This window comes from Stenotrophomonas terrae (genome assembly GCF_039674165.1).
GTDB lineage: Bacteria > Pseudomonadota > Gammaproteobacteria > Xanthomonadales > Xanthomonadaceae > Stenotrophomonas > Stenotrophomonas terrae_A.
Genome location: NZ_JBDJMY010000005.1, coordinates 57,672 through 115,342, shown reverse-complemented (window position 1 = coordinate 115,342; position 57,671 = coordinate 57,672). Strand labels below are relative to the sequence as shown.

43 protein-coding genes (2 of these 43 cut by a window edge) are annotated in these 57,671 nt (G+C 63.7%); 17 read left to right on the top strand and 26 right to left on the bottom strand.

Annotated features, from left to right (window positions below; translation table 11 throughout):
• Both ABE493_RS03820 and ABE493_RS03815 read right to left on the bottom strand, forming a co-directional pair.
• On the bottom strand, positions 1 to 792 hold the 5' portion of the coding sequence (locus ABE493_RS03820; RefSeq protein WP_346497442.1) for a TRAP transporter substrate-binding protein. The gene continues 213 nt to the left of window position 1, outside the view; only the first 792 of its 1,005 coding nucleotides appear in the window; its start codon is at positions 790 to 792; the stop codon falls past the left edge of the window.
• A 37-nt stretch (positions 793 to 829) separates the two neighbouring features.
• Positions 830 to 1,657, bottom strand: a complete 828-nt coding sequence (locus tag ABE493_RS03815) for a 2-keto-4-pentenoate hydratase (RefSeq protein WP_346497440.1) — start codon at positions 1,655 to 1,657, stop codon at positions 830 to 832.
• Between the two features lie 140 nt (positions 1,658 to 1,797).
• Here ABE493_RS03815 and ABE493_RS03810 point away from each other — a divergent pair, with 140 nt between their 5' ends.
• From ABE493_RS03810 to ABE493_RS03800, 3 genes are all read left to right on the top strand, one after another.
• Complete coding sequence (locus ABE493_RS03810; protein WP_430980707.1) at positions 1,798 to 2,796, top strand: alpha/beta hydrolase; 999 nt, start codon at positions 1,798 to 1,800, stop codon at positions 2,794 to 2,796.
• A gap of 74 nt (positions 2,797 to 2,870) precedes the next feature.
• Positions 2,871 to 4,475 carry a carboxylesterase/lipase family protein gene (locus tag ABE493_RS03805; protein ID WP_346497436.1) on the top strand — a complete coding sequence of 535 codons (1,605 nt, stop codon included), beginning with the start codon at positions 2,871 to 2,873 and terminating at the stop codon, positions 4,473 to 4,475.
• A 56-nt stretch (positions 4,476 to 4,531) separates the two neighbouring features.
• Positions 4,532 to 5,122, top strand: coding sequence for a cysteine dioxygenase family protein (locus tag ABE493_RS03800; protein ID WP_346497434.1), 591 nt, complete (start codon positions 4,532 to 4,534; stop codon positions 5,120 to 5,122).
• Between the two features lie 166 nt (positions 5,123 to 5,288).
• Here ABE493_RS03800 and ABE493_RS03795 read toward each other — a convergent pair whose 3' ends face one another.
• From ABE493_RS03795 to ABE493_RS03780, 4 genes are all read right to left on the bottom strand, one after another.
• Positions 5,289 to 9,062, bottom strand: coding sequence for a LamG-like jellyroll fold domain-containing protein (locus ABE493_RS03795; protein WP_346497494.1), 3,774 nt, complete (start codon positions 9,060 to 9,062; stop codon positions 5,289 to 5,291).
• A gap of 184 nt (positions 9,063 to 9,246) precedes the next feature.
• Positions 9,247 to 10,308 carry a pectate lyase gene (pelA, locus tag ABE493_RS03790; protein WP_346497432.1) on the bottom strand — a complete coding sequence of 354 codons (1,062 nt, stop codon included), beginning with the start codon at positions 10,306 to 10,308 and terminating at the stop codon, positions 9,247 to 9,249.
• Positions 10,309 to 10,386: 78 nt separating this feature from the next.
• On the bottom strand, positions 10,387 to 13,557 hold the full coding sequence (locus ABE493_RS03785) for a TonB-dependent receptor (RefSeq protein ID WP_346497430.1): 3,171 nt from the start codon (positions 13,555 to 13,557) through the stop codon (positions 10,387 to 10,389).
• 207 nt (positions 13,558 to 13,764) lie between these two features.
• A complete protein-coding gene (locus tag ABE493_RS03780) occupies positions 13,765 to 16,533 on the bottom strand; it encodes a TonB-dependent receptor (protein WP_346497428.1) in 2,769 nt (922 codons plus the stop codon).
• 273 nt (positions 16,534 to 16,806) lie between these two features.
• Here ABE493_RS03780 and ABE493_RS03775 point away from each other — a divergent pair, with 273 nt between their 5' ends.
• Together ABE493_RS03775 and eda are read left to right on the top strand one after the other, a co-directional pair.
• Positions 16,807 to 17,829, top strand: coding sequence for a sugar kinase (locus tag ABE493_RS03775; protein WP_346497426.1), 1,023 nt, complete (start codon positions 16,807 to 16,809; stop codon positions 17,827 to 17,829).
• Positions 17,816 to 18,454, top strand: coding sequence for a bifunctional 4-hydroxy-2-oxoglutarate aldolase/2-dehydro-3-deoxy-phosphogluconate aldolase (eda, locus tag ABE493_RS03770; RefSeq protein WP_346497424.1), 639 nt, complete (start codon positions 17,816 to 17,818; stop codon positions 18,452 to 18,454). The genes ABE493_RS03775 and eda overlap by 14 nt, the downstream gene beginning before the upstream one ends.
• 261 nt (positions 18,455 to 18,715) lie before the next feature.
• Here eda and ABE493_RS03765 read toward each other — a convergent pair whose 3' ends face one another.
• Positions 18,716 to 20,575: a sigma-54-dependent Fis family transcriptional regulator gene (locus tag ABE493_RS03765; protein ID WP_346497422.1), complete on the bottom strand. Its 1,860-nt coding sequence runs from the start codon at positions 20,573 to 20,575 to the stop codon at positions 18,716 to 18,718.
• Positions 20,576 to 20,817: 242 nt separating this feature from the next.
• Here ABE493_RS03765 and adh point away from each other — a divergent pair, with 242 nt between their 5' ends.
• Entirely contained in the window at positions 20,818 to 22,347 is a 1,530-nt protein-coding gene (adh, locus tag ABE493_RS03760) for an aldehyde dehydrogenase (RefSeq protein WP_346497420.1), read from the top strand.
• Between the two features lie 109 nt (positions 22,348 to 22,456).
• Positions 22,457 to 23,485 carry an alcohol dehydrogenase AdhP gene (gene adhP, locus ABE493_RS03755; RefSeq protein ID WP_346497418.1) on the top strand — a complete coding sequence of 343 codons (1,029 nt, stop codon included), beginning with the start codon at positions 22,457 to 22,459 and terminating at the stop codon, positions 23,483 to 23,485.
• A 400-nt stretch (positions 23,486 to 23,885) separates the two neighbouring features.
• Here adhP and ABE493_RS03750 read toward each other — a convergent pair whose 3' ends face one another.
• Together ABE493_RS03750 and ABE493_RS03745 are read right to left on the bottom strand one after the other, a co-directional pair.
• Positions 23,886 to 24,209 carry a hypothetical protein gene (locus ABE493_RS03750; protein ID WP_346497492.1) on the bottom strand — a complete coding sequence of 108 codons (324 nt, stop codon included), beginning with the start codon at positions 24,207 to 24,209 and terminating at the stop codon, positions 23,886 to 23,888.
• Between the two features lie 277 nt (positions 24,210 to 24,486).
• Positions 24,487 to 26,568: a TonB-dependent receptor family protein gene (locus tag ABE493_RS03745; protein ID WP_346497490.1), complete on the bottom strand. Its 2,082-nt coding sequence runs from the start codon at positions 26,566 to 26,568 to the stop codon at positions 24,487 to 24,489.
• A 215-nt stretch (positions 26,569 to 26,783) separates the two neighbouring features.
• Here ABE493_RS03745 and ABE493_RS03740 point away from each other — a divergent pair, with 215 nt between their 5' ends.
• Positions 26,784 to 27,986, top strand: coding sequence for an amino acid aminotransferase (locus ABE493_RS03740; protein WP_346497416.1), 1,203 nt, complete (start codon positions 26,784 to 26,786; stop codon positions 27,984 to 27,986).
• 329 nt (positions 27,987 to 28,315) lie between these two features.
• On the opposite strand, the gene ABE493_RS03735 is transcribed toward ABE493_RS03740, so the two are convergent.
• A complete protein-coding gene (locus ABE493_RS03735) occupies positions 28,316 to 29,551 on the bottom strand; it encodes an MgtC/SapB family protein (protein ID WP_346497414.1) in 1,236 nt (411 codons plus the stop codon).
• A 287-nt stretch (positions 29,552 to 29,838) separates the two neighbouring features.
• Here ABE493_RS03735 and ABE493_RS03730 point away from each other — a divergent pair, with 287 nt between their 5' ends.
• From ABE493_RS03730 to ABE493_RS03720, 3 genes are all read left to right on the top strand, one after another.
• Positions 29,839 to 30,846 (top strand): class 1 fructose-bisphosphatase, encoded by a 1,008-nt coding sequence (locus ABE493_RS03730; RefSeq protein WP_346497412.1) that lies wholly within the window; start codon positions 29,839 to 29,841, stop codon positions 30,844 to 30,846.
• 209 nt (positions 30,847 to 31,055) lie between these two features.
• Positions 31,056 to 31,487, top strand: coding sequence for a nuclear transport factor 2 family protein (locus ABE493_RS03725; RefSeq protein ID WP_346497410.1), 432 nt, complete (start codon positions 31,056 to 31,058; stop codon positions 31,485 to 31,487).
• A complete protein-coding gene (locus tag ABE493_RS03720; protein ID WP_346497408.1) occupies positions 31,484 to 32,188 on the top strand; it encodes a 2OG-Fe(II) oxygenase in 705 nt (234 codons plus the stop codon). The genes ABE493_RS03725 and ABE493_RS03720 overlap by 4 nt, the downstream gene beginning before the upstream one ends.
• 226 nt (positions 32,189 to 32,414) lie before the next feature.
• On the opposite strand, the gene ABE493_RS03715 is transcribed toward ABE493_RS03720, so the two are convergent.
• The 5 genes from ABE493_RS03715 to ABE493_RS03695 all read right to left on the bottom strand — a co-directional run bounded on the left by ABE493_RS03715 (position 32,415) and on the right by ABE493_RS03695 (position 37,474).
• Positions 32,415 to 33,506, bottom strand: a complete 1,092-nt coding sequence (locus ABE493_RS03715; RefSeq protein ID WP_346497406.1) for a PA0069 family radical SAM protein — start codon at positions 33,504 to 33,506, stop codon at positions 32,415 to 32,417.
• A 64-nt stretch (positions 33,507 to 33,570) separates the two neighbouring features.
• Entirely contained in the window at positions 33,571 to 34,569 is a 999-nt protein-coding gene (locus ABE493_RS03710) for an HlyD family secretion protein (protein WP_346497404.1), read from the bottom strand.
• A gap of 10 nt (positions 34,570 to 34,579) precedes the next feature.
• Positions 34,580 to 34,792: a DUF1656 domain-containing protein gene (locus ABE493_RS03705; RefSeq protein ID WP_346497402.1), complete on the bottom strand. Its 213-nt coding sequence runs from the start codon at positions 34,790 to 34,792 to the stop codon at positions 34,580 to 34,582.
• On the bottom strand, positions 34,782 to 36,962 hold the full coding sequence (locus tag ABE493_RS03700; protein ID WP_346497400.1) for an FUSC family protein: 2,181 nt from the start codon (positions 36,960 to 36,962) through the stop codon (positions 34,782 to 34,784). The genes ABE493_RS03705 and ABE493_RS03700 overlap by 11 nt, the downstream gene beginning before the upstream one ends.
• Positions 36,959 to 37,474 (bottom strand): MarR family winged helix-turn-helix transcriptional regulator, encoded by a 516-nt coding sequence (locus tag ABE493_RS03695; protein ID WP_346497398.1) that lies wholly within the window; start codon positions 37,472 to 37,474, stop codon positions 36,959 to 36,961. Before ABE493_RS03695 ends, ABE493_RS03700 begins: the two co-directional genes overlap by 4 nt.
• A 587-nt stretch (positions 37,475 to 38,061) precedes the next feature.
• Between ABE493_RS03695 and cls the strand changes: the two genes are divergently transcribed.
• The 3 genes from cls (at position 38,062) to ABE493_RS03680 (ending at position 40,772) form a co-directional block, all read left to right on the top strand.
• Positions 38,062 to 39,522: a cardiolipin synthase gene (gene cls, locus ABE493_RS03690; protein WP_346497396.1), complete on the top strand. Its 1,461-nt coding sequence runs from the start codon at positions 38,062 to 38,064 to the stop codon at positions 39,520 to 39,522.
• 177 nt (positions 39,523 to 39,699) lie between these two features.
• A complete protein-coding gene (locus tag ABE493_RS03685; RefSeq protein ID WP_346497394.1) occupies positions 39,700 to 40,008 on the top strand; it encodes a hypothetical protein in 309 nt (102 codons plus the stop codon).
• Positions 40,005 to 40,772: a pyridoxine 5'-phosphate synthase gene (locus ABE493_RS03680; protein WP_346497392.1), complete on the top strand. Its 768-nt coding sequence runs from the start codon at positions 40,005 to 40,007 to the stop codon at positions 40,770 to 40,772. Before ABE493_RS03685 ends, ABE493_RS03680 begins: the two co-directional genes overlap by 4 nt.
• Before the next feature lie 1,303 nt (positions 40,773 to 42,075).
• Here the strand turns inward: ABE493_RS03680 and ABE493_RS03675 are convergent.
• From ABE493_RS03675 to dnaA, 11 genes are all read right to left on the bottom strand, one after another.
• Positions 42,076 to 42,486 carry an ExbD/TolR family protein gene (locus tag ABE493_RS03675; RefSeq protein WP_346497390.1) on the bottom strand — a complete coding sequence of 137 codons (411 nt, stop codon included), beginning with the start codon at positions 42,484 to 42,486 and terminating at the stop codon, positions 42,076 to 42,078.
• 3 nt (positions 42,487 to 42,489) lie between these two features.
• Positions 42,490 to 42,918, bottom strand: a complete 429-nt coding sequence (locus ABE493_RS03670) for an ExbD/TolR family protein (protein WP_346497388.1) — start codon at positions 42,916 to 42,918, stop codon at positions 42,490 to 42,492.
• 47 nt (positions 42,919 to 42,965) lie between these two features.
• Complete coding sequence (gene exbB / locus ABE493_RS03665; RefSeq protein WP_057629874.1) at positions 42,966 to 43,709, bottom strand: TonB-system energizer ExbB; 744 nt, start codon at positions 43,707 to 43,709, stop codon at positions 42,966 to 42,968.
• 86 nt (positions 43,710 to 43,795) lie between these two features.
• The gene (locus ABE493_RS03660) at positions 43,796 to 44,467 is read right to left on the bottom strand and encodes an energy transducer TonB (protein WP_430980706.1); all 672 of its coding nucleotides are present in this window, start codon (positions 44,465 to 44,467) and stop codon (positions 43,796 to 43,798) included.
• Between the two features lie 146 nt (positions 44,468 to 44,613).
• Positions 44,614 to 45,798 (bottom strand): tetratricopeptide repeat protein, encoded by a 1,185-nt coding sequence (locus tag ABE493_RS03655; protein ID WP_346497386.1) that lies wholly within the window; start codon positions 45,796 to 45,798, stop codon positions 44,614 to 44,616.
• A gap of 131 nt (positions 45,799 to 45,929) precedes the next feature.
• Complete coding sequence (locus tag ABE493_RS03650; RefSeq protein ID WP_346497384.1) at positions 45,930 to 46,736, bottom strand: M48 family metallopeptidase; 807 nt, start codon at positions 46,734 to 46,736, stop codon at positions 45,930 to 45,932.
• A gap of 70 nt (positions 46,737 to 46,806) precedes the next feature.
• Entirely contained in the window at positions 46,807 to 47,640 is an 834-nt protein-coding gene (locus tag ABE493_RS03645) for a CPBP family intramembrane glutamic endopeptidase (RefSeq protein ID WP_346497382.1), read from the bottom strand.
• Between the two features lie 71 nt (positions 47,641 to 47,711).
• Complete coding sequence (gene gyrB, locus ABE493_RS03640; protein ID WP_346497380.1) at positions 47,712 to 50,171, bottom strand: DNA topoisomerase (ATP-hydrolyzing) subunit B; 2,460 nt, start codon at positions 50,169 to 50,171, stop codon at positions 47,712 to 47,714.
• Positions 50,172 to 50,281: 110 nt separating this feature from the next.
• Complete coding sequence (gene recF, locus ABE493_RS03635) at positions 50,282 to 51,382, bottom strand: DNA replication/repair protein RecF (protein ID WP_346497378.1); 1,101 nt, start codon at positions 51,380 to 51,382, stop codon at positions 50,282 to 50,284.
• Between the two features lie 1,200 nt (positions 51,383 to 52,582).
• Positions 52,583 to 53,683 (bottom strand): DNA polymerase III subunit beta, encoded by a 1,101-nt coding sequence (gene dnaN, locus ABE493_RS03630; protein ID WP_057629944.1) that lies wholly within the window; start codon positions 53,681 to 53,683, stop codon positions 52,583 to 52,585.
• Between the two features lie 368 nt (positions 53,684 to 54,051).
• The gene (dnaA, locus tag ABE493_RS03625) at positions 54,052 to 55,380 is read right to left on the bottom strand and encodes a chromosomal replication initiator protein DnaA (protein WP_346497375.1); all 1,329 of its coding nucleotides are present in this window, start codon (positions 55,378 to 55,380) and stop codon (positions 54,052 to 54,054) included.
• A gap of 252 nt (positions 55,381 to 55,632) precedes the next feature.
• On the opposite strand from dnaA, the gene rpmH reads away from it, so the two are divergent.
• The 3 genes in view from rpmH to yidC are tightly spaced (at most 5 nt apart) and all read left to right on the top strand, a layout consistent with a single transcriptional unit that may run on beyond the window.
• Complete coding sequence (gene rpmH / locus ABE493_RS03620; RefSeq protein WP_006404565.1) at positions 55,633 to 55,773, top strand: 50S ribosomal protein L34; 141 nt, start codon at positions 55,633 to 55,635, stop codon at positions 55,771 to 55,773.
• Positions 55,774 to 55,778: 5 nt separating this feature from the next.
• The gene (gene rnpA, locus ABE493_RS03615) at positions 55,779 to 56,273 is read left to right on the top strand and encodes a ribonuclease P protein component (protein ID WP_430980710.1); all 495 of its coding nucleotides are present in this window, start codon (positions 55,779 to 55,781) and stop codon (positions 56,271 to 56,273) included.
• Positions 56,273 to 57,671: the 5' portion of a membrane protein insertase YidC gene (yidC, locus tag ABE493_RS03610; protein WP_346497373.1), read on the top strand. It continues 311 nt past the right edge of the window; only the first 1,399 of its 1,710 coding nucleotides appear in the window; it begins with the start codon at positions 56,273 to 56,275; its stop codon lies off the right edge, out of view. Before rnpA ends, yidC begins: the two co-directional genes overlap by 1 nt.

Below are 57,671 nucleotides of genomic sequence, written 5' to 3'. Positions count from 1 at the left end.
CAGGCGGCGATCGGACGGGGACAATGCGTCCAGGCTGCGGCGGGACATCAGCAGGATGTCCGGCGCATACGAATGCTGGCTTTCGGACCAGTAATGCGCGGCCTCGAAATGACGGCTGGAGTGGAAGCTGCGCATATTGTTTTCGGCGCCGTCGATCATGTGCGTCTCCATGCCGGAGAACGTGTCGCCCAGCGACATCGGCGTGGGGTTGGCACCGAACAGACGCATCAGCTGCAGGAAGATGTCCGAGCTGGCCACGCGCAGCTTCAAGCCGTGCAGGTCCTTGGGCTCCACAATCGGATGCTTGGTGTTGTAGAAGCTGCGCGCGCCGGAGTCATAGACGGCCAGGCCGACCAGTTCGCGGCTTTCAAAGCCCTGCAGAACCGCATCGGCGATGCCACCATCCAGCGCGCGGCGCATATGCGCCACCGAGTCGAACACATACGGCAGGCACAGCGCGCGGGTCAGCGGGAATGCGTTGTTGAGTGCGCCGGAATAGACGCGGGTGATGTCGATGGCGCCGAAGCGGGCCATGTCGATCGCCTCGGACTCGCGGCCGAGCTGGCCGGAGTGGAACTGGTTCAAGCCCAAGCGGCCACCGGTTTCGCGGCGCAGCTGTTCACCGATCCACTTCACCGCGGTGACGGTCGGGTAGTCGGCCACGTGTACATCGGTGGCGGTCAGCAGCTGGCTGCCGCCAGCTGCACCCTTGTTGCCTGCAGAACAGGCGGCAAGTGCCGGTGCGGCCAATGCCCCCATGCCGGTTTTGAGAAAGCCTCTTCGAGTGACCATAGCGCCCTCCAACGCGTTGCTACCGTGGCTGCCGGGATTACCCGGCCGGCACAGCCTTGCAGGAAATGTCGCCGTAACCGGCGAAGCGAATCAATGCCTGTTGGCCCACGCTGATGTCGTGGATGCCGGTGGCATTGCCGGTAGCGATCAGCTCGCCCTTCTTCAGCGGCCGGCCGCGCTTGGCCGAACGCGACAGCGCGAAGGCATAGGCCGCGCGCAGGCCGCCGGGCAGGGTGGTAGCGCCACCGGTGCCGACCACCACGCCGTCGATCTCGGTCTGCGCACGCAGTTCCGGCTCATCGCAGCGGGTCCAGTTCGGCACTTCGCCGCCCAGTACCAAGCCGTTGTTGTTGCCGAAATCGGACACCACCACGCGCGGGCCCAGCACGTTGATGGTCTTGAGCGGGCTGCTGGCCACTTCCACACCGATGAACAGGCGCGCCGGCAGCGCTTCGGCTTCTTCCGGGGTCCAGTCCAGCTTGTCGGCCGGTGCATCGGCCAGCAGTTCCAGCACGTATTCGGCCTCTACCGCAGCAAAGCCACCGGCGGCCGCAAATACCGGGATCTCCACGATGCTACCGGTAGCATTCCAGAGATTACGTTTGAAAATCGGCCCCAGAAGACGATCGTCGCCGGAGTTGTCGCGGCGTTCGGCGGCGATATAGCCCACTTTCCAACCAACCACGCTGTCGTCCCAGCGACCAATCGCCAGATCCTGCACCTGATAGGCGGTGACCAGGTCCTCCGGGATTGCACCCGGGAAATCCGGAAGCGAACGGCCGTCGCGGCGTGCTTCCACAAAAGTGCGGGCAATCTCGTCCAGCGCGGCGCTTGCCTGCTGCTGGCTGCCTTGGTCGTTGCTCAAGTGCGTCTCCTGGTGACTTTGCTGCACTGCCCATCGACAGTGCCGTGACTGGCTGTATAAGGTAAACCGGTGTCATCTGACAATGTGCAGTGCACCAGAAGCTGTACCCCGCCATCGCCACCTGTCCTGTTCCGGCCCTTATGATTCGACTGAAACCTCTGCGCCAGCTGGCTTTCGCCGCCCTCATCGCATTTCTTCCGACGGCCGCGATGGCCGCTACCGGGAGTGAACCCGCGGAGGGTTCCGCCGAACGCATCGCGCTGTGGCCGCAAGGTATGGCACCGGGGGACAAAGCACTGCCGCAGGCGCAGCGCATCGTCGAGCGCAGCGGTGACCCAGCATTGCCGGACCGCTATATCGAGCATGTCAGCGCGCCTTACCTGGTCGCGTACCGCCCGGCCAAGCCCAATGGCAGCGCGCTGCTGGTGATCCCCGGCGGCGGCTATCAACGGGTGGTGCTGGACAAGGAAGGCACGGCATTGGTGCCTGCCTTGGTGGAGCAGGGGGGAGTGACCCTGTTCGTATTGCGCTACCGGCTACCCGGCGAAGGCCGCGCCAATCGCGAAGCGGCGCTGGCCGATGCGCAGCGTGCACTGCGGCTTATCCGCCACCGCGCCACGGAATGGGGCCTGGACCCGCAGCGTGTCGGCACGATGGGTTTCTCGGCCGGCGGACATCTCGCCGCGCGTCTGGGCAATGGCTTTGACCGCAATGTTTACCCGCACAGCGACGTGATCGATGACCAAAGCGCGCGCCCGGATTTCCAGCTGCTGATGTACCCGGTCATCACCATGCGCGGCAACGACGTGCATGCAGGCTCGCGGCAACGACTGCTGGGCAGCACGCCCAGCGACGCACTGCTGCAGCAGTACTCGATGCAGCTGCACGTCCGCGCCGATACACCGCCAACCTTCCTGCTGCATGCCGCCGATGACGAGGTGGTGCCGGTAGGCAACAGCCTGCAGTTCTACGACAGCCTGCGCAGTGCCGGCATCAGCAGTGAAATGCACCTGTTTCCACACGGCGGCCACGGCTTCGGCACACGCGGCACAGTGGGCCTCACAACAGCGGCATGGCCACAACTGGCGCTGAGCTGGATGGCATCGCAACCGCCAACCCAACCGAAGCCCAGCCTTTAAAGCCCCTCTCCCATCGGGAGAGGGGTTGGGGAGAGGGCGAAGCGCGCCCAATCCCGCCATCCCAGGACACAACCATGCCCCAACACCCAAACAACCCGGCCCGCCGCAGCTTCCTCCAGCAAACCACTCTGCTGGCCGCAGCAACCGGCTTGAGCACCCTCGGCAACAACAGCTGGGCCAGCACCGGCACGAGCCCGATCGCCCGCGTCCGCAGCGGCCGCCTCGCCGGGCAGACCGAAAGCGGCGTGCACGTCTTCCGTGGAATCCCCTACGGCGCCGACACCGCCCCACGCCGCTTCCAGTCAGCACTTCCGGAACAGCCCTGGCGCGGCGTACGTGATGTCCTCGACTACGCCGCAGCCGCGCCGCAGACCGGCAGCGAAGGCCCGGGCAGCGAAGACTGCCTCTACCTCAACGTGTGGACACCGGCACTGCGCGACGGCGGCAAGCGGCCGATCCTGTTCTATATCCACGGCGGTGCCTACAACAACGGCTCCGGCAGCGACCCGCTGTATGACGGCGGCAACCTGTGCCGACGCGGCGACGTGGTGGTGGTGACGGTCAATCACCGGCTCAACCTGTTCGGCTATCTCTACCTGGCCCAGCTCGGCGACGACCGCTTTGCCGACTCCGGCAATGTCGGCCAGCTTGATCTGGTCCAGGCGCTGCAGTGGCTGCGCCAGCATGCAGCCGAGTTGGGCGGCGATGCCGACAATGTCACCGTATTCGGCCAATCCGGCGGCGGTGCCAAGATCGCCACGCTGATGGCGATGCCGGCGGCAAAAGGCCTTTTCCATCGCGCCTGGACGATGAGCGGCCAGCAGGCCACCGCCGCTGGCCCACGCGCGGCCACCCAGCGCGCGCAGCTGGTGCTGGAGCACTTCAAGACCGATGCCGATGCATTGCGGCGCATGCCGATGCAGCAATTGCTGGAAGCGGTGAAGGTGCGCGATCCCTCGCGCGTGGAGAACAGCAGCCTGTATGTCGGCCCGGTGCTGGACGCGCGCAACCTGCCGGTGCATCCGTTCTGGCCGCAGGCAGCGCAGCAATCGGCGGCGATCCCGATGGTGATCGGCAATACCCATGACGAAACCCGCGCCTTCCTCGGCAACGATCCGAAGAATTTCGAACTGAGCTGGGAGGAATTGCCGGCCAAGCTAGAGGCGCAGCAATACGTGGATCTGTTGCCGTCGGTGGTGATCGCTGAATACCGCCGGCTATACCCGCGATATTCGCCGTCGGAGGTGTTCTTCGCCGCCACCACCGCAGGTCGCTCCTGGCGCGGCGCAGTGGAAGAACTGGAAGCACGCGCGCGACAGGGCGCACCGACCTGGGCCTTTCAGCTGGACGGTTATGACCGTGATGGCGATGCCGCCAAGCTGCGCGCCTTCCATACCCTGGATATCCCGCTGGTGTTCCACAACAACGCCCAGCCCGGTTCACGCACCGGCAGCGGTGCGGCGATGCAGCAGCTGTCAGACACGATGAGCGATGCACTGCTGGCCTTCGCCCGCCACGGCGACCCCAACCATGCCGGGCTGCCGCACTGGCAGCAGTACGGGCTGGAGCGCCGGCAGACAATGCTGTTCGATACCCCGAGCCGACAGATGGATGATCCGCGTGGTGGCGAGCGCCGGCTCTATCAGCAGGCGCCCTTCATCCAACGCGGCACGTTCTGAACAGGCGCGCAGATAGTTTCAACGGAATCTTTACCTGCCTTGCCTAGACTGCGGCAATGACATTGCATTCGCCGCATCCCGAGTTTGCCGGACGCCAGCGCTTGTTGGATGGCATTGATGCCGCCCTGCAGGCGAGCGACACCCAAGGCGCCGTTGCCCGGATCCAACACGTACTGGAGCAGGCCATCAACGATCCGCAGATCGTGCTGCCAGCCTGTGTACACGCACCGCTGCACGGCCACTACGCGCGCCGCGAGATCTACCGCAGCCCGCAGCATGGCTACAGCATCATCGCCATGACCTGGGGGCCGGGGCAGGGCACGCCGCTGCATGACCACGACGGCCTGTGGTGCGTGGAAGGCGTATGGCAGGGCACGCTGGAGATCACCCCCTACCGGATGCTGGAACGTGATGGCGAGCGCTACCGGTTCGCCCCGCGTGACTGCCTGCAGGGCTGTAAGGGCAGTGCGGGCAATCTGATTCCGCCCGATGAGTTTCATACACTGCGCAACAGCGATGCCGAGCGGATAGCGATATCCGTGCACGTTTATCAGCGGGTGATGGAGCGCAGCCACGTATTCCAGCCGATTGACGATGGCCCGCGCTGGTATGCGCGTGAGTGCAGGGAATTGGGGTTGGATGCGTAATCGGCGCGCTGGGTTTTGTGGGAGCGGCGTGAGCCGACAAAGCAACCAACGCCTGTAGTGCCGAGCCATGCTCGGCAGAGGCTTTCCCGGTAACGCCACCTGCCGAGCATGGCTCGGCACTACCGCAAGCAAAGCCCCTCTCCCGAGGGGAGAGGCGCTCGAGCAATCACCGCAAGGGCAGCCGGTTGTTGAGCTTCGTAACCTCAGCCCCGTCCCCGTCCAAGCCAACCCGCACGCTCGCCCCCTCACGCTTGAACCCAGCCGGCAACACCAACTCCACCGTCGCCGTGCGCGGCACAAGATCCAACGGTGCCTCCAAGGCAGGCACCGCAACCCGCGCAACCTCACGGCCACGGGCATCCTCCAGCACCGCATAACCGGCGCCGGTTCCCACATGCCCCAGGCTGTGCACGGTCAGCAGCACACGCTCACCGTCGATCTTCAGGTCACCGCGACCAATGCCCAGGTCGGCGCGCGTCTCCACTGGCGTACCCGCTGTCACCAGCTCGAACTCGAATACCTGGTTCTGCTTCGGCGCAAAGCGCAGCTGCGTACTGGCGCTCTTCTCAAGCAGCACCTCGCGCACCTCCGCCTTGCCGTCGATCACATCATCACCATCGCGATCCACACCGCTACGCACACGCCAGGTACCGGCGGCGATGTTCCAGCCGGTCATGGTCGCATCCAGCGGCGTGTCGCTCAGGTTGTAGGCAATCACCTTGAAGTACTCACGTGACGGCGCATGCACCAGCAAGGCCACCTGCTCAGCGCCATCAGGCTGGGCAAACTGCCAGCTGACGGTATGACCCGGCCAGCTCTGGTTGCGCTTCAGGCCGATGCCGCCCAGACGCAGGCGCTGCAGGAACTCACTCGGAGCCTCGACGCGGTCACTCCACCAATGGCCTTCGGTGTTCATGTACTCGCGCTGCGCCTTGGCCTGGATGCCGTCGGCATGCAGTGCTTCCAGATACTTCTTGTCGCCGGTCTGCTGCCAGGCGCTGATCGCGGCGAAACCGCTGCCGCCTTTGTCTGCATCAGCAACCAACTGTTTGCCCCAGTCCTGCTGCCTGCCCAGTACATCGACGTAGTTCTCGCCAAGATTGGACAGCACGCCCGGCCCGCCACGCACCACGCGATAGTCCAGCGCCTGCAGGTACTTCGCATCGCCACTCCAACGCCACGCGGCCCAGAACGTATGCATCACATCGCCGCTACCCGACCCCTGGTTCAACTCGCCACCACGGGTCTTGCCGGTGGCCCAGTTGATTTCGTTGGGCAGGGTGAAGCGGCCCTTGTCGTCTTTGTACGCGTGGGCCAGATAGCCGTCAGCCAAGCCTGTAACCAACTTGCGGCCGGTGGGATCGGCGTTGTATTCGCCGATCAGGAAGGCCGGGTGCAGCGCCGGGAACGAGTATGGCTTTTGCCACTGCCAGTTCGGCTCGCGGTAAACCTTGTTGCCGCCAAACCAGTTGCTGGAGAACAGCAGGTTGCCTTGCGGGTTACGCAGGATGATGCGCTCGTCGAAAGCCTTCACCGTTTCCATCAGGCGCTCGACGGTGAGCGGATCGCCCCAGTTGAGGTAGAGCATCGCGCTGTTGGCGTTGATGCCTTCCTCGTAAGCGTGCAGCTCGTCGGTCTCGATGGTGCTCAGGCCGTTGGAGAACATGCCGTTCTTGTAAACAGCGTCCGACAGCGCGGTCAGCGAGGTGTTCAGCCGCTCCGGCTCAACCCCCATCAATGCCAGCCCTGGCCACTGCTGGACCAGATCCGAGTCATCGGAAATGCCGCCGCCGAAATCGCCGTAAGGCACCTGGCGATTTTCTATCCACCAGTCAACGAAGCGACGCACGTACTTCAGGTCTTCCACCTGGCGGAATGCCCACAGCGTTACGCCCTTGGGCGGCTGCGGCTGCGCGAACGGCGGCTTGCCCTGGCTGTTGTAGCTGATGTAGTTCCAGTAAAGACGGCCAAGTTCATGGTCGGGATCAACCCGCAGCAGATCACTCAAGTCGGCATAGACGCGCGCGTACAGACGCTGGCGCTTGGAAGTGGTGTGTTCCTCGACCAGGAAGCCCCAATTGTCACGCACCTGGTTGAAGCGATCGGCGACGTGCTGCTTGACTGCCTCCTGGCGGTCCTTGAATACCAGCCGCACTTCGCCACCGTCCAGCGATGCGGCGTTGAAGCCCGGTGCCGCCGAGGCCACCGAGATCCACAGACTGTCGGCGGTGAGGATGCGGTCGCGCAGATCCAGCCACAGCGTGCGCGCCTGGCCCGGCTTCACCGACACCGAGACGTCGATCATGTCGCGCGCCGGCCAGATCGGATCCTTGATGCGAATGTTCAGCGGAATCACGCCGTCGTGCGTGGCGGGCAGATCCAGGGCCGGGATATCAATGGCCACACCATCCAGGCCGTCATGCATGTTCTCCCAGCTGTGCGCCCAACTGCGGATCAGTGGCTGCGCGGCCGGTGCATCACCCACGCCGGACGGAACCAGCACATGCACGATCGGCATCGGCTTGGCCGGCAGGCTGTCGGCGCCGCGCTTGCGCGAACCCGCGCCCTTGGGCAAGGCCATCACCGTGCTGCGCTCGTCCGGCGCGAAGCGACCGTCGATGTAGTCACGCAGGCTTGCGATGTTGATGTAGTCCGGCAGCACGCTGCTGTCGATCTGGTAGCGCTGCTTTACCGTGCCTTCCGGCTCGGCGGCTTCGCTGACCTGATAGCCCCAGATCTCCTGGATCGGCGTTTCCTGCGCGGTGTTGTGGAAGTGCAGCGTGCCGCCAACCTGATCGGCGAAGCTGTCGACACTGCGCACCACGCCCTGCGGCCGGTTGAACAAGCTGCCCGCCGTACCTTTCAGCTCACCATAGGCGGCGCCGCGGATCTCGATGCGGTTGATGGTTTCGCCTGCCGGAACCGTCAGATCTAGTTGCTGGCCACCTTCAACATAGGTGTTCCAATCCGGCAGCTGCATGTAGTCATTGCGGCCGGGCAGGCGCGAGCGGTTGTAGACGCCCGGCCAGGTGGTTTCGGCGATGCCGTCGGTGCCTTTCCACATCCACTGCAGCTTGTCTTTTACATCGGCGAACTCGACCTTGCGGATCGATGTCGTCGCCGCGCTCAATGCCGGTGGTGGCGTGCCTTCCCAGCCATAACGGTGCCACCAGGCGCGCTGTGAAGCGGTTGCGGTTTCGGCACTGCGTGGCTCGGCATTGCGTGCAAGTGCGGCAACACCGGCGCCATCAAGCATGCGGTCGTAGACACGGATCTCGTCGAAGTCGCTGCCGCGCAGGAAGTTGTAGCGGCTCTGCACCTGGTACGGCGCCATCACCCGGCCGGCGAGGCCGAGCTGGTCCAGGGCGGCATCGTAATCGCCGGTGGCCACCGCCTGCGCAACCTCGCGGCCATCGACGAACAGCTTGACGCCCTTGTCCTCGTCCCAGGCGAATGCGATGTGCTGCCATTGCTCCGGGCTTGGGTTCTTGTCGAGCTTGAACGAGACGCGGGTGCGGGCCAGATTGGCATCGGTGACGAAGGCATCGAAGCCATGACCGTTCCAGTCGATGCGCAGCCAGGCCATGTCCCAGCTGCTGTGGTCGGCATAACCGACGCGGAAGATCACAAACGGGGTTTCGCCCACCGCGTAACGCGAGCGCCAGAAAAAGGACAGCGTGCCGCGTTCGGCCTGGATATTGCCCGGCGCGTTCCACGACAGCACGCCATCGTCCTGCCACTGGATGGCGCGGCCATGCGCGCCGTCCTCGACAAGGCTGACCTTGTCCTGGAAGTTGGGGGTGGCATCGCCTTGCGCGCTGTCGGCAATGAAGCCCTTGTCCGCCGATACGCGGAACAGCAGCTCGGGGGATTGCGCTGCAACGCTCAACGGTGCCAACAGCAGGCCCAGCACGCAGGCGAGGTGGGTGGGGCGCAACATGGTTTTCTGGTTCATCGTCTAGCTCATTCCAAATCGGTTGACTGCTTTGCTTTAGCCCCTCTCCCTTCGGGAGAGGGGTTGGGGAGAGGGTTGGCCACATCCGCAATGCAGGATTGCATGGGCTTCGCCCCTACCCTCATCCGGCCCTTCGGGCCACCTTCTCCCGGAGGGAGAAGGGTGACTTTCATGTGCGTTCCGGCATCTTCCGCCCATACCGCTGCGCCCACTTCGGCCACTCCCGCACCAGCAACTGCTCCGGCCATACGCCGTACCAGGCATAACCTACCCGGCGTTCGTTCGGAATATCCGCGAACCGCGCCACACGCTCGCCTTCGCGGTTGACGAACATCGGCCGGCCCTGTTGCAGATCGTAGAAGCGTGCCCACAGGCGTGCGCCTGCCAAAGGTTCTATAAGCACGTCCTTGCCGCTGGGCTGGTCGGCGGCCTCGACCTTGCGCATCGCCAGGTCCGGCAGCGCATTTGCCTGCAGCCACTGCAGGCCGGCTTCAATGGCCTCCACCGTCTGCGGGCTCGGCTCGGGTTGACGCATCAGCAGCCGCAGCACGCCTACCGACTCGGACACCGCCAGCGCAGGCAGCTCGTAGGAGCGCGCCTTGGCCGGCTGCAGGCTGACCTCGTCGTACTGCGCCGCCCAGATGCTCAGGCGGCCGTCCATGCGCACCTGCGTGGCCAGCACATTGCCCAACCCACGTTGCAAGGCGGCGTTGGCCTTGCCCCGGTAGTCCGCAGGCAGACCAGCAACGGCGGGTGCGCCTTCTGCGATGTCCTGCAACAGGTCGAGCACGCGGGTCATCGCGTCATCGTTGAAGGTGATCTGATGGCGGTACAGCGAGCGCTCGGGGTAATACTGCGGCCAGCCGCCGTTGGCGTATTGCGCAGCCAGCAGATAGTCCACGCCGCGCTGCGCGGCGCCCAGATACGCCGCGTTGCCGGTGTCCTGCCAAGCCTGCAACAGATGACGGATCTCGCGCGTGGTGGACTTGTTGTCGATGTTGGCATCGTCCACCCGGTCCGGTGCCTGCAGCGCTGCACGCTCGCCAGCACTGAACACATGCTGGTAGTCCACCGCCTTGCCCTGGTATTGCTTGGACCAGCCGCCGGAGGCGGTCTGCAGCAACAACATGTTTTCCGCTTCCGCCTCGGTACGCGGCGCAGCCGCGTGCGCCGGCGGGCATAGCCAGCCCGCACCCAGCAGCAACACGGTCGGTAACCACAAGCACTTCATCGCTTCCTCCTGCATGCAGCGGGATGCCAGCGTGCTGGCATCCCGGTTTTACTGCATTGGCCGTGCAGCTGCCTCATCTCAGAACTTGTAGCGTGCGCCGAGGTAGTACTGGCGGCCGGTGACGGTGTAGCGGTCAGCCATCTGCAAGGCCGAATCCACGTAACGTTGATCCGGCGTGTCCAGCAGGTTGATCGCCTCGAAGGTCAGCGACAGCTTCTTGCTGAGCTTGTACGACATGTTGAAATCCACATTGCGCACGCTGTCCTTGCCGGTTACATCGGGCGTGGCCAGTTGCTTGCCGTCCAGGTCCCAGACGCTCTCCTGGCTCAGGATTTCGCCGATGTAGCCGTCTCGGTAACTGGTGGAAACACGGGCGCTGAACTTGCCATCGTCGTAGTAGAGCGTGGCGTTGTACGAGTTCGGCGACAGGTTGACCAGGTCGTTGTCGGTGAAGGTGGTGGTAATGCTGGTATTGCTGTTGCCGGCCGAGCTGAACATGTACTTGATGCTGGACTCGACATGCGTGTAGTTCAGCTGGATGCCGAACTTGCTCCAGATCCCCGGCAGGAAGGTAAACGGCTGCTGGTAGCTCAGCTCGTAGCCCTTCAGCGGGCCACCCGGGGTGTTGTAGTAGCTCTGCACATTGAACAAGGTGTCGGCGTTGAAGCCCGCTGGCAGCAGATCCAACGAGTAGCCCATGTCGCCCCAGGTCGTCAGCAGGCGGGTGCGCTGCACATAGCTGTCGATGTCCTTGTAGAACAACGCCGCCGACAGCAGCCCGCCATCACCGAAGTACCACTCCGCGCTCAGGTCGTAGTTGGTGGAGCGGAACGGGTCGAGCTTGGGGTTGCCAAGGTTGATCGCGAACACGCGACCATCGTCGAAGTAACCGGTGGGGCCACCGCTGACACTGGGCGAAAGGTAGGCCAGGGTTGGGCGGGCCATTGTCTTGGCCGCGCCAAAGCGCAGCACCACGTTCTCGGCCACGTCCCAGGCCAGGTTCAACGAAGGCAGCACGTCCTGGTAGCTGTGGTTGACCACCGAGCGCACCAGCGAGCGTTCGCCGGCGGCAGCGGTGGCACTGGCGACACCGAAGAACGATTCACAGTTGGCCGAATTGTTGCCCGAGGTGGCCGCGTTGCACGGCGCCCAGCCCGACGCGTTGATCTGGGTATTGACCACACGCACGCCAAGGTTGCCGCGGAAGGCGCGGTCCCATAGCTCGGTGTTGAAATCCAGCTGCAGATAGCCACCCAGGCTGCGCTCGTTGACCTCGAAGTTGTTGTTGGAGGCACCAAAGTGGCCGACGCCGGCCAGGCGGTAGTCACCGCCCTGCACACCGGTATCGCAGTTGCAGTTGATGTTGAGCAGCTCGGCGATCTTGCCGAAGTCCGGGATCAGCCACCCATTCGGCACATTGCCGGACAGGTTCTTGCCGAAGCCGGTCAGGTTGGTGCTCATATCGCCCACGGTCACCCCGGCCGGCAAGGCCTGGGCCAGGCGTCCGTAGCTGATGTGGCGGTACTCCTCCGACTCCATGTCGTAGTCCTTGTAGGCAAGGCCGGTACGCAGGGTGAAGGTCGGATTGATGTTGAACTGCAGATCGATCTTGGCGGTATCGAAGGCGTTGTTGACGTAGCTGGGGTTCAAGCGCACTTCACTGATGTTGCTGCCGCGTGCGGTGCCATTGCTGTTCACCGGCACCGCGCCATAACCCAGCCACGACCATGCCGCCGGGTCGTTCAAGGCAAACGGCAAGGTCATGTTCGGCATGTCACCGCCGTTGCGCATGTCCATCACGAAGCCGTCGACATTGCTGTTGTCGAAGCTCACCAGCGAGAACACCGGGCGCTCATAGTCGGAGCTGGAGTGGCCGAGCACCGCCTCCATCTTCACTGCATCGTTGAAGTGGTGCTCCAGATTCAGGCTGTACTGCTGGAAGGTCGTCGATTCCTCGATCAGGCTCGATTCGGTGCGGAAATCGACGTTGTCGAATACGCCGTAGATCAACCGGTTCTGCGCATCCACCTCGGCCTCGCGCACCACGATCTGGGTCTTGCCGCCGAGGTTGGCCGCGCGGTGCAGGTTGGCACCGATGGAATCTTCGCGCTGCTCCTTGTCCAGCTTGGAGTACATCGCATCGAAGCTGAGCAGGGTGTCATCGGACACCTTGAACTGGAACGCGCCGGTTACGCCCAACCGCTCGATTTCGTGCGCGGTGCGGATGTAACGCGGATAGCGCGGAATCCAGGCATTGGTCGCGGTCTCGTAGGCGGCGATGTTCTCCGGCGTATTGGCCGGGCGAGGCAGGCCGTTACCGCAATGGGTCCTGCTGATGCCGTAGCTGCCCCAGCCGTTGTTGCGGTCCTGGTTGGCCTGGCTGCCGCTGCCGGCGGCGGTTTCATTGGAAGCTGGATTGCGCGGCGTCTGCGGGTTGTAGCCTACCGGCGAGCAGAAACCATAGGTGCCGTTGTTGGCAGCAGTGGCCTGGTTCGAATTGCGGTGGTTGCCGTGTTCCCAACGCACCGGGTTGTAGCCTTCCTCGTAGACGTTGCGCTTGCTGTACGAGCCGGACAGCAGTGCACCGAAACGGCCATCGGCCCAGGTGTTGCTGATCAGGCCAGAAAAGCGCGGATCAAATTTCTCCGACAACTCGCCATAACCGGCCTGCGCCGAGGCCGAGGCCTGGAAGCCGGCGAAATCGAACGGCCGCGAGCCGCGCAGGTCCACGGTTGAGCCCAGCGAACCCTCGTCCATCTGCGCCGACTGGGTCTTGTTGACCTTGACCTGGCTGAAGAGCTCGGAGGCAAAGGTATTGAAATCGAAACCACGGCTGCGGTTGACGCCACTGCTGCCGTTGCCGGCGGTGGCCAGTGCTTCCAGGCCATTGAGGCGCACGCGGGTGAAGTCCGCACCCAGGCCGCGGATCGAGATGCGCTGGCCTTCACCGCCTTCGCGATCAATCGATACGCCAGCGATGCGCTGCAGCGATTCGGCAAGATTCTGGTCGGGGAATTTGCCGATGTCCTCGGCGAAGATCGCATCCACCTGTTCGGTGGTGTAACGCTTTTCGTCCAGCGATTTCTGCAGGCTCTGGCGATAGCCAGTGACGTTCACTGCATCAAGCTGGGTGGCCTCGGCGGCCGCAGGTGCGGACTGGGCAAAGGCGAGGGGAGCGGTCAATACCGAAGCAATGGCGGTTGCCAACAAGGTAACCGGTGTCTTTCCAAAACGACGCTTACGATCCATGCGGTGGGCTCCTTCCCCGGGCGGGGAATCAAGCGGACTGAAAGGGGCGAGAGTGATTTCCCTGGCGAGTACTACAGGCGTTGCCAGGCCGTTGCGGCCCGACAGGAACAAGCGGCAGGCCATGGCGTAAGCAGGCCTGCGGGTACCGAAAGGGCAGGGCCGGATCTGCGGAGAGAATGCGATCCGGTCCCTGCCAAAGTGCAGCTATCAGAACTTGTAACGCAGGCCCAGGGTGAACTGGCGGCCGGTTTCGCTGTATTCCAGCGGCAGCGACACCGACGGGTTGGCCACCCACGATTCCTGCGGTTCGTTGGTCAGGTTGGCGCCTTCCAGGCTGATTTCCAGCTGGTCGCTGATGCGGTAGTGGATGGACGCATCAACGAAGGTGGTGCCGCTCTGGCCGTGCACGCCCAGGCCCTTGCTGTCGAAGCCAGCTTCGGTGCCCGGTACCTGGATCAGGTAATCGTCACGGTTGGTCGCCGAAACACGGCCCGACCAGCTCTCGCCTTCATAGAACAACGTCGCGTTCCAGGCGTTGCGTGACAGCCCGATCAGGTCGTCCTTCTGCGCCATCACGCCACCGGCGGTGACGTACTGGATCTTCGACTCGACGTAGGTGTAGTTCAGCTGGGTACCGAAGTTGGCCCACTTGCCCGGCAGGAAGGTGAACGGCTGGGTGTAGTTGAACTCCACACCGGTCAGGTCGCCACCGGGGGTGTTGACCGGGGTGCTGAACACGAACTCATCAGTGACGCTGGCATTGAGGTTGTCGAGCAGGCTCGCCGGCAGGCCACTGGTCGAGTAGACGCGGCTTTCGCGGGTTGCCTGGATGAAGCTCTCGATGTCCTTGTAGAACAGGCCGACACCGAGCATCGCGCCTTCGGAGAAATACCACTCGAAGCCGAGGTCGGCGGTCTTGGCGCGAATCGGATCCAGCGCCGGGTTGCCACCGCTGACCGTACGCGCACTGCCGCTGACGCTGACGGTGACGCCCGGGGTCAGGCTGCCCAGGCCCGGACGCGACATCACCTTGGCGGCGCCGAAGCGGACCAGGAAGTCCGGGGTGATTTCCGCCACCACATTCAAGGACGGCAGGAAGTCGTTGTATTCACGGCTGACGGTGGTGCTGACCGGCGTGCCGCTGGCCGTGGCGATGCCGCTGGAGGTCTGCTTGGTCTTGACGTAGCGCGCACCGATGTTGCCGGTGAACGGAATCGAGCCGATGTCGAAACCGAACTTGCCCATCAACCAACCGCCGCGGTCCTGTTCCTGCACGCTGCGGATGCTGGCCGCGTAGTCGGCCAGCGCATAGATGCCTTCGCCGCTGAGGATGCCGAACTCATTGGCGATGCCGTTGAAGTTCGGCACCACCCACTTGCCCGGCGAGCCGGACATGCCGTTGAGGCTGGCCAGTTCGGTCATGTTGACCGGCACGATGCGTGTGCCGCCGGCAAAGTTGGGCAGCGAGGTGGCTTCGTTGCCGACGCGACGGCGTTCCATCGAATCGAAGCTGAAGTTCTTCGCCTGCACGCCACCTTCCAGGGTGAGCGACGGGCCCAGCACCCACGAGAACTCCAACTGGCCGTTGTCGAAATCGTTGGTGACGTAGTTCTGACGCAGACGGATGGTGGACAGCGTCCAACCGTTGGGGTCGGTCGGGTTGACGCCGTAGTTGAACACCGGCTTGTTCGGGTTGCCACGGTAGTCGTAGCTGTAACCGTCGACGTTGAGCTTGTCCATCATGACGGTGGCCTGGACCGGGTTGTCGTGCTTGGAGCGCGAGGTACCCACCTTGCCGGTGATGGTGAAGTTGTCGGTCAGGCGATGCTCACCGTCCAGGCTGACCTGGTAGAACTCGGTGCTCCACTCGTCGTGGCGGTTCTCTGCGCGGATGTCGACGTTGTCCATTTCCGCATAGACCAGCGCGCCGTTGCGCACTTCGCCGTTGTTGACGACGATCTGGTTCTTGCCGTCGGCCGACGACTTGCTCAGGCCGTTGGCCTCGATGTACTTCTCATCCCGCTTGGCGTCGATCTTGGAATACAGCGCATCCAGGCTGAAGCTGGTGCGATCGCTGGGCTTGAACTGCAGCGCACCGGTCACGCCCAGACGCTTCTGGTCATGCTCCATCAGCGTGTAGCGCGGGAAGCGCGGCGCATACACGTCCGACTTCAAGGCATCCTTGAACGGCGAAGCGGCGTTGAAACCACCATTGGTGGTACCGCCTGACCAGCGCACGGTGCCGCTGCCTTCTTCAACCGTCTCGCGCTCGGAGTAGGCCACCGACAGCAGCGCACCGAACTTGCCGTCGGCCCAGCTGTTGGCGATCAGGCCTGCAAAACGCGGCATCGCCGATTCGGAGGCATCGTTGTACGAGGCCTGCACATTGGTGACGATGGTCAAGCCGTCATAGTCGAACGGGCGCGCAGTGCGCAGGTCGACGGTGGCGCCCAGCGAACCTTCTTCGACGTCGGCCGAGGCGGTCTTGCGTGCGATCAGCTGGGTGAACAGGTCGGCGGCGAACACGTTGAAGTCGAAACCGCGGCCGCGATTGGTGCCGCCCTGGCCGTCGCTGCTGCCGACAGTGCTCAGCGCTTCCAGGCCGTTGATGCGCACGCGGGTGAAGTCCGGGCCCAGGCCACGCACCGAGATGTTGCGGCCTTCGCCGCCATCACGGGTGATCACCACGCCGGGGATACGCTGCAGCGACTCGGCCAGGTTGCTGTCCGGGAACTTGCCGATGTCCTCGGCGACGATGGCGTCGACAATGCCGGCTTCGCCGCGCTTGATGTCCAGCGCCTTCTCCACGCTGGCGCGGTAGCCGGTAACGGTCACCGCATCCAGTTCGGTGGCGGCGGTGCCGGTGGCCGGCGCAGCTGCATCCTGGGCCATGGCAACGCCTGCCTGCAGGGCCAAACTGATACCCAGTGCAAGCAAGGTAACCGGTGTCTTTTTCTGCGTGATACGTGGATTCATGTGCTTCCCCTCTCCCAGGTTTGCATGCGATGCAGTGGCTCTGGCTTGTGGTTTCTGCCGGATGACACCGCTGGTCAAAACGGAAAGTAGCAGCTGCGTGAAGAGGGAGCATCTTGCACTGCAACAGGAGCCAAACAGGGCTAAAACCTTTGTCTGAGGGACATTGGCGGACGGTAACACGGGCAGACAGAGGGACAGTGGCGGGTAAATGACACCGATAGTCAATCAGCCGTGCCATGATGCGCGCCGATCGACAAGGAGACAGGAATGCCAATGATTTCCCCCCGTGTTGTGTGTTTCGGCGAGCTGTTGCTGCGCCTGGGCGCGCCCGGCAACCAGCTGCTGCTGCAGTCGCCCGCGCTGGACGTGCATGCCGGCGGCGCCGAGGCCAATGTCGGTGTGTCGCTGGCGCACTTCGGCCATGACGTGGCGATGATCAGTGTGGTTGCCGACAACCCGCTGGGAGCGGCGGTGGCCGGTGAACTGCGCCGGCATGGCGTGGACACCTCGCGCGTGCGCCGCAGTGACGGCCGCATGGGCCTGTACTTCCTCACCACCGGCGCGGGCCACCGCCCCAGTGAAGTGGTCTATGACCGGGCCGACTCGGCCTTTGCCAGCGCCCGCGCCGACAGCTACGACTGGCCTGCACTGCTGCAGGGCGCGCAGTGGCTGCACCTGTCCGGGGTCAGTCCGGCACTGGGCCTGGAAGCGGCGCAGGCCACCCTGGCTGCCGCGCGCATGGCCAACGAACGCGGCATCAAGGTCTCCTTCGACGGCAACTTCCGGCCCAAGCTGTGGGAGCGCTGGGGCGGCGACGCCAAGGCGATCCTGCGCGACCTGTTTGATTGCGCGCATATCGTGTTTGCCGACTACCGCGACATCGGCGTGGTGCTGGGCGGCGAGTTCAGCCAGAGCGAGCCGCAGGCACGCGTGGACGCCGCCGCGGCAATGGCATTTGCGGCGTTCCCACGCCTGCAGTACATGGCCTGCACGCAGCGCACCGCGCACAGCGTCGGCCACCATTCGCTGGGCGCGATGCTGCTTGGGCGCGATGGCATCCGCGCGTTGGCACCGGCCGAAGAGCTGACCGATATCGTTGACCGCATTGGCGGTGGCGACGCGTTTGCTGCCGGCGTGCTGCATGGCCTGATCGAGGGCATGGATGCGCAGACCACGATCCGTTTCGGGCTGGCTGCGGGCTGCCTGAAACATTCCATTCCCGGTGATTTCAATCCAGTCGGCGTTGCCGACGTCATGGCCCTGATGGGCGAAGGAAAGTTCGATGTCCGGCGCTGATCCGCGCGTACGCGCAGTGCTCAAACTGGCCCCGGTGATTCCGGTGTTCACTCCCGACAACGTCGATGACGCGGTGCAGGTGGCGCAGGCCTTGTTCAACGGCGGCCTGCCGGTGATCGAAGTCACCCTGCGCACGCCGGTGGCGATGGAGGCGATCAAGGCCATGGTCGAGGCCGTGCCCGATGCGGTGGTGGGTGCCGGCACCGTGCTGACGCCGGCACAGATGGAGAAAGTGAAGTCCGTCGGCGGCCGCTTCGCGGTGTCACCGGGTGCAACCGACACCCTGTATGCGGCGGCACGCGCCACCGACCTGCCGTTCCTGCCCGGCGTTGCGACCTCGTCCGAGCTGATGCGCGGGCTGGAGCACGGCCTGGATACGTTCAAGTTCTTCCCGGCGGTACAGGCCGGTGGCGCAGCGATGTTGTCGGCCTGGAACGGGCCGTTCGGTGATGTGCGTTTCTGCCCGACCGGCGGCATCAGTGCGCAGACCGCATCGCAGTTCCTGCACCTGCCAAATGTGCTGTGCGTGGGCGGTTCGTGGTTGACCACGCGTGAGCTGCTGCAGGCGCGTGATTGGAAGGGGATTGAAGCCTTGGCACGTGCTGCGGCGGTGTTGCCGGGGTGATTTGGTTTTTGGGGTTGGCTCCAGATCAAAGTCAACGTCAAAAGCTGACCCCTCCCCAACCCTCCCCTTGCCTTCGGCAAAGGGAGGGGGCTGAAGCTGCAATTGCGCAGGATGCTGCAGGCCAAACGAACCAACCCTCCCTTGCGCAACGCGCAGGGGAGGGCCGGGGAGGGGTGCTGTTGCTGTTGCTGTTGCTGTTGCTGTCGCTGTCGCTGTCGCTGTCGCTGTTGCTGTTGCTGTTGCTGTTGCTGTTGCTCAGCTTTAGAGCTTCAAGCGCCGATACAAAGTACTGCGGTTAACCCCCAGCCTTTTGGCAGCCAGACTCACATTGCCATCGCAGGCAGCAAGCGTCTGCCGCATCACATCCAAAGCCAGCTCCTGCAAGCTGCCATCCACCACCGGCGCAGCAGCGGCACGCCGCGTGGCCTGATGCAGATACTCCGGCAAGAGTTCCATATCAATCACCGCAGCCGCCTCGGTCAACGCCACCAGGGTGCGCAAACACGCCGCAAGCTGGCGCAGATTGCCGGGCCAGTCGTACGCAACCAGCGCACGCTCCGCTTCCACACTCAGCACTCGTCCCTGCGCCAACGGCAGCCACATCGCCTGCAGCAACTGCGCGCGGTCCTGCGCTTCGCGCAGCGGCGACAGCCGCAGCACGTGATCGGCAATGCGGTAATACAGATCCGAGCGGAAACGGCCTTCGTCCATCGCCTGCTGCAGGTCGCAGTGGGTGGCGCAGATCAGCATGAAATCCAGCTTGACCGGCTTGCCGCCGCCCAGCGGTGACAGCTCGCGGTCCTGCAATACGCGCAGCAGGCGCGGCTGCAGGGCCAGCGGCATGTCGCCGATTTCATCGAGGAACAACACGCCGCCCTGTGCCTGCCGCAGCAGCCCTTGGCTGCCTTGACGGCGTGCGCCGGTGAAGGCGCCTTCCTCGTAGCCGAACAGTTCGGCTTCAATCAATCCTTCGGGCAGGGCCGCGCAGTTCACCGCGACGAAGGGCTTGCCGCTGCGGCTGCCCTGCGCATGCAGCGCGCGCGCCGCCACTTCCTTGCCGGTGCCGGTTTCACCCTGCAGCAGGACCGGCAGGCCGGCCTCCAGTACGCGGCCGGCGCGCAGCAACTGTTCGCGCTGGGCTGCATCGAATACCACGGCGGGTGCGGCTACGGTGGTTGGCAATGGCCGCGCCAGCGGTTGCGTTGCGCCGGCAGCCCGCGTGCGGGTTGGCTGTGTTGGCGCATCCAATTGACCATGCAGCACGCGGCCACTGCGGTCCTGCAGCATGCCCTCGTCGCGCATCCGCGACAGTGGCACCTCGAACAGCGCCTCATACGAAGCGCGGCCGATATCCCCGCGCTCCAACCCGAACAGCCGCAGGCCAACACCATTGGCGGCGACCAGACGGCCATTGCGGAAGCCGAGCAGGGCTTCGCCTGCGGTGCCCAGCAGGGTGCGGTCGTGGTGCAGGCGCAGCAGCTCGCACTCACCCAGACCATTCTCGAAGAAGCGGTGCTCGATACGGTTGGCGGCCAGCCGCGCCAGGCCCATCGCATGCATCTGCTGCACGCTGGCCGGCCCGCTGATATCCAGCACGCCGGCCAACTGCCCATGCGGATTGTGGATGGGCATGGCCGAACAGCTGAGAATGCCGTGCGGGGCGAAGTAGTGTTCGCCGCCACGCACTTCCACCGCGCGGCCTTCGACTATCGCCGTGCCGATGGCATTGGTGCCGACGGCTGACTCGCTCCAGCACACGCCCGGCATCAAGGCCACGCGTCCGGCCTTGTCGAGGAAACCGGCGCTGCCTTCCGCACTGAGGATCCAGCCGCTCTCATCGGTCAGCAGCACCATGCTGCCGGTACTGGCGGTGTGCGCGGCCAGCCCGTCCAGCTCGGCGCGCGCCAGTCGCCATAGCCGCTCATGGCGTTCACGCAGTTCGCGCAGGTTGTGACCGGGCAGGGGCTCCAATGCAGGCTCCGCATCCACCAGCAGGCCGCTGCGCTGGCAGCGCCGCCACGACTGCAGGATGGTGTCGGGCACCGTGCCCACGGGCGTGGTGCCGCGCTCGAAGAACGAGCGGCGGGCGTTGCCCACGCGATGTTGCAGTGCCAGTGCCATGAGCGCTCCTGTGTCGCAATTTGCGACAGCTGTTCAAACCACTGTCCCGATTAACACCACACCCGGACTGGCACTGCAATCACCTGCCGCCTCGCAGCGCAGCAAATTCCTCCGACGCGCAACGTCAGCACTGCGTTTGGCAGCTGCCGCAGCGCAGCAGGCAGAACTTGGCACCGCTCTTGCGCCTGTTACCGCCACCGCCACACACGCGGCCCACACACCGCCGAACCGGAGATCCCGCAATGAACGCAGTCCTGTCCGCCAAGCCGCACGCCACCGATCCGCAGTCGCTGTTCAAATCCCGCTACGGCAACTACATCGGCGGCGAATGGGTCGCCCCGCGCAGTGGCCAATATTTCGACAACACCACGCCGATCACCGGCAAGGTGTTCACCCAGGTGGCGCGTTCCAATGCCGAGGATGTGGAGCTGGCGCTGGACGCCGCACACGCCGCCAAGGACGCCTGGGGCAAGCGTTCGACCACCGAGCGCGCCAACATCCTCAACCGCATTGCCGACCGCATTGAGGAAAATCTTGAACTGATTGCCCACGCCGAAACCTGGGACAACGGCAAGCCCATCCGCGAGACCCTCAACGCCGACGTGCCGTTGATGGCCGACCACTTCCGCTATTTCGCCGGTGCGTTGCGCGCGCAGGAAGGCAGCCTGTCGCAGATCGACAACGACACCGTGGCCTATCACTTCCACGAGCCGCTGGGCGTGGTCGGGCAGATCATCCCGTGGAACTTTCCGCTGCTGATGGCGGCATGGAAGCTGGCGCCGGCCCTGGCCGCCGGCAACTGCGTGGTGCTGAAGCCGGCCGAGCAGACGCCGGCTTCGATCCTGGTGCTGATGGAAGTGATTGGCGACCTGCTGCCGCCGGGCGTGCTCAACATCGTCAACGGCTTCGGCCTGGAAGCGGGCAAGCCGCTGGCCAGCAGCCCGCGTATTTCCAAGATTGCCTTCACCGGCGAGACCAGCACCGGCCGGCTGATCATGCAGTACGCCAGCCAGAACCTGATCCCGGTGACGCTGGAACTGGGCGGCAAGTCGCCCAACATTTTCTTCGCCGACGTGATGGCCGAGGACGATGATTTCCTCGACAAGGCGGTGGAAGGTTTCGTGATGTTTGCCTTCAACCAGGGCGAAGTCTGCACCTGCCCGTCGCGGGTGCTGATCCAGGAATCGATCTACGAAAAATTCATGGAACGCGCGTTGGCGCGGGTGGCGGCGATCAAGCAGGGCAATCCCTTGGACCCCAACACCATGGTCGGCGCGCAGGCCTCGCAGGAGCAGTTGCAGAAGATTCTGTCCTATATCGAAATCGGCAAGGCCGAGGGCGCCGAAGTGCTGATCGGTGGCGAGCAGAACCAGCTCGATGGCGATCTGGCCGATGGCTTCTACGTCAAACCAACGGTGTTCAAGGGCCACAACAAGATGCGCGTGTTCCAGGAGGAAATCTTCGGGCCGGTGGTGTCGGTGACTACCTTCAAGACCGAAGAAGAAGCGCTGGAGATCGCCAACGACACCTTGTACGGCCTCGGCGCCGGTCTGTGGAGCCGCGACGCTTCACGCCTGTACCGCATGGGACGAGCGATACAGGCCGGGCGGGTGTGGACCAACTGTTATCACGCCTATCCGGCCCATGCCGCGTTCGGTGGCTACAAGCAGTCCGGTATCGGCCGCGAGAACCACAAGATGATGCTCGACCACTACCAGCAGACCAAGAACCTGCTGGTCAGCTATTCGCCGAAAAAGCTCGGCTTCTTCTGACCTACGCCCGGATCCGCCCGCTCGGAACTGGCCGGGCGTGATCTGGATCAAGGCGTCAGGCGTGGCTTGGCGCGAAGCTGCACTTATCCCCCGCAAAGGAGATCGATTGATGGACAAGACGATGAAAGCCGCCGTGGTCCGCGAATTCGGCAAGCCGCTGGTGATCGAAGAAGTAACCGTGCCGCGCCCGGCCGCTGGCGACATCCTGGTCAAGATCGAGGCCTGTGGCGTCTGCCACACCGACCTGCACGCCGCCGAAGGCGACTGGCCGGTAAAGCCCAATCCGCCCTTCATTCCCGGCCATGAGGGCGTAGGCCATGTGGTTGCGGTGGGCGAGGGCGTCACCCACATCAAGGAAGGCGACCGCGTCGGCATTCCGTGGCTGTACTCGGCCTGCGGTTATTGCGAGCACTGCCTGGGCGGCTGGGAAACCCTGTGCGAGGCGCAGCAGAACAGCGGCTATTCGGTGAACGGCGGGTTTGCCGAATACGCCCTGGCCAACGCCAATTACGTCGGCCATCTGCCCAAGGAAGTGGGCTTTGTCGAGATCGCGCCAATCCTGTGCGCAGGCGTCACCGTCTACAAGGGCCTGAAGGTCACCGACACCAAGCCCGGTGACTGGGTGGCGATTTCCGGCATCGGCGGCCTCGGCCATATGGCGGTGCAGTACGCCAAGGCGATGGGCTTGAACGTGGCTGCGGTGGATATCGACGACAACAAGCTCGCCCTGGCCAAGCGTTTGGGCGCCAGCATCACCATCAACGCCCGCAACACCGATCCGGCGGCCTTCCTGAAGAAGGAAATCGGCGGCGCACACGGCGCCTTGGTAACGGCGGTATCGCCCAAGGCCTTCGAGCAGGCACTGGGCATGGTGCGGCGTGGCGGCACGGTGTCATTGAATGGCTTGCCGCCGGGTGACTTCCCGCTGGACATCTTCGGCATGGTGCTCAACGGCATCACCGTGCGCGGCTCGATTGTCGGCACCCGCCTGGATCTGCAGGAATCGCTGCAGTTCGCCGCCGAAGGCAAGGTTGCCGCCACGGTGAGCACCGACAAGCTGGAGAACATCAACGACGTCTTCAAGCGCATGCACGAAGGTGCGATTGAAGGCCGCGTGGTGTTGGATTTCAACGCCTGATCGCAACCGGCCAGCACACCCGCACCTCCCCCGGGGTGTGCTGGCTGGATTGCTTTTGAGGGTGTTGGTGTTGGCTTTGGCTTTGGTTTTTGCTTTTGCTTTTGCTTTTTCTTTTGCTTTTCTCCTCTCCCCTTGCGGGAGAGGATGCCGAAGGCAGGAGAGGGGAAGCGGCGAAGCCGCTGCGCTCAAGCACCTCCAGATTGCATAGCCATCGGCAACCGAGCATTACCAGCTTCGCGGCTTACGCCGCTCCTACAAAAAGCTGGATGCCGAAGGCAGGAGAGGGTGCGGCGCAGCCGCAAGCGCTCAAGCACCCCCCAGATTGCGTAGCCATCGGCAACCGAGCATTACCAGCTTCGCGGCTTACACCGCTCCTACAATTGCTGCAGCCCCATCTCGTCTAACGCACGTGCACCGCTGCCACCGGCATGCGGTCCAGCGCCAGCCATGCGTCTTCGACCAGGTCACGTACCTGTTCCCAACGCAGCCGTGAGCCACCGCGTGCCTGTTCCCAATGTTCGGCAAGCTCCCCGTCGGTATCGCCGTTGCCACGCGGCCAGTCCGCCGCGTGCGTGGTCAGGGCGAAGGCATAGGCCGGTTGCAGGTCAAGCCAGCCGCGCGCACCGCGCCGCCGTCGGGCATAGTCCGCCAGGCTGTACTGCACGAAATCCTGCGCCACTTCGTCGGCTGCATGCTGACTGCGCCTGAGCCGGCCACGGCGCATCATCTTCGGATCGACACCGAACAGCGTCGGCGGCGCGGGGCTCTCGATACGATCGGGGCGGTACATGGCACAACCCTCCCAGTTGGGCGGTCACAGATACGCCCGGGGTCGTTAGCGAGGGGTGATCGGGGTGTTTAGGGGGATTTAGCTGAGCGACTGCGTCGATGAAGACAAGGGCAAAAGCAAGCAAAAGCACCCCTCCCCGGCCCTCCCCTTCGCTGTGCGAAAGGGAGGGGGCTGAGCGGCGCCTTCAGCTTTCGCCGAGGTCAATGGCCAATCACCGCGCCCACTGCCACTGCAGCCCCACGGTAACGCTGCGATCCGGCCCCGGCTCGTAATAGCGCTGGTTGCCGTCATTGACGATCACCGAGCCGATGTAGCGCTGGTCCAGCAGGTTGTCCACGCGTGCGAACGCGCGCAGCGGCCCGCGCACCGTGGCCCATTGCCGCGCCATTTCCAGGTTGACCAGGCCGTAACCCGCCGCATTGGCAGTGCCCAGGTCGTTGACCCCGATAGCACTGGCGGCCACCAGTTCCGCCGCCCATTGCCACGGGCCTGGCTGCCACTGCCAACGTGCAAACAGTTGCTGCTGCGGCACCCCCGGCAAACGCGTTCCGGCCGCCACCTCGTTCGTGGGCTGGTTGCAGGGCGAGGGCAGGCCGGTGCAGGTCAGGTAGGCCTGGCGCACCTTGGCCTGCAGCCAGGTATAGGCCAGTTGCAATTGCTGATCGGCACCAATCGGCTGCTGCCAGCTCAGCTCCGCACCCTGGCGGCGGGTGGCACCGATGTTGCGGTAGCTGCTGCGGCCGCCACTATTGGTCGCCACCGCCAGTTCGTCATCGCTGTCGGCACGGAACAGCGCCAGCTCCAGCCGCGCACCGCTTTGCACCCGCCATTTGCTGCCGATCTCGTAATTGCGCGTGCTGCCTGCGGCCAGATCCAGGGCCAGGCCGGCAGCACCGTCGGCGCGGTAGCCCAGTTCGTTGAAGGTCGGTGTTTCAAAACCACGCCCGGCCGAGGCGTACAGACGCAGGTCGTCGCTGGCGCGGAACACCACACCGGCAACCGGGGTAGTCGCTGAGTAATCGCGGCTGCCGCTGTCATCGGGATTGCCGGCGGTGATGTAGTGATCGCGCGAGCGGAACTGTACCTGGCTGTGGCGCGCACCCAGCAGCGCCGACCAGCGTGGGCTGAACTGCCACCAGGACTGCGCGAACTGGTCGAAGTTCTGTACCCGGTCCTGCTGATCGCGGCGCAGCCGGCCCTTGATGCCCAGCGTGCTGCCGACGAAGTTCTCGTAACCGCTGCGGTGTTGTTGCTGGCGGTCGGCATTGGCGCCGATCACCAGTTCCAGCGGCTTGCCGGCCAATTGCCCGTGCAGGGCCCAGCGCGCGTCCAGGCCGCCGTAATCGCTGTCCAGGTCGATCACCCCGCCCGAATGCAGCGGACTGTTCTGCGGCCCCGGTGGAATCGCCAGGAACTGTTCCACCGCGCGCTGGCCGGCATAGCCCATCAGCCGCCAGGTCTGCGCGCCACGCTCCGCGCTGTAGACCGCACCAGCCTGGTTCTGCCGCACCGATTTGCGGGTGTTGTATTGCGTGGCGACCGCCGTGGCCTGGCGCGGGTTGTCGCGCACCTGCTCGCGGCTCAGGCCCAGCGGGTCCTGTGCATGTGGCGCATCAAAGCCGTTGAACAGCAGCTCCAGCCGCTGGCCGACCGCCAGCTCGAAGCCCAGACGCGCATTCACCGATTCCCGCCGGGCCGCGCTGTGCTCACGCCAGCCGTCGGTACGGAAGTGGTTGGCCGCCACGTTGTAGTGCATTGCCCCGGCCAAGCCCTTGAGCTGCACGCCGGTGCTGGAGCTGTTGTTGCTGCCGTAGCTGCTGCGCAGCCGCCACGGATCGCCTTCCTGCCCGTCCGCGCTCCACAACTGCAGCACGCCACCGGAGGAGTTGCCGTACAGCGCCGAGAACGGCCCGCGCAGCACTTCCACCCGCTCCGCGCCAAACACGTTGAAGTGGGACAGCTGGCCCTGGCCATCGGGCATGGTCGCCGGCACCCCGTCGACCAGCAGCCGCACGCCGCGCACGCCGAAGGTGGAGCGCGCCCCAAAGCCACGCAGGGACAGCTGGGTGTCCTGTGCATAATTCTGCCGGTCACGTGCCAGCAAGCCGGGCACTGCGCCCAGCACTTCGGAAAGCTGCGCGCCACGGCCATTGCCGTCGGCATCCACAGCCAGCGTGGTGCTGGAGGCGGGCAGGTCGAAATCATCCACCGCGTGGACCTTGGCCGCCTGGACCTGCACCCGATCCAGCGTTGGGGTGGGCAACTCGTCGGCCAGCGCCGGCAACGCCAGCATCAGCCCGGAAAACGCAAAAAACCGATTACAAGTACGCATCCAGCCATCATCTCCGATCCGCAGAGGCAGCGTCATCGCCCCACGCGCTGAAGTTCCAGCTGAAACCCTACGGCCACGGGGCTCCAGCCCTGTTACGATAATGCGGTTCTGAGCGCGCTTTTGCTGCATCGCCGCGCCGAACGCCCCCACTCCCCGCCACTGATACGAGTATCGCCGTGTCCTTCTTTGCAAACGTCGAACAGGTTCCTGGTGACCCGATTCTGGGTCTGACCGAGGCTTACAACGCTGACAGCCGCACCACCAAGGTCAATCTTGGCGTGGGCATCTACTACGACGAGAGCGGCCGTATTCCGCTGCTGCGCGCCGTCAAGCAGATCGAGCAGACGCTTGCCGCCGAGGCCAAACCGCGCGGTTACCTGCCCATCGACGGCCTGCCGGCCTACACCCAGGCCACCCAGAAGCTGGTATTCGGCGAAGGCTCGGATCTGCTGGCCGCTGGCCGCGTTGCCACCTCGCAGACCGTTGGCGGCAGCGGTGCGCTGCGCGTCGGTGCCGACCTGCTCAAGCGCCTGCTGCCGCACGCCACCATCGCCATCAGCAACCCGAGCTGGGAAAACCATCGCGCCGTGTTCGGCGCCGCCGGTTTTGACGTGGTCGACTACTCCTATTACGACAACGCCGCGCACGGCCTGGATTTCGCCGGCATGCTGGCCGACCTGCAGAAGCTGCAGCCGGGCACCGTGGTGCTGCTGCACGCCTGCTGCCACAACCCGACCGGCGCCGACCTGAGCACCGAGCAGTGGAAGCAGGTTGCCGCGCTGCTGAAGGACCGCCAGCTGTTCCCCTTCATCGACATGGCCTACCAGGGCTTCGACAAGGGCATCGAGCAGGACGGCCAGGCCGTACGCATCGTCGCCGAGGCCGGCATCGACAGCTTCATCGTCGCCAACTCGTACTCCAAGTCGTTCTCGCTGTACGGCGAGCGCGTGGGTGCGTTGTCGGTGGTGGGCCCGGATGCAACCTCGACCAAGGCCGTGCAGTCGCAGGTCAAGCGCATCATCCGCACCATCTACTCCAGCCCGTCCACTCATGGTGCCGCCCTGGTGGCCGGCGTGCTGGGCAGCGGCGAGCTGCGTGGCGTGTGGGAAGCCGAGCTGACCGAAATGCGTGAGCGCATCCACGCCCTGCGTGCGGGCATGGTGCAGAAGCTGGCCGCCCTGGGCGCGCCGGAGTTCGGCTTCATCCAGCAGCAGGCCGGCATGTTCTCCTACTCGGGCCTGAGCAAGGCACAGGTAGACACGCTGCGTGACGACTACGGCATCTACGCCGTCGGCACTGGCCGCATCTGCGTGGCCGCACTGAGCCAGAACAACCTGGACTACGTGGCCAAGGCGGTTTACGAAGTCAGCCGCGGCTGATTCATCGTTGCTGCTGATGTGTTGAAAAAGCCCGGGGAAACCCGGGCTTTTTTGTGGTTTTAGGGTTGTGGATAAGGCTGTGGAGTAAGAGCTCTAAAGCTTTAAAGCACCCCTCCCCAACCCTCCCCTTGCCTCCGGCAAAGGGAGGGGGCGGTTCCTGCAGCCGGCACTATCTTGCGCAACCGCAGCTTTGCCCCCTCCCTTTGCCGCAGGCAAGGGGAGGGTTGGGGAGGGGTGCTCTTGCAACTGCAACTGCAACTGCAACTGCAGTTGCAGTTGCAGTTGCAGTTGCCCCCAGCCTTATCCACAACCCCTAGGGATATCCACAGCTAGCCCGGCACCACCCAGGTAACCACCACCGCAGCCGCCACCATCGCCCCCAGCCCAAAGGCCACACCGGCACCATAACGCCCGCCACCACTGGCAAACGCCAGCACCGACTTGGCCAACGACGCCGAGGCCAGCAAGGCCACCACGCCCCAGCGCGCCTGCGCCAACTCCAGGCCACCCGAGGCGGTCAGCCCGGCAATGCTGGCTGCCGCCGCATGCAGCTCCCCCAGAGCGGCAATCGTCGCCCCGGCCAAGGCGCCGGCCTGTCCGAACAGCTGTCGCAGCCCTTCGGACAACAGCAGCACCACCGCAATCACCAGCGCGATCAACAAGGCGTGCTTGAGCTGGAAGGCCTTCGCGGTTGGCCCCTGCGGCACTGCTTCATCGGCTACATGGCGCAGCCCCAACGCCGAACACAGCAGCAGCACCAGTGCCGCTGCCGCCAGCGGCCACGCCGAAACTTTCAGCAATGTCGGCGAACTGGTACCGATAACCGCCGCAAACAGCAGCAACGATGCAAGGTTGGCCAACAAGGCCGCAGCCACTGAAGGCATCACCAACCCCGGCGCGCCACGGCTGCCGCGGCCAAACCCGGCCACTGCCGCGGTGGAGGAGGCAAAGCCGGAAAAGAACCCGGCCACCGGCAAGCCCCAGCGCGCGCCCACCGCCCGCAAGGCGATGTGACCGAGCATGCCCACGCCCATCACCAGCACTACGATCTGCCACAGCTTGGACGGCACCAGCACGCCCCAGGGGTCAACCGCACGGTCAGGCAGCATCGGCAGCACCACCAGCGCGCAGGCCGCCAGCAGCAGGGCGTCACGTACTTCCTGATCGCTGATCACTTCCCGGCTCAGCCGCGCCAATGGCGCCTTGGCCCACAGCAGGATGGCCACCACCACGCCCAGTGCCGCAGCCAAGGCCTGCTGTTGCATGCCAAGGCCGCCCAGCAGCACGGTTATCAACAGGGCGATCTCACCGGTCAGACCGGGATCCTCACGCGAGGTCACGCGATAGCTGGTCCAGGCGAGCGCCGCTACGGCCAGCAGGGCCACCACGAACACCGCTTGGCCCAGCATCAGCCCGGCCGCGCCCAGCAAGGCGGCCAACGCGTGCGTGCGCACGCCCGCCTGCAGGCTGGTGCGGCCACCGTGCTGGCGCTCGCGCACCGCACCGATCAGCAGGCCGATGCCCAAGGCAGTCAACAAACCGTGTATGGCCTGATTCCAATCCATCGTGTTCTCCAGCAAGGCCCTGAATGGTACGAAGCCTGTGGATAAAGCCAATACCCACGGACTTATCCACATCTCATTCGCAGATGGAGTTATCCCCAATCGCTTGTGGATAACCCTGCTGCGCCAGCCATGCCGGGGATTTTCTCCGTCGGCCCAGTGGCGCAACGCAGCGGCTGCTGGCGGCTGTCCATATTTGTCCACAGAAAGACAAAGTCTGGCCATGGCTCGTAAAAAAAGGGCCCAGCCGCGACAATAGCCGCCCTTTCGTCTGAAGGTAGCTCCCGTCCATGTCCCGTACGTCGCTGACCCGTTTCCTGATCGAAGAACAGCATGCCAAGCGCATCAACGCCGACCTGCGCCAACTGGTGGCCGTCGTCGCCCGCGCCTGCACCAGCATCTCGATCGCCGTCAGCAAGGGCGCCCTGGGCGGCGTACTGGGTGATGCCGGCACCGGCAACGTGCAGGGCGAGGCGCAGAAGAAGCTCGATGTGATCTCCAACGAGATCCTGCTCGAAGCCAACGCCTGGGGCGGCCACCTGGCCGCCTGTGCCTCCGAGGAAATGGACCACAGCCAGCTGGTGCCATCGGAATATCCACAGGGCGACTTCCTGCTGCTGTTCGACCCGCTGGATGGCAGCTCCAACATCGACGTCAACGTCTCGGTCGGCACCATCTTCTCGGTACTGCGTGCGCCCAAGGGTGTGGATAACCCGGGCGACGAGCACTTCCTGCAGCCGGGCACCCAGCAGGTGGCTGCCGGTTACTGCATCTACGGGCCCAGCACCATGCTGATCCTGACCGTCGGCCACGGCACCCACGCCTTCACCCTGGACCGTGAAACCGGCGAGTTCGTGCTGACCCAGCGCGGCATGCAGGTGCCGGCGGACACCAAGGAATTCGCCATCAACATGTCCAACCAGCGCCATTGGGAGGCGCCGATGCAGGGCTATGTGGCCGATCTGCTGGCCGGCAAGGAAGGCGTGCGCGCCAAGGACTTCAACATGCGCTGGATCGCCTCGATGGTGGCCGACGTGCATCGCATCCTGACCCGCGGCGGCATCTTCATCTACCCGTGGGACAAGAAGGACCCGTCCAAGGCCGGCAAGCTGCGCCTGATGTACGAAGCCAACCCGATGGCGCTGCTGGTGGAGCAGGCCGGCGGCGCCGCCACCGATGGCCGCGAGCGCATCCTCGACATCGCCCCGACCCAGTTGCACCAGCGCGTGCCGGTGTTCCTCGGCTCGAAGAACGAAGTCGCCGAAGCCACCCGCTACCACCGCGACCACGACGCCTGAGCAACCGCTCCTGTTTCGCGCAAAGCCCCGGGGGCACGGCGCTTACCCGGGCTACGGCTGTGCGTAGTGCCGAGCCATGCTCGGCAGGGGCTTTCCCGGTAAACCAAACTGGCATTGCTTGGTAAGGCCCCTTGCCGAGCATGGCTCGGCACTACACATGCGGGGCGGTTCGCGCCACCATCGGCGGTAGCTCTCCGGAGATACCGTCGATGCGCGGATTCATCATGCTGTTGATGCTGCTGGCTCCCAGCTGGGCCTGGGCACAAACATCCACAACGCTGGAACAGGCCGACGCGGCCTGGAACCAGCTGCGCCTGCATGGCGATGCCAAGGCACTGGCGCCCTTGCTGGCCGACGACTGGCTGCTCACCCATTCCGATGGCCGTGTGCAGCACAAGGCCGACTACCTGCAGGAACTGGCAACACGTCAGCGCCGCAATACCCGCATCGACAACGAAGACGTGCAGATTCGTCAGCATGGCGATACCGCGGTGATCACCGGTACCAGCGTGCAGGCCGCCATCAGCGATGGCAAACCCTGGGAGGGCAGGTTCCGCTTCACCCGCGTCTGGCTGCTGCGCGACGGCCAATGGCAGATGCTGGCCTCGCATTCCTCACGGCTGGCGGAGACCACGCAATGAGCGTGCCCGACTTCATCGAGGTCTACGACAACGTACTGACCGCTGCCGATTGTGCAGCCATCGTCGAACGCCTGCGCCGCAGTACACAGCTCACGCCCGGCCAGGTCGGCAGCGGCGTATTCCCAGAACTCAAGCGCAGCCACGACCTGCGCATCAGCGGCAACGACGGTTGGCGCGATGTCGAACAGCGCCTGCAGCATGCCGTTTTCAACGGCATGCTGCATTACCTGCGGCGTTACCCACAGGTTTTGATTTCGCCGTTGATGCTGCAGGTGCCCGACGCGGAAGGCCAGGCGCGGCGACTGGGTGCGGATGATTTCCAAGGGATGGACGATGCCGCGCTATCCGAACTCGCGCGCACCTGCCTGCGACCCGGCGCGATCAACCTGCAGTGGTATACAGCGGGCGAGGGCGGCTATCCGTATTGGCACTGCGAACTGTTCCCGCGCGACCCGGGCGGCGAAACCCTGCACCGCCATCTGCTATGGACGCTGTATCTCAACGATGGCTTCGAAGACGGCGAGACCGAGTTTCTGTTCCAGCAACGCAAGGTGGTGCCGCGTACCGGTAGCCTGTTGATTGCACCGACAGCCTTCACCCACACCCATCGCGGTAATCGCCCGCAGGGTGGGGATAAGTTCATTGCGACGAGTTGGATATTGTTCCAGTCGGCGCAGCGCTTGTATGGGGATGGTGGCTGATCCCTATCACTCACAGGGATTGCCCGCCTCACCGGTAGAGCCGAGCCATGCTCGGCTGAAGCTTTACCCGTAAACCCCATGTAGGAGCGGCGTAAGCCGCGACGCTGGCAATCCATCCGGGGTGGTGATGCCCTGCAGTTTCATTGCTGCCGGCTTCGCGGCTTACGCCGCTCCCACAACTGACATCGCGTGCTGCCGAGCATGGCTCGGCACTACAGTTGCGCGCCTAGAACAACTCGCCCTGCAGCGATGGCTTCTTCGGTGGCAGCGGGGCGATGAATTTGCTGCAGTCCAGCCATGGCCATTGCTGACGCGATGCGTTGAAGCCCAGCCGCTTGCTGGCAAGTTTGAAGCGGTTTGCCAGCAGGTCGGCATACACACCTTCGCCGCGCATGCGCTTGCCGAACTGGCTGTCGTAATCCTTGCCGCCGCGCAGTTGGTTGATGGTGCTCATCACATGCTCCGCGCGCTGTGGGTAATGCGCGTCCAACCAGTCGCGGAACAGCGGTGCCACTTCGTAGGGCAGACGCAGCAGCACATAACCGGCGCTGCTGGCGCCGGCCTCGCGTGAGGCTTCCAGCACCGCTTCCAGTTCGGCGTCGTTGATCCATGGAATCACCGGCGCCACCATCACGCCTACCGGAATACCGGCATCGCTCAACCTGCGCATCGCACGCAGCCGTGCATGCGGTGCCGACGCACGCGGTTCGAGTTTGGCCGACAGATGCGGGTCCAGCGAAGTCACCGAGAAGTGCACGCTGACCAGCTGCTGCTCTGCCAAAGGCGCGAGCAGATCCATGTCGCGCTCGACCAGCGCGTTCTTGGTGATCAGCGAGAACGGATGCCTGGTTTCCTGCATTACCTCGATCAGCTGGCGGGTGATGCCCAGCTTGCGTTCGATGGGCTGGTAGGCGTCGGTGTTGATACCCAGCGCTATCGGCTGCGGCACGTAGCCAGGCTTGGACAGCTCGCGCCGCAACACTTCAGCCGCATTGGTCTTGGCGAAGATCTTGGTTTCAAAATCCAGGCCCGGCGACAGGTTCAGATAGGCATGCGTCGGCCGCGCGAAACAATACGAGCAACCATGCTCGCAGCCACGGTAGGGATTGACCGATTGGCTGAAGCCCACGTCCGGCGAGTTGTTGCGGCTGATGATGCTGCGCGCGGTTTCCGGGCGCACGTCGGTGCGCAGCCTGGCCTCGGCGAATTCCTCGCTCTCATCGACCGCCCAGCCGTCATCGACAGCTTCGCTGGTCTGGGTTTCGAAACGGCCGGGCAGGTGGGTGCTGGCACCGCGGCCCTTGATCGGGGTAGGCATATGCCTACGCTAACGCGGCTTGGTCGCAGGATCTGCGACAAGCCGCATTCATCCAGCGCGCGCTTCAGCCAGCCTTGGGCTTGATCACCAGGGTGGCGCTCATGCCGGCGCTGAGCACGGCATCGGCCGGTACCGAGGCCGGGTCGATGCTCACCCGCACCGGCACGCGTTGTGCCAGCCGCACCCAGTTGAAAGTAGGTTCGACCTCGGCCAGCAGATTGCTGCCGGTAGGGCCGGCTGCATCAGCCACACCGGTGGCAATGCCTTCGACCTTGCCCCGCAGGTGCAGGCCGCCGGCCATCAGGCGGATATCCACAAGGTCGCCGCGATGGATCTTCGGCAGCTTGGTTTCCTCGAAGTAGCCGTAGACCCACATGCCTTCGCTGGCGACCAGCGCCATCCGCGCCTGGCCGGCGGCGGCGTAGTCGCCCACGCGCACGTCGAGGTTGGTGATGGTGCCGTCGGCGCTTGCGCGTACTTCGGTGCGTGCCAGCTCCAGCTGTGCCTGCTGCAGGATGACGCGCGCCTGCTGCAGGGCCGCGCTGGCCTGCTGGCTGCCAGCGCTGGCGGCATGCGCGCTGGCCTGTGCCTGCTTCCAGCTGGCCTGTGCGGCCTGCGCTACCGCACGGGCATCGGCCTGCGATTCGCGCGAGACGATGCCGTCGAGCTGGGCGCGACGCTGTGCCTGCTCCTGGCGCATCTGGAACTCGGCCTGGCTGGCGTTGGCACCGGCACTGGCGGCGGAAATCGAGGCGCCCGCCGCACGTGCAGCGGCTTCAGCGGCCTGCAGATCGGCCTCGGCCTTGGCCACCGCCAGGGCATAGCGGTCACGGTCGATGACGAACAGCAGCTCGCCCTTCTTGACCAGTTGGTTGTCATGCACGGCCACCTCGGTGACCAGGCCGGACACATCCGGCGCAAGACGCACCACTTCGGCACGCAGGCGTGCATCGCGCGTCCATGGCGTAAGCATGTATTGGTGCCAGACCACGTAGGCAAGCACTGCGGCAAGCAGCACCACCACGCTGGTGACACCACCTCGTATCAGGCTGGCGGTTTTCATCGGTACATCCTCAATCAGAAAAGTGTGGCAGGAGCAACAACAGCGCCATGCAGTAAATGCTGGCAAACAAGGCCACCCGCACCAGCGAGGGGTGCAGCGCGCGGCGGTACAGACCAACCCGGCCCAGGCCGTAATCGAGCAGGCCGAACAACGGCAGCAGCAGCACCACCAGCACCAGCGCGCCGGGGAAATAGATACCGCCCATGGAAACTTCAAACGGCATGACGGGCCTCCTTCAGGCGTTGCTGGCGGCGGGAACGTTGCACATAGGCGGCCAGCACCGAGGCGCTGTCATCCAGACTCATCTGCAGCAGGTAGAGGTGATCGCGCACCGCGCGCAGCGCCTGCGGCTGTGGGCCGGCCAGTTCGCTCAGTGCGGCACGCACGCTGGCCTTGGCATCACGCAGGGTGCGTGCTTGCGGTTCGCGGTAGAGCTGGCCCAGTTGTGCCAGTGCCTGTTCGATCAGGGTGCGCAGCGTGGCAGGCAGTTGTTGCTCGGCCAGGTCGTGGCGCAGGTCGATCGCGCAATGCCCGGTTTCGTGGACCAGCAAGGCCCATTCGAACAGCTGCCGTGACGGCCGGCTGCCCGGCGTGGTGCGGCTGGCTACCTGCTGGAACAGTTCGCGGCTGACGCTCTCGAACTTCGGCAACAGGCCGGGCAGGGGCGCTGTCACCGCCAGCTGCACCTGTGCGCGCAGGCGCTCCAGCAGGCGCCGCTGGCGCTGTTTGCTGCCGGGCAGGCCTGGCACCAGCATGAACACGCCGGTTGCGATGAAGGCGCCGACTGCCAGCGTCAACGAGTTGTCCAGGTAGGTCTGCGCGCTGGGATGGAAATGCGGGCCCATGTTCCACGACACCAGGATGCCAACGTTCAACGCCATGCCAATCACCGCGAAGCGCGGCCGGGTGGAGATGTACAACGAGGCGATCATCGACGGCAGGGTCAACAGCACCAGCATCGGAAAGTCGCTGGCCAGTGCCATCACAACGAAGCCTGGCAGAGCGAAGAACGGCGCGATCACATGGCCGATGGTGGCGCGACGCACCACCCATAGCGGATCCGGTGCAGCCGAAGACATCGCCACCAGCGCGGCCATGCCGAACACCGCCAGGCCGCCCTGGTTCCAGCTGCTGCTCAACCACAGCAGCGACAAGGCCAGCATCACCACGAAGCAGCGCACGGCCGCCAGGGCAATCGCATACCAGTCGTTGGCGCGGCTGAAACGCACCTTGCTAAGCCGTGGTGCGCCCACGCGCAGGCGCCCATGGCCGGTTTCCATTCGCGCTTTGGCGCCGAGATAGGCCTGCAACTCCTCGGCGAAACGGCGCACCAGCAAGGTGCTGGCGTCGAAGCCGGCCTGCAGGTCTACCGGTAGCGCGCGCCGTTCGCGGGCAAACACTCCATCAAGTTGTCCACACCAATGCTGCAAGGCCTTGGCCAACGCCGGCACGTCATCGCGCAGAGTGCTGTCGTCCAGCAGCTGCGATAGCGGTTTCAGGCTTGCCCGGATCGCCGCGACCAGGGCTTCATCCTTGCTGCGGCGCAGCCTATCGATATGGTGGTGCAGCGCCTGGAAGCGCGATGTGGCTGCCATGAAGTGCTGGTTGATCAGCTTGAGCTGGCCGTTGCTGCTGCGCAGGATCGGGTCATCGAACCAGGCCATGGCACGCAGATCCTCGAACTGGATTGCGCCCTGCACCACGCGGCTCTGGGTGCGCTCGATCACCTCGAAGCCCTGCAGCCGGCCGCCGATGGCATCGGCGACGAAGCCGAGAAAGTCATTGAGGTTGCCGTCATCGGCCGCACGCAGGCCGGCGCGCAGGCGGTTGGGCCACAGCACGTCGAACACCACGCTGGTCACTGCCATGCCCAGCAGCACCTCGCCGGTGCGTTCCAGCGCGCTGTTGAGGATGTTCTGCGGGTGGTTGAGCACCGGAAACACGATCATCGCCACGGTGTAGCCGGACAGCACAAAGCCATACGAGGCCATGCCACGGCTCCACACCGAGCCGCCGGCACAGAAGCCGGCCCACAGCGCCATCACCGTTACCAGCGCCACCGGGCTCTGCGGAAACACCGACACCATCAGCACCGCCATCGCGCAGCCCACCACGGTGCCTACGCCACGGTAGAACGCCTTGGCCAGCACCATGCCGGTATTGCGGTTCATCACCACCAGCACGGTGATCATCGCGGTGCCGGGCGAGCTCATGCCCAGCCGCATCGCGATCCAGCCGGACAGGTACAGGGCCACCAGCACCTTGCCGATGTAGGCCCACACCGCGCGTTCGCCGCTCATGGCCTGGGCGAAGGTATGCAGCAAGGTGTTGGGGGACTTCGTGTCAGGAGACTTCTGCGCGTCCGGCGCGTGCTCAGCCGGGCGGGTGCTCATGGCTGCTGTTCCAGCCCGATCAGGATGCGGGTCAGCACGGTTTCGGTGTGGCGCAGTTCTTCCGGCTCGACGCCACTGAAGAACCGCTGCAGCTGCTGGATCACCGCCGGCATCACCTGCTCGATCAGTTGTTCACCGGCCGGGCTCAACCGCACCACCAGCTTGCGCCGGTCCTCGGCGCTGGGTTCGCGGCTGACCAGGTCCTTGGCCAGCAGCTGGTCGATCAGGCGGGTGACATTGGACGACTTCTCGCTGGCCGCCTCGCTGATCTCCGACGGGCTCAGGCCTTGCTCGGAGCCATCCAGCATCATCAGCACGTTGTACTCCGGGTGGGAGATACCGTAATCGCGCATCAGCTGGTTGCCGTGGTCGCAGAACAGCTTGTGCACCAGCTTGATCAGCCGCGCCAGCATGGCTTGGTCACGCGGAAAGCCGGGATGGCGCCGGCTGCTGATCGCCAGCTTCTGGTCGATGCTGGCATAGCCGCCGGCGGCGGGAAGGGGTTTGTCCATCCCGGTATATTACACTTATGTAGTAATTGATGCAACGCACAAACAACAGCGAGGCTTGTGGGAGCGGCGTAAGCCGCGAAGCTGGCATTGCCGCCGCGCCCTGTACATGGCCGGTGCCTCGCCTGGTCCGGGCTTTTGAAGCCGGATAGATCCCCGGCTTCGCGGCTTACGCCGCTCCTACAAAACAGCGGCTGGGCGGCCAATGTCCGCAGGCTGCGCAGAGGTGTGCTTGTGGGAGCGGCGTAAGCCGCGAAGCTGGCATTCCCGCCGCGCGCTGTACATGCCCGGTGCCTCGGCTGGTCCGGGCTTTTTGAAGCCGGATAGTTCCCTGGTTTCGCGGCTGACGCCGCTCCTACAAAACAGCGGCTGGTCGGCGGATGCCCGCAGGCTGCGCAGAGGCTCACATGTAGGAGCGGCGTCAGCCGCGAAGCTGACATTCCCGCCGCGCGCTGTACATGCCCGGTGCCTCGCCTGCTCCGGGCTTTTTGAAGCCGGATAGATCCCTGGCTTCGCGGCTTACGCCGCTCCCACAAGCCCGCAAGAACAACCAGGGCCCCGGTCGTCCTCGGCATGGCTAGAATCGGCGGATGCGCGAAGCCCTCCAAGACCTGTGGACAAGTCTGTCCAGCATTCCCTACGTCGCCCAGATCCTGGCCGCCGCCTACCTCACCTATCTGCTCGTGCTGGCCTGTTACATCGTGCTGCAGAAGCGCGAGCCGGTGGCGACGCTGAGCTGGATCCTGTCGCTGGCCGCGCTGCCGTATATCGGACTGTTCGTGTTCTACCTGATCGGGCCACAGAAAATCGTGCGCCAACGCCTGCGCCGTGGCCGCTCCCGCGAGGGCATGAGCACCTATGACGCGGTATGCCCGCCCGATGCCAACTGCACCGAACTGTCACGGGTAGGGCAGGCCACCACCGGCCTGTCCCCGAGCACCGCCACCGATGTCGACTGGCTGCTGGATGGCGCGGCCACCTATGCGGCGATCATCGACGCCATCGGCAAAGCGCGCCGCCACGTCAACCTGGAGTACTACATCTTCGAGCCGGACCACGCCGGCACCGCCATGCGCGATGCACTGGTGGAACGCGCGCGCGCTGGCATCAAGGTGCGCCTGCTGCTTGATGCGGTGGGCTCGTCCAAGATCCGCAAGCGTTTCCTGCAGCCGCTGCTTGATGCCGGCGCGGAGGTCGCCTGGTTCCATCCGCGCCAGCTGCTCAAGCCGCTGAAGCGGCCGTGGTTGAACATGCGTACCCACCGCAAGCTGGTGGTGGTCGATGGCGAGGTGGCCTTTACCGGCGGCATCAATGTCACCGACGAGGAAGACGACAGCCGCAACCCCAATGCCTATCGCGATCTGCATATGCGCATCCGCGGCCAGGTTGTCCTCAGCCTGCAGCTGGTGTTCCTGGAGGATTGGATCTATGCCACCGAGCAGGGCCCGGAGGCATTCGAGCGCGCCGACCTGTTCCCGGCCGATGTACCCAGCCGCGCGCAGGGCAGCATTGATGCGCAGGTGCTGGTATCCGGCCCGGACTCGGCCTGGGAGCCGATCCACCGCCTGCATGTGGCCGCCATCCAGGAAGCCAAGCGCCGGGTCTGGCTTGTCACTCCGTACTTCGTGCCCGGCGAGGCCGCGCGCATGGCCCTGACCTCGGCCGCGCTCGGTGGGCTGGACACACGCCTGATGGTGCCCAAGCAGAGCGACTCCCGGTTCGTCACCCTGGCCGCGCGCTCCTACTTCGATGAGCTGCTGGAAGCGGGTGTGCGCATCTTCGAATACGGCCCGCGCATGTTGCACAGCAAGGCCTTCATCGCCGACGACGACACCTGCATCGTCGGCACCGCCAACTTCGATCACCGCAGCTTCCGCCTGAATTTCGAGCTGTCGATGATGTACACCGACCGCAAGCTCACCGGCGAACTGGAGGCCATCCTGCAGGCCGAGTTCGACAGCGCCGAAGAAGTGCAGCCCATCCGCGACCGCTCGCTGTGGCGCAAGCGCCTGCCCGAAGCCTTCGCGCGGCTGGCCTCGCCGCTGCTGTAACCCCGGCAGCGCAACCGCCCACGTCCGGCGTTGCAGCCGTGCGCGGCCGGGCAGGCGGCTTGTCCACCGTTTCACCCGTTTTACCCATTCGCAGGTACAGCGGCCACGCGGGCGGGACGGCGTGGAATCGGCACAGCCCACGCCGTTACACTGCACACCTCTGATGGGGAGATCGTCATGTACTGGCTGTTTCTATTGCTTGCGCTGGGGGCGTTCCTGCTCGCCTTCTCCACCACCCACAGCTGGCTGCTGGTCCTGGCCCTGCTTGCGGCGTTGGTGTTCCTGTTGCTGTGGGCCAAAGGCCTGTACGTGGCCCGCTTTGGTGGCATGAACACCGTGCCGCGGCCGCTGCATGCCGCCGAACTGCAGGCCCTGCGCGCGCAGCTGCGCCCCGCTGCCGAGCCCGCCACGGCAGCGCCTGCACCGGCGGTCACGCCAGCGCCGGCAAGCCCTGCTGCCGGCGACCGTGAGCTGCCACAGTCATGACCGTGCTCAGCGTCAACGTCAACAAGATTGCCGTGCTGCGCAATTCGCGCGGCGGCAATGATCCGGATGTGGTTCGCGCGGCAATGACCTGCCTGCGTGCCGGCGCGCACGGCATCACCGTGCACCCGCGCCCGGACCAGCGGCATATCCGCGCCGCCGACGTGCTGATGCTGTCCGCGCTTACCCAGCAACACGGCGTCGAGTTCAACATCGAGGGCAACCCGTTCGCGCCGCCGCGCGAGGGCTATCCCGGCCTGCTCGAACTGTGCGAACAGACCCGTCCGGCACAGGCCACGCTGGTGCCCGACAGCGATGGCCAGCTGACCTCCGATCATGGCTTCGATTTCGACCGCGATGGCGCACGCCTGCGGCCGCTGATCGCTACGCTGAAGTCCTATGGCTGCCGGGTCAGCCTGTTCGTTGATGCGGGCAATCCGGATATCGCCCAGGCCGCTGTGCTGGGTGCCGATCGCGTCGAGTTATACACAGGCCCCTACGCCGAAGCGCATGCTGCCGGCGATCCCTGGGAGTCGTTGGCCGTGTTTGCCGACGCGGCGCGCCGCGCGCAGGCAGCGGGGCTGGGCGTCAACGCCGGCCACGACCTGTCGCAGGCCAACCTGAGCGCGTTCCTCGCCCACGTCCCCAATGTGCTGGAAGTCTCCATCGGCCACGCCTTGATCAGCGAAGCCCTGTATACCGGGCTGGAAGCGAGCGTGGCAGGCTATCTGGCAGCCATTGCCGAAGCCGAGAACCTGAGCAGCTAAGCCGGTCCAGGTTCGCCTGTGGCACAGCCAAGGCCAGGAAACAGCGCTGCGTTCCCCCAACGCCCTTGGCGCGCGCTACTCCGCGACGGCAACCGCTACGACCCGGCGGCCGCGCTGGCAGGGTAGGGATGAAATTGCATCCACACACTTATCCACATACGTTTCCACAGCATTTCGTAGGGCATTGACTGAACTGCTCAGCAGTGTGGATAAGCTAAATAGCGGCATTCGAGTCACGCCCGCAGCTTGCCAAATCTGGCCCTGCGGCATGTGCACGGCAACCTTATCCACAGGCAGCACGGCGGCTTCATGGGTGCGTACGACCACCTTCCATCGCACCCATGCAATCGGCCTGTAGCGACTGACGTCCTGCTGGTAATCCCGGCATGTGCAGGCTCGGCTTGGCAAGTGATGAAGTAATTCCGAATCAATGTCGGCTATACGCCGCTTATGTTCGGCCTTCTTCGCCGATTTATAGATTTCTGGAACTTTCAGGCTGCGCTTTCGGGCGTTTGTAAGCCGGTGCGAAAATGCCGTTTCTGATGCGGAACCTCTGGGATTCAGGCGGTGGATTGCCCGCTCCATCACGAGCCGGAAGAGTCCGGGCGGGCACTCCGTGTTGGCTTATCCACATGTACGCGACCGCAGGGTGGGGCAGGGCGGCTATGACGCAGCAGCAGTGATGCCAGTGAAGATATCCACAACCGAGGGTGCGGGTTCGCCGTGATCGTCTACCTCAAATGGAAGGCTTTCACGTGGAGCGTTGTGCAGTAATCCACAGGCCTTTCCGGCGGTTGGTGATCGGCGCCGGCGGCTCTGAGCTATCCACAATGTGTTGTGGATAAGTGGGTGCTGCGTAGGATTTCCAGAGATCTGTCTGCGTTGGACTGGCTTGGGAATCCGGCTCGATTTCTTTGGCAAGCGCGTGACCAGGCAGCAGCGCAGGGAGTGCTGAATGCTCGGTTTGCGGGCTGCTGTTTGTGGCTTCGGAAAAATCGGATGTCGTTTGAAAACGGCTGCTCCGGTCTGCCCTCACCCCAACCCCTCTCCCGTAAACGGGAGAGGGGCTTGATCTGCTGCTTCGGCATTTGTTCTGCCGCCATTGCCGCTACTGCCATCTTTGCCACTTCTGCATTTCTGCACTTCTGCCACCTTTGCCTTCGCTTACGCCGGAGCACCCGCCGCTTCCAGGACCGTATCTGGCAAACGCATTGGCAAAAAGCAATAAAAAAACAGCAAAAAAAAACGCCCCCACAAGGAGGGCGTTTTCCAGTCGCGTCATGACTTGGTGTTGCAGTATTGCTTACTGCACGAAGCCAATCTTCTTCATCTGAGCGTTCTTCGCCTGGGCCAGGATCTTGGCCATGACGTCGTACTCCGAATCCGGGCTTGCTTCGATGCGAAGTTCCGGCTGGTTGGTCGGATCCTTCTGTACTTCTTCTTCCATCTTCTGCTGCAGGTCGCCCACGTTGACTGGACTGTTGTTCCAGAAAACCTGGTTGCTTGAATCGACGCGCAGGTCGATCGGCGGCGGCGGCTCGCGCAGCTGCGGCGGCGGGTTGATAACCCGCTGCGGCAGATCCACGGCGATCGGATACGTCATGATCGGCGCGGTAACGATGAAGATGATCAGCAGGACCAGCATCACGTCCACGAGGGGCGTGACGTTGATGTCGGCCATTGGGCCCTTGTTTCCACCACTACTGAATGCCATGCCTTATTGCCCCTGTTTGTCTTTGGTGGCAACAAAACCGACGTCCAGCATGCCCTGACCCTGTGCGATCTTGGTGACCTCGTTGATCACCTTCATCTTGGTGGTCTTGTCACCACGCAGATTCAAGGGCGGCTGGGGGGTCTGCTGGGCAGCGGTCGCGAAACGGGATTCCAAGGTCTCCTTGGAGACCTCTTCGTCGTTCCAGTAGAGCTTGCCGTCTTCCTTGACCGCCACCGTAATCGGATTCTTGCGATCTGGCGCAGTATCCGGATTCTGGATCAGGTTGGCTTCCGGCAACTCCACCTTGACCTTATGGGACATCAGGGGAGCCGTGATGATGAAGATGATCAGCAGCACCAACATCACGTCCACGAGGGGAGTGACGTTGATCTCGGCCATTGGGCCGCTGCTGTTACCACTACTGAAAGCCATAACGGGCTCCGTCTATATCGTTGCGAAGACTTACTTAAGCTGCCGGATTAGCGAACGCGCGAACCGGTGGCGAAGAAGTCGTGCAGATCGTGAGCGAAGGTGTCGAACTTGCTGACAGTCGCGCTGTTGATCTTGCTGAAGAAGTTGAAGGCGAACACGGCCGGGATAGCCACGAACAGACCGATGGCGGTCATGATCAGTGCTTCACCCACCGGGCCGGCAACGGCGTCGATCGAGGCCGAACCGGTTGCACCGATCTTGATCAGCGCGCCGTAGATGCCCCACACGGTACCCAGCAGACCCACGAACGGAGCGGTTGCACCGACGGTGGCCAGCAGGATCATGCCGCCCTGCAGCTTGTTGGATTCGCGGGTCACGGCCTGACGCAGGGCGCGGTCAACGAACTCCGAACGGCTCAGGGTTTCCGAAGCACCAGCCTGCTGGTGGTGAGCGGCAGCCTGGGCAGCGTCCAGTGCGATCTTGGAGAACGGCTCCGAAGCCGGCTGTTCTTCCATGGCGCGGATGGCGTCCTGTGCGTTCGGGGCATCCCAGAACTGCGACGGCACACGATCAGCAGCCGACTTCAGGCGAGCGGTACGGAAGATGTTGATGACGGTCCAGTACCAGGACATGGCCGACATGATCACCAGGGTCAACAGAACAACCCAGGAAACGGCGAAGTCGCCCGGCTTGGTGGTCATTTCGTGGATCAGATGCTCGAAGCCCATCTGCGAGAGAGCGTTGTTTGCGTTGCCCCCGGCAGCAGCGGCGATGAAAATTTCCTGCAGCATGACGCTTACCTTTGTTGTGTGTGGTGTTAAAGGGTGTAGCTAATGTTGACCTGACCTGGTGGCGGCGATCGAAGCCGCCACGCGGATCAGCTCAGCGCAAAGTTGACCGGGACGCGGACGCGACCAGCTGCCTTCGATCCACCGCTCTGGGCGGGGTTGAACTTCCACTTGCGCGCCGCTTCCATTGCAGCTCGGTCGAGGTCGCGGTTACGGCTGGACTTCTCGACAGACACATTGGTGACGTTGCCGCTGGCATCGACATCAATGATCAGGATGACCTCGCCCTGGATACCGGCACGGAATGCAGCCGGCGGGTAACGCGGCGGGTTCATGGCCTTGGACGAGATGTCCACGCTGGCCTGGATGTCAACCGGCGGCGACGGCGGTGCAGGCGGAGCCGGCGGCGTCACCACGTCGTTAGGACGCGGTTCCGGCACGTCGATCACCGGTGCTTCCGGCGGCGGCGGCAACGGCGAAGCCTTCGGCGGCGCCAGGTTCTTGACCGGCGGCGGCGGGGTGTCCTGCGGCGGCGGCGGCGGCGGCGGCGGCGGTGGCGGCGGCGGTGCGTCGACCAGCGTCACCATGACGTTGCGTTCCTTTTCCGCTGCTGCCTTGGGAGCAACGGCCGGAATCAGAAGCATCATCAAGGCTGCGAGATGCAGTGCGATTACAAATGCGATACCCGCGATACGCGGCCAGCTCAGGCCCGTTTCTTTCTGGGTGTCATACCTGTGGTGGAAGACCAGTTGTTCCGTCATGCGCCAAGAACTCTTTAGTGGGGTCGGGACGGTGGTGTGGAACCGCCCCTGATTCAGCGGTGCATGACACCGCAGGAACCTCCAAGCTTATACCAATCCTGACCAGCTGCGCATCAAAAATGCAGCCGTTCAGGCGTTATTCCTGCTTACTTCAGGTTGATGATTTTGTTTGCATCGGCAGGGTTTTTGATGCCCTTTGCCAGTGCATCACGCGCGGCCTGCTTTGCTTCCGGAATACGGCCTTCGGCATGCAAAACACGGGCCAGATTCAGGTACGTTTCACCGTCCTTGGACAGCGGGGCCGCGTTCCTCCAGGCTTCAATCGCCTGCGGCACCTGCTCGGTGTAGTAGTACGACTGGGCCAGCGCCAGGTAAGTCTGGTAGTCCGGCTTGAGGATGCCCTTCGACATGCCCTCGTTGATCACCGCAATGACGTCCCGTTCCTTGTTGTCGGTGTTGGCGTAGATCGAATACAGCTGCTTGTATTCGCGCTCTTCGGTGAGCTGTCCAGCCGCGCGCAGCTTGTCCATCACTGCGGCAGCCTTGTCCATCTGGTCGGCCTGCATGTACATGCTGGCCAGGTTGAGCTGGGCCTTCTTGTCGGCCGGGTTCTTGGCCGCCAGCGCTTCTGCTTCCTTGACCGCTTCACCGGTCTGGCCGGATTCGGCGTAGGAGGCCATCAACAGCTGGTTCCAGTTGTCCTTCGGCTCGGGCGAGGCAGCGATGGCCGCCTTCAGCACCGGGATCGCCTCGGCGTACTTTTCGCTCTGGTACAGCGCCTGACCCTTGATGATCAGTTCTTCGGGCTTGTTCGACTTGGACTCGGCGAAGTACTTGTCCAGGTTGGCCAGGCCTTCCACGAGCTGGTCGTCCTGCAGCTGCAGCTGGGCCAGCATCAACATCGCCTGGAAGTGGCCGTTGTTGTCCAGCTGGTTCAGCGCGATGGCCTGCTGCAGGTACTGCTTGGCGGCGGCGTTGTCGTCAAGGTTGTAGGCACCCTGCGAACCCAGCTGGTTGGCCACGGCCTTGTCGTAATCGTTGGCATCGGGCGAGGCGATGATTTCATCGGCCAGGGTGCGGGTTTCCGCGTATTCCTGCTTGTTGTAGGCAGCAAACAGCTTGTTGAGCTTGCTGCCCATCTTCGAGGAGGCCTTGCCCTTCGGGTCGACGCGGGTCGCTTCCGGGTACAGCACTTCAGCCTTGGCGCTTTCCTTGTTGCCACGACGCTCGGACGAGCGCGACTGCGCCGCAGCGTCAGCGACGACAACACCGCCCAATGCAGTGGCGATGAGGATGGAGAGCACGGCGTGCTTTTGGCTGCGGAAGATCATGTATCACCTCGAAGGAGCCGCCGTGGCGGTAGAAATTCAAACTGTCGGAACGAAACCGAGCACACAAACGTATCAGAAATTATTTGACGGAGAAATCACTTCTGATGGTGTACTGCAGCATTTCCCTACAACTAACCACAGCGTGGGACTACACCAGAACGCCGCGCCTGCTGATAAACAGGCTCCAACGCAGGGGTGTCACGCTGTAATTCACGGATGCGGTTGGCAGGGTCGGGATGGGTGGAAAGCCACTGGGGAGAACGGTTTCCACTGGCAGCCATCATGTTCTGCCATAGGTTTACCGCTTGTGAGGGGTCAAAGCCGGCCTGTGCCATCAGACGTTGCCCCACCACGTCAGCCTCACTTTCCTGCGTGCGTGAGCCGGGCAACAGAATGAGGCCCTGTGCGCCCATTCCACCGAACTGATTGACCGCGCTGGCGGCTGTATCGCCGTAGGCTGCGCCGGCCAGCGCGCCGAGAATGCCCAGGCCCAGCTGGGTGCTCTGCTGGCGGGTCAGGCGCTCTTCGTGGTGGCGCGAGATCACATGGCCGATTTCATGGCCGATCACCGCCGCCAGCTGATCCTGGTTCTTGGCCACGCTGAAGATGCCGGTATTCACCCCGACCTTGCCGCCGGGCAGGGCGAAGGCGTTGGGTTCCTTTTCGACGAAAACGGCCGTTTCCCAACGTACGCCATGGTATTGAGGCGGCAGCTGCGCCACCAGCGCGTTCACCACGCACTGCACGTAGGCGTTCTGCCTGGCATCGCGGTTGAGGGTCTGCTTGGCCTTGGTTTCAGCGAAGGCCTGGGCGCCGAGCTGATCCAGCTGCTGCTGGGAAACACCGCCAACCACCTGGCGCCGCCCGGTAGGGGAGGTGGTGGTAGCACAGGCGCTGAGCAACAGCGCGGCAACAACGGCTAGTCCGACAGCTTTCATTCGCGTTCCCCTGATTCACATCTGCAGTGTGCGAGCGTCTAGCTTAATTTTTCGTCAACCGCAGGTCGTTTTATTGCGTGCCGAACAGGACCATCGCCGCCAACGCAACCGCATTGTTCACAGCATGAGCGATAACCGCCGCCCATAACGTGCCGGTCTTGCGGTAAACCCAGGCGAAAGCTGCGCCCATGCCGCCGTAGATCAACCACAGCTGCAGCATTGCCGGAAAACTGTTGGGGCTGGTGCCGGGGATTTCATGCACCAGCGCAAATGCCATGCTGCTGAGCACGATGCCCAGCAGCGGGCGTCCAGCCGCCCACAGCCGCCCGAACAACACGCGGCGGAACAGCAGTTCTTCGTAGGCAGGGGCCAGCAGCACCGCGAACGCCACCAGAAACACCGGGTATTGCGCCCATGCCTGCTGCATCAACAGCAGGTTGGTGGGCACCGGTTCCACGCCCATCTGCTTAGCCGCCCAGCCAATGAAGCTGCTGCCGATAAAAACCCCGGCGGCGACCAGTGCGGTCCAGCCCCAGGTGGAAGCGCGGCGTAATGCCTGCTGCGACTGCGCGCGTTCTGCCGCGTTGGCGCGACGGCGCAGGAAATACAGCAGCAGCGCGGCACCGCCGGTGGAAAACAGCGCAATCAACATCTGCGCCAATGCGCCGGGCGCACCCAGCGCACTGGCCATTTCCGTCGCCGCAGGCGTGGTGCCGTCACGGGCGGCCTGCATGCCAACCTCAATACCGCGCCACAAGCCCCACGCCAAACCGCCCAGCACACTGAGGAACAACAGTGTGGCGATGCCGATCAGCAGATCCAGTCCGAAACCCAGGACCGGTGAACCGTGCGGCGGCGAAGACGAGGAGGGTGAGGAAAGCGGTACGTCAGGGAGGCTGGACATCGCGGACCTGGGAGTGGCACGGATAAGAAGTGGGCGCCGTTGCCGGCGCCCACGCTAGCGGCTGCGCTGGATCAGATATCCAGGTTCATGACCTTCAGCGCATTGCTCTCGATGAAGTCGCGACGCGGTTCCACCACATCGCCCATCAAGGTACTGAAGATCTGATCGGCTTCCACGGCGTCTTCGATACGCACCTGCAGCAGGCGCCGGGTATCCGGGTTGACCGTGGTATCCCAGAGCTGCTCGGGGTTCATTTCACCCAGGCCCTTGAAGCGCTGGATCATGCGGCCCCTCTTGGCTTCTTCCATCAACCAGGCCTGTGCCTGCGCAAAACCGGTGATCTCCGAGGATTTGTTGCCGCGGTTGATGGTGGCGCCTTCGCGCACCAGTCCGTGCAACAGCTGCGAGGCCTGATGCAGCTGGCGCAGTTCGCCGGATTCAAATGCAGCCAGCGGCAGCACCTGGGTATGTTCCTCACCCATGTGACGACGGTTGACCAGTACCGCAGCCGGACGCTGTTCGTTCGGTTCCTGCAGGACCAGGCTGTAACGCGGCGTACCCAGGCTGCCCTGGTTCAAACGCGTGGCCAAAGCTTCCAGGCCTTCGCCCGGGCCTGCGGTGCGCAGATGCTCCAGATCCATCGGGGTGAAATCCACCAATGCCTCGAGCAGGCTGCGATCGTAGCGGTGCGCGTTGCGGTTGATGGCTTCCTGCGCGGCGGCGTAGGTCATCAGCAGCTTTTCCAGCGCCACGCCTTCGATCGGCGGTTCGCCGGTGGCCGGGATCAGTGATGCATTTTCGACCGCGTTGTTGGCCAGATAGGCATCCAGCGCCGGATCATCCTTCAGGTACAGCTCGGTCTTGCCCTGCTTGATCTTGTACAGCGGCGGCAGGCCGATATACACGTAACCACGCTCGATCAACTCCGGCATCTGACGGTAGAAGAACGTCAACAGCAGCGTACGGATGTGCGCGCCGTCGACGTCGGCGTCGGTCATGATGATGATCTTGTGGTAGCGCAGCTTGTCCGGGTTGTACTCGTCGCGGCCAATGCCGGTGCCCAGCGCGGTGATCAGCGTACCGACCTGATCGGAGGCCAACATGCGGTCGAAGCGCGCACGTTCCACGTTGAGGATCTTGCCGCGCAGCGGCAGCACCGCCTGGTTCTTGCGGTTGCGGCCCTGCTTGGCTGAGCCACCTGCCGAGTCACCCTCGACGATGAACAGTTCGGACAAGGCCGGATCTTTTTCCTGGCAGTCGGCGAGCTTGCCCGGCAGGCCGGCGATATCCAGCGCGCCCTTGCGGCGGGTCAGATCGCGGGCCTTGCGCGCGGCTTCGCGGGCACGGGCTGCGTCGACGATCTTGCCGGCAATGGCCTTGGCTTCGTTCGGGTTTTCCTGCAGGAATTCTTCCAGCTTGGCACCGAAGGTGCTTTCCACCGCCGGCTTGACGTCGGAGCTGACCAGCTTTTCCTTGGTCTGGCTGGAGAAGCTCGGGTCCGGCACCTTGACCGACAACACCGCGATCATGCCTTCGCGCATGTCGTCGCCGGTGAAGCTGATCTTGGCCTGCTTGGCGATGCCGCTCTGCTCAATGTAGTTGTTGAGCGTACGGGTCAGCGCGGCGCGGAAGCCGGCAAGGTGGGTACCGCCGTCCTTCTGCGGGATGTTGTTGGTGAAGCAGTACATCGTTTCCTGGTAGGAATCGGTCCACTGCAGCGCAACTTCAACCACGATGCCATTGGCTTCGCCGGTTACCGCGATCACGTTCGGATGCAGCGGGGTCTTCACCTGCGCCAGATGCTCCACGAAGCTCTTGATGCCGCCTTCGTAGTGGTAGTCGTCGCGACGGCCTTCGCCGCGCTCGTCCACCAGGGTGATGTTGACGCCGGAGTTCAGGAACGACAGCTCGCGCAGGCGGCGGGCCAGGATTTCGTAATGGAACTCGACGTTGCCGTGGAACGCCTTTACCGACGGCCAGAAGCGCAGCACGGTACCGCGACGGTCGCTGGCTTCCAGCTGCTTCAGCTGCGTTACCGCGGCACCGTCGGCATATTCCTGCTGGTAGTGGAAACCGCCCTGGTAGATATCCAGCATCAGCTTCTGCGACAGCGCATTGACCACGCTGACGCCGACGCCGTGCAGGCCACCGGAAACCTTGTAGCTGTTGTCGTCGAACTTGCCACCGGCATGCAGGACCGTCATCACCACTTCAGCGGCGGAGACTTCGCGGTCGAGCTTCTGGCTCATCTGCGCGTGCTTGCCCACCGGAATGCCGCGGCCGTTATCGGCCACCGACACCGAACCGTCGGCATGGATGGTGACCAATACGTTGTCGGCATGGCCGGCGAGTGCTTCGTCGATGGAGTTATCGACAACCTCGAACACCATGTGGTGCAGGCCAGTGCCGTCATGGACGTCGCCGATGTACATACCGGGACGCTTGCGTACAGCCTCCAAGCCTTCCAATGCGGTGATGCTGTTGGCGTCGTAATTGCCGTTGTTGACCGGGGTGTTCTGTTCTTCGCTCATTGCGCTTGCCGTAGGCTCCGCAGGTCATGCGCCATTCCGTGGAACAGGCATGAGAGATAGGGGATGACGTTCCGATTATACCTGCCGGGGGGGGTTCCGCCCTGAAGGCTTCAGTTCACGGCATTGATGGCGCCATGTTCCACGTGGAACACAGCTGCGGGATGCAGATCGGCTGCAAGGGCGGCCGGTGTTTCGGTGGCGGTGATGAAGATCTGCGCAGGTGTCCCTGCAAGATACTCCAGCACGCGCTGTTGGTGGTTGCGATCCAGCTCCGAGCCAAGGTCATCCAGGGCGATGACCGGCCATTCGCCACGCTGCGTCGCATAGTCGTCAGCCTGGCCGAGCAGGCAAGCCAGCGCCGTCAGCTTGGCCTGGCCTCGCGACAAGGCATCACGGCCGGGAATCTGCGTGAAACCTACGCTCCAATCGGCGCGATGTGGGCCTACCGAGGTGTAGCCGGCGCTGCGATCGCGTTCGCGTGCCAACAACAAGGCGTCGCTCAGCGGCATTTCGTGCCGACGCCAACCCGGCTGCAGTTCCAGACTGTTCAATTGCAGGCCCGGCGCCAGATCGGCGGCAATCGCCACGGCCCGATCCTGCAGCCTTTCCAGATAGTGCTGGCGCCTGGAGGTAAGCGGGGTTCCCGCTTCGGCCAGCTCCCAGTCCCAGGCATCGAGCTGCTTTCCCGGGGCGCCCATCTTCAACAGGGCATTGCGCTGTTTGAGCGCACGGGTATAACGCCGCCACAGGGGGAGGAAGTCAGGTTCCACGTGGAACAATCCCCAATCGATGAAACGCCGGCGCGGTTCACTACCGCCGCTGACCAACGCATGGCTACCCGGTTCAAAGGTCACCACGGCCAGCGCGGCGCAGAGATTGCCCAGTTGCAGCACATCTTCGCCGTCCAGGCGGCCTTTCCAGGCCTGTCCGCTGTGCCGCAGACCGGCGCGACGCGTTGAAACGCCTTGTTCTGCGCCGGTTCGTTCCTGCCATTCGACAAAAACGTCCAGATTCTCTGCGCCTTTCTGCACCAGGCCATCGCGCACGCGGCCACGGAAGCTGCGCCCATACGCCATCAGGTGCAGGGCTTCGAGCACGCTGGTCTTGCCAGCGCCGTTGGCGCCGGTAATGAGGTTGATGCCGGGGCGGGGAGCCAACTCCACCGAATCGAACCGACGTACACGGTTCAAGGCAACACGGACGATATGCATTGACGCTCGAAAGAAAGCATGACGCCGCCACGCAGTCCGTGGCTGGCCATGCGCAGCTTAAAGCATCCGCCCTGTTTGAGCAGTTCCGTTCGACTGCCAGCTGCCGGCGTAAACAGGTGCCACGTGGAACACCCCCGCATTTCTTCAAATCTGAGAGGTGGTGTGGCCAGAGCTGCTGCAGATTTCACGAAATCCGGCGTCTTTTTCCGGAATGTATAGGTCGGGGTACAAACCCTGTGTATAAGTGGGGCAATCTGTGGATAAGATGACCCCTTGAAGCACCCTTCGGTCTTATCCACAGATATCCACAGGCTTGAAGGCGAGTTCTACAGGGGGTTTCAAGGCCAATAAGGCTATGTAAAACAGCAACTTAAGGTAGTTTTACATAAAATCTGCTCCTACCATCACCACCAAGCTTTTGATTTATTCTCAGATTTAAAGCATAGAGCTGAGAAAACCGGCAGCCAGAAAGGGCCAAAATCCAAGCCTGTGATTTCTTGAAATCTGCGGGCGGAGATACTGCTAGTTGTTTCAGATTTGAAGAAATCTGGCGCTGGCTGAAACCGCTTCGTCTGCCTGCCCTGCGTCCTCGGATGCCGCCACGTGGAACAGGGGCAGATTTCTTCAAATCTGATTGCCTGCTGGCGGTGAGTACTCGCGGATTTCAAGGAATCCATGGCGCATCGACAGCTCGCCCAGGACTTGGACACGCGGCAGGTCGGCGCATGGCAAAAGTTTCAGTGAATCGAGGCGATTGGCATTGCGCGGATAGCTACATTGCTGGACCGGCCTGCAGTCCTCGGTAGGTCTTGCCGATCTACCAACAGCGCGGAGGGGCAGGGGACTGGATCCCGGCATCGAAAGCATTGGCCAGTGCTGACGTAATTGGTTCAGCCCAGCCAGAACGTAGCGGTAGGGCCAACGACTACGCGGAGAACGCTGAAGCGGAGAACCAGGTCTTCTCCGGCAATCGGTGTTCTGTCGCGACCATGCCCGCCGCTTCATCAGCCGGAGAAGGAAAACCAACTGCGATCCAGCCGCAGCTCCGCGAGAACCCTGCAGACAGGCCCAGCAAACACCCAGTAGCTGGCGAATCTGCCATCGAAAGGGGCTGTTCCACGTGGAACCTGGTCTGGAAGCGAAGCAAAAAAAAGCCCGGCATCAGCCGGGCTTCTTCGTGTTCCACGTGGAACCTGCTGGTCAGAGACGCAGCGGCATCACCACGTGGCGCGACTTCTCGCTGCTGGCTTCACGCACCAGCGCCGAGGAGTTGGAATCGCGCAGCTGGATCACAACGTGCTCATCGCGCAATGCCGACAAGGCGTCGAGCAGGTAGTTCACGTTGAAGCCGATCGCCAGGTCGCTGACCACGGTATCGGCTTCAATTTCTTCCTGCGCTTCTTCCTGCTCCGGGTTGTGCGCGCTGATTTTCAGCTGGCCCGGGGTGACTTCGACGCGAACGCCGCGGTACTTCTCGTTGGAGAGAATGGCCGCACGCTGCAGCGAGGCACGCAGGGTTTCGCGCTCAACCTTCACTTCGCGGTCGGCACCGATCGGGATCACCGCTTCGTAATCCGGGAAACGGCCGTCGATCAGCTTCGAGGTGAAGGTGACATCGTCGCGCTTCATGCGCACGTGGCTACGGCCAACTTCCAGCTCCACCTCACGCTCGCCGCCTTCCAGCAGACGCTGCAATTCGGTAACGCCCTTGCGCGGCACGATGATCTGACGCTTTGCGCCGTTATCGTTTTCCAGTGCGGTTTCGCACAGCGCCAGGCGGTGACCATCGGTGGCCACGCAACGCAGGATGCTGTCGCGCAGGTCGAACAGCAGACCGTTGAGGTAGTAGCGAACATCCTGCTGCGCCATGGCGAAAGCAGTGCGTTCGATCAGTTCCTTCAGCGCCGCTTCCGGCACGACGACGCGCTCGGTAGCTTCAACTTCGTCAACCGACGGGAAGTCGTTGGCGGGAAGGGTGGCCAGGGTGAAACGGCTGCGACCGGCCTGGACGGTGATCTTGTCGCCGGTCTGCGAAACCGTGATGCGGCTGCCGTCGGGCAGGGCACGGATGATTTCGAACAATTTACGCGCCGGAATCGTGGTTTCGCCGTCCTGGGCATCTTCGACCGCGATGCGGGAGACCATTTCCACTTCGAGGTCGGTACCGGTCAGCGAAAGCTGGCCGCCTTGAACCTGGACGAGGAAATTAGCCAGAACCGGCAGAGTCTGGCGGCGTTCAACCACGTTGACGACCTGGGCCAACGGCTTGAGAAAGGCTTCGCGCTGCAGTGTGAAACGCATGTGGTTTCGTGCCCCTATGCTTTTAAAAGATGTGGATTAAATCAAAAGCTTGGTGGTGCTGGTAGAGCCAGATTTGGTTTAAAACACACCCAAGTGTTTGTTTTATATGGGTTTATTTGCTTTGAAACCCGTGTATTACTGGCACTGAGCAGGTGGGTGAAGCTGTGGATAAATTTGCTGCGTTTTTACCAGCCAATCTTATCCACAACTTCTCCAACGCCTGCCCCCGAATCATGCACCGTTTTGTGCGATGACGCCGCTGTGGCGTCGGTGCATGATTCGCTCAACTTCTCACCACCTCGCCGATCAGCCGATGAATTTCCCGCCCAAATTGCCGACGAGAGCCTCCTGAGGTGATGTTGCTGCGCTTACTCGCTGAGCTTGCGGATGAGCTTTTCCCAGTCCTCGCGCAATTTGCCGTCGGTTTCCATCAGGGTCCGGATCTGGCGGCAGGCATGCAGCACCGTGGTGTGGTCGCGGCCGGCAAACGCATCGCCGATTTCCGGCAGGCTGTGTTCGGTCAGCTCTTTGGTCAGCGCCATCGCCACCTGGCGGGGACGGGCCAGCGAACGGGTGCGGCGCTTGGACAGCAGATCCTTGATCTGCAGCCCGTAGTAATCGGCAACCGTTTTCTGGATGTTGGGAATGCTGATCGCCTGCTGCTGGGCACGCAGCAGATCGCGCAGGGTTTCCTGGGCAAACTCGGTGGTGATCGCGCGGCCGGTGAAGTTGGCGCGGGCGGTCAGCGTATTGAGCGCACCTTCCAGATCGCGCACGTTGGAGCGCATCTTCTTGGCGATCAGGAACGCCACGTCGTCCGGAATGTCGGCGCCGCGTTCGCGGGCCTTGGCCAGCACGATGGCGGCACGGGTTTCAAAATCCGGCGGCTCGATGGCCACCGACAAACCCCAGGCAAGACGTGACTTCAGGCGTGCTTCCAGACCTTCCACTTCGCGCGGGTAGCGGTCGCAGGTCAGGATGATCTGCTGCTTGCCGTCGAACAAAGCGTTGAAGGTGTGGAAAAACTCTTCCTGGGTGCGGTCCTTGCCGGCGAAGAACTGGATGTCATCGATCAGCAGCGCATCGACCTGCTGGAACTGCCGCTTGAACTGGTCCATGGACTTTTCCTGCAGCGCACGGATCATCGCGCTGAAGAACTGTTCCGAACGCAGATACAGCACCTTGGCACCCGGATTGGCCTGGCGCATGGCATTGCCGGCCGCCAGCATCAGGTGGGTTTTACCCAGACCGGTGCCGCCGTACAGCAGCAGCGGATTGTGTGCACGATCGCCCGGTTTCTGCGCGGCCTGGAATGCGGCAGCCAGACCCAGCTGGTTGCTGCGGCCTTCGACGAAATTGGTGAAGGTGTAGTGCGCGTCGAGGTTGCCGTTGAACGGCACCACCGGCGCGGCCGGCACAAAACTGGCCGTCGGGGCCAGCAACGGAGCCGGCTCCGGCGCGCGCGGACGCGAGCCGATTTCCAGGATCACCTCGCCGAAACCGGCAAAGTGGGTCAATAGTTCGCCGATGCGCGGCAGGTAACGTTCGCGCACTTGATCGACAATAAACGCATTTGGCGCGTACAGCACAAGGCTGTCAGCGCGTTGGTCAGCCTGAAGCGGCTTCAACCAGGTGTGGACATCTTCGGGCGGAAATTCCGCCTCCAGACGTTCGAGACAACGTGTCCAGGCATCCATCAGCAATAGTCGTCAAAGGCTTGGCAGCCGGGCGCAGAAAGCCGCCGGGCCACAGGCCGGAAGGGGGAAAGTGGATGGCCCAGCCTACCACCGCAGGCCCGATGCGGGAATGCTTGTCCCGGATTTATTCACAGGCTCATCCACAAGATGTACACCGGCCTGTGGATAGCTTTGTCAGCCAGGACTTGACGAGGCCCCAATAGGGTCTATAGAATTTCCGGTTCTTTCCGTCCACTTCATACAGGTGCCCCAATGGCCACCAAGCGCACGTTCCAGCCCAGCAACCTCAAGCGCAAGCGCGATCACGGTTTCCGTGCTCGTATGAAGACCGCCGACGGCCGCAAGATCCTGTCGCGTCGCCGCGCCAAGGGCCGCAAAGTCCTCAGCGCTTGATTGCGTTGCCGCGTGAAGCGGCAATCGCAACACCGATCGTGATCAGTGCCTACCCGCGTAAGCGATTTCCTCGCTCTGCGCGGGTTCGTACGCGTGCCGAATATACAACGGTCTTCAACGGCGCCCGCCGTGTATCCGAACCTTTGATGACACTCCACTGGTTGAAAGGGGATAGCCCCGCTCGACTCGGTCTGGCTGTGTCACGCAAGGTGGATACGCGTGCGGTCGGTCGTAACCGTATCAAGCGTGTGTTGCGGGATGCAACACGCCATCTACGGTCGTGCCTGAGCGGTGGCGACTACGTCATCGTCGCCCGATCCGCGGCCAAGACCGCCAGCAATCAACAGATCCGTGAGGCGTTCGAGCGCCTGCTGCGCCGTGCCGGCGCATTGCCCCCTGTGGCTGCGGGCGGCACAATGCCGCCGCGCGAGGGCGTTGATGCCCCTCTTCCTTTGAACGTACCGGACACCTCCTCCGGTCGAGCCGAGCCTGCCTGCTGATGAACCAGACCCGTGTATTCCTGATTTTTGCCTGGCTGATGGTAGCCGTGCTGCTGTGGATGGAATGGGGTCGCGAAAAGGCCGCACCGGATCCGGCGACCGTAGCTACCACCCAACCTGCCGTACCCGTCGCCAATGACGCCGACCTGGCCGCTCCGGGCACCGCCGAAGTGCCGCAGGCCACCGTGCCCGGCCAGCCGCCGGCCGCCCCCGCCGTGGCGGGCATGGAAGCCGCCTCCAATGCACAGCGCGTCACCGTCACCACCGATGTGTTGAAGCTGGTGCTGGATGGCCGCAGCGTGCTCGATGCCGATCTGCTGCAGTTCCCGCAGACCAAGGCCGCCGGCAGCCCGCCGGTGCAGCTGCTCACCGAAGACAAGGCGCACCCGTACAGCGCCACCGCCGGTTGGGCCAGCCAGAACAACTCGCCCGTCCCCGGCGCCAATGGCTTCCAGCCGGCAGCCGGTGTCACCGCCGTCACCCTGGCGGAAGGCCAGGATGAAGTGCAGGTGCCGTTCGTCTGGAACGGCCCCAACGGCGTCAGCATCCACCGCACCTACACCTTCAAGCGCGGCGATTACGCCGTCAGTGTGAAGGACGAAGTGGTCAACACCGGCACCGCGCCGTGGCAGGGCTATGTGTTCCGCAAGCTCGACCGCGTGCCGCCGGTGATCACCAAGGGCATGACCAACCCGGATTCCTTCAGCTTCAATGGCGCCACCTGGTTCAGCCCGGCCGATGGCTACCAGCGCCGTGCGTTCAAGGACTACATGGAAGACGGCCCGATCAACCAGACCATCAGTGGTGGCTGGGTGGCGATGCTGCAGCACCATTTCTTCACCGCCTGGATTCCGCAGGCTGACCAGTCCGCGCTGTACCTGCTGTCGCAGAACGGCCCGCGCAATGTGATCGAAACCCGCGGCCCCGGCTTCACCGTGGCACCGGGCCAGAAGGTCAGCACCGAGGCGCGCCTGTGGGTGGGCCCGAAGCTGGTCAACCAGATCGCCAAGGAAGACGTGAAGGGCCTGGACCGCGTGGTCGATTACAGCCGCTTCTCGATCATGGCCATCATCGGCCAGGGCTTGTTCTGGGTGATGAACCAGGTGCACAAGCTGGTCGGCAACTGGGGCTGGGCGATCATCGGCCTGGTGATCCTGCTGAAGATGGCGCTGTTCCCGCTGGCCAATGCGCAGTTCAAGTCGCAGGCCAAGATGCGCAAGTTCCAGCCGCGCATCGCGCAGCTGAAAGAGCGCTACGGCGACGACAAGCAGAAGTTCCAGACGGCAATGATGGAGCTGTACAAGAAGGAGAAGATCAATCCGCTGGGCGGCTGCCTGCCGCTGCTGATCCAGATGCCGATCTTCTTCGCCCTGTACTGGGTGCTGGTGGAATCGGTGG

Coding starts and splice junctions, on each gene's coding strand:
- ABE493_RS03810 (WP_430980707.1), top strand. CDS start 1,798: ATGATTCGACTGAAACCTCTGCGCCAGCTGGCTTTCGCCGCCCTCATC.
- ABE493_RS03805 (WP_346497436.1), top strand. CDS start 2,871: ATGCCCCAACACCCAAACAACCCGGCCCGCCGCAGCTTCCTCCAGCAA.
- ABE493_RS03800 (WP_346497434.1), top strand. CDS start 4,532: ATGACATTGCATTCGCCGCATCCCGAGTTTGCCGGACGCCAGCGCTTG.
- ABE493_RS03795 (WP_346497494.1), bottom strand. CDS start 9,062: ATGTTGCGCCCCACCCACCTCGCCTGCGTGCTGGGCCTGCTGTTGGCA.
- pelA (WP_346497432.1), bottom strand. CDS start 10,308: ATGAAGTGCTTGTGGTTACCGACCGTGTTGCTGCTGGGTGCGGGCTGG.
- ABE493_RS03785 (WP_346497430.1), bottom strand. CDS start 13,557: ATGGATCGTAAGCGTCGTTTTGGAAAGACACCGGTTACCTTGTTGGCA.
- ABE493_RS03780 (WP_346497428.1), bottom strand. CDS start 16,533: ATGAATCCACGTATCACGCAGAAAAAGACACCGGTTACCTTGCTTGCA.
- ABE493_RS03775 (WP_346497426.1), top strand. CDS start 16,807: ATGATTTCCCCCCGTGTTGTGTGTTTCGGCGAGCTGTTGCTGCGCCTG.
- eda (WP_346497424.1), top strand. CDS start 17,816: ATGTCCGGCGCTGATCCGCGCGTACGCGCAGTGCTCAAACTGGCCCCG.
- ABE493_RS03765 (WP_346497422.1), bottom strand. CDS start 20,575: ATGGCACTGGCACTGCAACATCGCGTGGGCAACGCCCGCCGCTCGTTC.
- adh (WP_346497420.1), top strand. CDS start 20,818: ATGAACGCAGTCCTGTCCGCCAAGCCGCACGCCACCGATCCGCAGTCG.
- adhP (WP_346497418.1), top strand. CDS start 22,457: ATGGACAAGACGATGAAAGCCGCCGTGGTCCGCGAATTCGGCAAGCCG.
- ABE493_RS03750 (WP_346497492.1), bottom strand. CDS start 24,209: ATGCGCCGTGGCCGGCTCAGGCGCAGTCAGCATGCAGCCGACGAAGTG.
- ABE493_RS03745 (WP_346497490.1), bottom strand. CDS start 26,568: ATGCTGGCGTTGCCGGCGCTGGCCGACGAGTTGCCCACCCCAACGCTG.
- ABE493_RS03735 (WP_346497414.1), bottom strand. CDS start 29,551: ATGGATTGGAATCAGGCCATACACGGTTTGTTGACTGCCTTGGGCATC.
- ABE493_RS03730 (WP_346497412.1), top strand. CDS start 29,839: ATGTCCCGTACGTCGCTGACCCGTTTCCTGATCGAAGAACAGCATGCC.
- ABE493_RS03725 (WP_346497410.1), top strand. CDS start 31,056: ATGCGCGGATTCATCATGCTGTTGATGCTGCTGGCTCCCAGCTGGGCC.
- ABE493_RS03720 (WP_346497408.1), top strand. CDS start 31,484: ATGAGCGTGCCCGACTTCATCGAGGTCTACGACAACGTACTGACCGCT.
- ABE493_RS03715 (WP_346497406.1), bottom strand. CDS start 33,506: ATGCCTACCCCGATCAAGGGCCGCGGTGCCAGCACCCACCTGCCCGGC.
- ABE493_RS03710 (WP_346497404.1), bottom strand. CDS start 34,569: ATGAAAACCGCCAGCCTGATACGAGGTGGTGTCACCAGCGTGGTGGTG.
- ABE493_RS03705 (WP_346497402.1), bottom strand. CDS start 34,792: ATGCCGTTTGAAGTTTCCATGGGCGGTATCTATTTCCCCGGCGCGCTG.
- ABE493_RS03700 (WP_346497400.1), bottom strand. CDS start 36,962: ATGAGCACCCGCCCGGCTGAGCACGCGCCGGACGCGCAGAAGTCTCCT.
- ABE493_RS03695 (WP_346497398.1), bottom strand. CDS start 37,474: ATGGACAAACCCCTTCCCGCCGCCGGCGGCTATGCCAGCATCGACCAG.
- cls (WP_346497396.1), top strand. CDS start 38,062: ATGCGCGAAGCCCTCCAAGACCTGTGGACAAGTCTGTCCAGCATTCCC.
- ABE493_RS03685 (WP_346497394.1), top strand. CDS start 39,700: ATGTACTGGCTGTTTCTATTGCTTGCGCTGGGGGCGTTCCTGCTCGCC.
- ABE493_RS03680 (WP_346497392.1), top strand. CDS start 40,005: ATGACCGTGCTCAGCGTCAACGTCAACAAGATTGCCGTGCTGCGCAAT.
- ABE493_RS03675 (WP_346497390.1), bottom strand. CDS start 42,486: ATGGCATTCAGTAGTGGTGGAAACAAGGGCCCAATGGCCGACATCAAC.
- ABE493_RS03670 (WP_346497388.1), bottom strand. CDS start 42,918: ATGGCTTTCAGTAGTGGTAACAGCAGCGGCCCAATGGCCGAGATCAAC.
- exbB (WP_057629874.1), bottom strand. CDS start 43,709: ATGCTGCAGGAAATTTTCATCGCCGCTGCTGCCGGGGGCAACGCAAAC.
- ABE493_RS03660 (WP_430980706.1), bottom strand. CDS start 44,467: ATGACGGAACAACTGGTCTTCCACCACAGGTATGACACCCAGAAAGAA.
- ABE493_RS03655 (WP_346497386.1), bottom strand. CDS start 45,798: ATGATCTTCCGCAGCCAAAAGCACGCCGTGCTCTCCATCCTCATCGCC.
- ABE493_RS03650 (WP_346497384.1), bottom strand. CDS start 46,736: ATGAAAGCTGTCGGACTAGCCGTTGTTGCCGCGCTGTTGCTCAGCGCC.
- ABE493_RS03645 (WP_346497382.1), bottom strand. CDS start 47,640: ATGTCCAGCCTCCCTGACGTACCGCTTTCCTCACCCTCCTCGTCTTCG.
- gyrB (WP_346497380.1), bottom strand. CDS start 50,171: ATGAGCGAAGAACAGAACACCCCGGTCAACAACGGCAATTACGACGCC.
- recF (WP_346497378.1), bottom strand. CDS start 51,382: ATGCATATCGTCCGTGTTGCCTTGAACCGTGTACGTCGGTTCGATTCG.
- dnaN (WP_057629944.1), bottom strand. CDS start 53,683: ATGCGTTTCACACTGCAGCGCGAAGCCTTTCTCAAGCCGTTGGCCCAG.
- dnaA (WP_346497375.1), bottom strand. CDS start 55,380: ATGGATGCCTGGACACGTTGTCTCGAACGTCTGGAGGCGGAATTTCCG.
- rpmH (WP_006404565.1), top strand. CDS start 55,633: ATGGCCACCAAGCGCACGTTCCAGCCCAGCAACCTCAAGCGCAAGCGC.